This window comes from Gemmatimonadota bacterium (assembly GCA_009838845.1).
Lineage (GTDB): Bacteria > Latescibacterota > UBA2968 > UBA2968 > UBA2968 > VXRD01.
Genome location: VXRD01000013.1, coordinates 1 through 57,671 on the forward strand (window position 1 = coordinate 1; position 57,671 = coordinate 57,671).

General features: G+C 48.9%; 44 protein-coding genes and 1 pseudogene (1 of these 45 running past the window's edge). 15 read left to right on the top strand and 30 right to left on the bottom strand.

What is annotated here, in order from left to right; all coding sequences use genetic code 11:
* The first annotated feature begins 87 nt into the window (after positions 1-87).
* The 7 genes from F4Y39_01615 (at position 88) to F4Y39_01645 (ending at position 5,038) form a co-directional block, all read left to right on the top strand.
* Positions 88-321, top strand: coding sequence for a hypothetical protein (locus F4Y39_01615; protein MYC12404.1), 234 nt, complete (start codon positions 88-90; stop codon positions 319-321).
* A 36-nt stretch (positions 322-357) separates the two neighbouring features.
* Positions 358-1,164 carry a PHP domain-containing protein gene (locus F4Y39_01620; GenBank protein ID MYC12405.1) on the top strand — a complete coding sequence of 269 codons (807 nt, stop codon included), beginning with the start codon at positions 358-360 and terminating at the stop codon, positions 1,162-1,164.
* Positions 1,165-1,240: 76 nt separating this feature from the next.
* The gene (locus F4Y39_01625) at positions 1,241-1,516 is read left to right on the top strand and encodes a hypothetical protein (GenBank protein ID MYC12406.1); all 276 of its coding nucleotides are present in this window, start codon (positions 1,241-1,243) and stop codon (positions 1,514-1,516) included.
* A complete protein-coding gene (locus tag F4Y39_01630) occupies positions 1,386-2,327 on the top strand; it encodes a phytanoyl-CoA dioxygenase (protein ID MYC12407.1) in 942 nt (313 codons plus the stop codon). The genes F4Y39_01625 and F4Y39_01630 overlap by 131 nt, the downstream gene beginning before the upstream one ends.
* 2 nt (positions 2,328-2,329) lie before the next feature.
* The gene (locus F4Y39_01635) at positions 2,330-3,217 is read left to right on the top strand and encodes a sugar phosphate isomerase/epimerase (GenBank protein ID MYC12408.1); all 888 of its coding nucleotides are present in this window, start codon (positions 2,330-2,332) and stop codon (positions 3,215-3,217) included.
* A gap of 27 nt (positions 3,218-3,244) precedes the next feature.
* Positions 3,245-4,234 (top strand): hypothetical protein, encoded by a 990-nt coding sequence (locus F4Y39_01640; protein ID MYC12409.1) that lies wholly within the window; start codon positions 3,245-3,247, stop codon positions 4,232-4,234.
* 66 nt (positions 4,235-4,300) lie between these two features.
* Complete coding sequence (locus tag F4Y39_01645) at positions 4,301-5,038, top strand: hypothetical protein (protein ID MYC12410.1); 738 nt, start codon at positions 4,301-4,303, stop codon at positions 5,036-5,038.
* Positions 5,039-5,100: 62 nt separating this feature from the next.
* Here F4Y39_01645 and F4Y39_01650 read toward each other — a convergent pair whose 3' ends face one another.
* The 4 genes and pseudogenes from F4Y39_01650 to F4Y39_01665 form a co-directional block, all read right to left on the bottom strand.
* Positions 5,101-7,053, bottom strand: coding sequence for an SWIM zinc finger domain-containing protein (locus F4Y39_01650; GenBank protein ID MYC12411.1), 1,953 nt, complete (start codon positions 7,051-7,053; stop codon positions 5,101-5,103).
* A 96-nt stretch (positions 7,054-7,149) separates the two neighbouring features.
* A pseudogene (locus F4Y39_01655) lies at positions 7,150-8,259 on the bottom strand (ATP-binding protein).
* 325 nt (positions 8,260-8,584) lie between these two features.
* Positions 8,585-9,964, bottom strand: coding sequence for a sulfatase-like hydrolase/transferase (locus F4Y39_01660; protein MYC12412.1), 1,380 nt, complete (start codon positions 9,962-9,964; stop codon positions 8,585-8,587).
* Between the two features lie 9 nt (positions 9,965-9,973).
* The gene (locus F4Y39_01665) at positions 9,974-10,819 is read right to left on the bottom strand and encodes an amidohydrolase family protein (GenBank protein ID MYC12413.1); all 846 of its coding nucleotides are present in this window, start codon (positions 10,817-10,819) and stop codon (positions 9,974-9,976) included.
* A 111-nt stretch (positions 10,820-10,930) separates the two neighbouring features.
* Here F4Y39_01665 and genX point away from each other — a divergent pair, with 111 nt between their 5' ends.
* Positions 10,931-12,184: an EF-P lysine aminoacylase GenX gene (gene genX, locus F4Y39_01670; GenBank protein ID MYC12414.1), complete on the top strand. Its 1,254-nt coding sequence runs from the start codon at positions 10,931-10,933 to the stop codon at positions 12,182-12,184.
* Positions 12,185-12,285: 101 nt separating this feature from the next.
* Here the strand turns inward: genX and F4Y39_01675 are convergent, their stop codons facing one another.
* Positions 12,286-13,425 (bottom strand): ribonucleotide-diphosphate reductase subunit beta, encoded by a 1,140-nt coding sequence (locus F4Y39_01675; protein MYC12415.1) that lies wholly within the window; start codon positions 13,423-13,425, stop codon positions 12,286-12,288.
* Positions 13,426-14,194: 769 nt separating this feature from the next.
* Here F4Y39_01675 and F4Y39_01680 point away from each other — a divergent pair.
* Positions 14,195-14,494, top strand: a complete 300-nt coding sequence (locus F4Y39_01680; GenBank protein MYC12416.1) for a hypothetical protein — start codon at positions 14,195-14,197, stop codon at positions 14,492-14,494.
* 83 nt (positions 14,495-14,577) lie between these two features.
* On the opposite strand, the gene F4Y39_01685 is transcribed toward F4Y39_01680, so the two are convergent.
* Entirely contained in the window at positions 14,578-17,469 is a 2,892-nt protein-coding gene (locus tag F4Y39_01685; protein ID MYC12417.1) for a ribonucleoside-diphosphate reductase subunit alpha, read from the bottom strand.
* 583 nt (positions 17,470-18,052) lie between these two features.
* Between F4Y39_01685 and F4Y39_01690 the strand changes: the two genes are divergently transcribed.
* Positions 18,053-19,159, top strand: coding sequence for a DUF2961 domain-containing protein (locus tag F4Y39_01690; GenBank protein MYC12418.1), 1,107 nt, complete (start codon positions 18,053-18,055; stop codon positions 19,157-19,159).
* Positions 19,160-19,223: 64 nt separating this feature from the next.
* Here F4Y39_01690 and F4Y39_01695 read toward each other — a convergent pair whose 3' ends face one another.
* From F4Y39_01695 to F4Y39_01710, 4 genes are read right to left on the bottom strand one after another with little or no spacing between them, the layout of a single operon-like run.
* Positions 19,224-19,946: an HAD family hydrolase gene (locus tag F4Y39_01695; GenBank protein ID MYC12419.1), complete on the bottom strand. Its 723-nt coding sequence runs from the start codon at positions 19,944-19,946 to the stop codon at positions 19,224-19,226.
* A 35-nt stretch (positions 19,947-19,981) separates the two neighbouring features.
* On the bottom strand, positions 19,982-20,695 hold the full coding sequence (locus F4Y39_01700) for a response regulator transcription factor (GenBank protein ID MYC12420.1): 714 nt from the start codon (positions 20,693-20,695) through the stop codon (positions 19,982-19,984).
* Positions 20,692-21,747 carry a hypothetical protein gene (locus tag F4Y39_01705; protein MYC12421.1) on the bottom strand — a complete coding sequence of 352 codons (1,056 nt, stop codon included), beginning with the start codon at positions 21,745-21,747 and terminating at the stop codon, positions 20,692-20,694. Before F4Y39_01705 ends, F4Y39_01700 begins: the two co-directional genes overlap by 4 nt.
* A gap of 7 nt (positions 21,748-21,754) precedes the next feature.
* The gene (locus tag F4Y39_01710) at positions 21,755-22,672 is read right to left on the bottom strand and encodes an alpha/beta hydrolase (protein ID MYC12422.1); all 918 of its coding nucleotides are present in this window, start codon (positions 22,670-22,672) and stop codon (positions 21,755-21,757) included.
* Positions 22,673-22,851: 179 nt separating this feature from the next.
* Between F4Y39_01710 and F4Y39_01715 the strand changes: the two genes are divergently transcribed.
* Positions 22,852-23,376 (top strand): histidine phosphatase family protein, encoded by a 525-nt coding sequence (locus F4Y39_01715; GenBank protein MYC12423.1) that lies wholly within the window; start codon positions 22,852-22,854, stop codon positions 23,374-23,376.
* 220 nt (positions 23,377-23,596) lie between these two features.
* Here the strand turns inward: F4Y39_01715 and F4Y39_01720 are convergent, their stop codons facing one another.
* Positions 23,597-24,031, bottom strand: coding sequence for a type II toxin-antitoxin system VapC family toxin (locus F4Y39_01720; GenBank protein ID MYC12424.1), 435 nt, complete (start codon positions 24,029-24,031; stop codon positions 23,597-23,599).
* Positions 24,028-24,681 (bottom strand): DUF2442 domain-containing protein, encoded by a 654-nt coding sequence (locus F4Y39_01725; protein MYC12425.1) that lies wholly within the window; start codon positions 24,679-24,681, stop codon positions 24,028-24,030. The genes F4Y39_01720 and F4Y39_01725 overlap by 4 nt, the downstream gene beginning before the upstream one ends.
* 369 nt (positions 24,682-25,050) lie before the next feature.
* Between F4Y39_01725 and F4Y39_01730 the strand changes: the two genes are divergently transcribed.
* Complete coding sequence (locus F4Y39_01730; protein MYC12426.1) at positions 25,051-25,884, top strand: metallophosphoesterase family protein; 834 nt, start codon at positions 25,051-25,053, stop codon at positions 25,882-25,884.
* A 37-nt stretch (positions 25,885-25,921) separates the two neighbouring features.
* Complete coding sequence (locus F4Y39_01735) at positions 25,922-27,004, top strand: endoribonuclease (GenBank protein MYC12427.1); 1,083 nt, start codon at positions 25,922-25,924, stop codon at positions 27,002-27,004.
* A gap of 37 nt (positions 27,005-27,041) precedes the next feature.
* Here the strand turns inward: F4Y39_01735 and F4Y39_01740 are convergent, their stop codons facing one another.
* From F4Y39_01740 to F4Y39_01765, 6 genes are all read right to left on the bottom strand, one after another.
* Positions 27,042-27,455: a hypothetical protein gene (locus tag F4Y39_01740; GenBank protein MYC12428.1), complete on the bottom strand. Its 414-nt coding sequence runs from the start codon at positions 27,453-27,455 to the stop codon at positions 27,042-27,044.
* A 34-nt stretch (positions 27,456-27,489) separates the two neighbouring features.
* The gene (locus tag F4Y39_01745) at positions 27,490-27,882 is read right to left on the bottom strand and encodes a hypothetical protein (protein MYC12429.1); all 393 of its coding nucleotides are present in this window, start codon (positions 27,880-27,882) and stop codon (positions 27,490-27,492) included.
* Positions 27,883-28,068: 186 nt separating this feature from the next.
* Positions 28,069-28,332: a hypothetical protein gene (locus F4Y39_01750; GenBank protein ID MYC12430.1), complete on the bottom strand. Its 264-nt coding sequence runs from the start codon at positions 28,330-28,332 to the stop codon at positions 28,069-28,071.
* 256 nt (positions 28,333-28,588) lie between these two features.
* Entirely contained in the window at positions 28,589-30,409 is a 1,821-nt protein-coding gene (locus F4Y39_01755; GenBank protein MYC12431.1) for an ABC transporter ATP-binding protein, read from the bottom strand.
* A complete protein-coding gene (locus tag F4Y39_01760; protein ID MYC12432.1) occupies positions 30,406-32,265 on the bottom strand; it encodes an ABC transporter ATP-binding protein in 1,860 nt (619 codons plus the stop codon). Before F4Y39_01760 ends, F4Y39_01755 begins: the two co-directional genes overlap by 4 nt.
* A 9-nt stretch (positions 32,266-32,274) precedes the next feature.
* Positions 32,275-34,704, bottom strand: coding sequence for an FtsX-like permease family protein (locus F4Y39_01765; GenBank protein MYC12433.1), 2,430 nt, complete (start codon positions 34,702-34,704; stop codon positions 32,275-32,277).
* 142 nt (positions 34,705-34,846) lie between these two features.
* Between F4Y39_01765 and F4Y39_01770 the strand changes: the two genes are divergently transcribed.
* Complete coding sequence (locus tag F4Y39_01770) at positions 34,847-35,059, top strand: hypothetical protein (GenBank protein MYC12434.1); 213 nt, start codon at positions 34,847-34,849, stop codon at positions 35,057-35,059.
* A complete protein-coding gene (locus F4Y39_01775) occupies positions 35,038-35,400 on the top strand; it encodes a type II toxin-antitoxin system PemK/MazF family toxin (protein MYC12435.1) in 363 nt (120 codons plus the stop codon). The genes F4Y39_01770 and F4Y39_01775 overlap by 22 nt, the downstream gene beginning before the upstream one ends.
* Before the next feature lie 4 nt (positions 35,401-35,404).
* On the opposite strand, the gene F4Y39_01780 is transcribed toward F4Y39_01775, so the two are convergent.
* The 12 genes from F4Y39_01780 to F4Y39_01835 all read right to left on the bottom strand — a co-directional run.
* Complete coding sequence (locus F4Y39_01780) at positions 35,405-37,792, bottom strand: FtsX-like permease family protein (protein ID MYC12436.1); 2,388 nt, start codon at positions 37,790-37,792, stop codon at positions 35,405-35,407.
* Between the two features lie 18 nt (positions 37,793-37,810).
* Entirely contained in the window at positions 37,811-40,225 is a 2,415-nt protein-coding gene (locus F4Y39_01785; GenBank protein ID MYC12437.1) for an FtsX-like permease family protein, read from the bottom strand.
* Positions 40,226-40,249: 24 nt separating this feature from the next.
* Entirely contained in the window at positions 40,250-42,604 is a 2,355-nt protein-coding gene (locus F4Y39_01790; GenBank protein MYC12438.1) for an FtsX-like permease family protein, read from the bottom strand.
* 29 nt (positions 42,605-42,633) lie between these two features.
* On the bottom strand, positions 42,634-45,138 hold the full coding sequence (locus tag F4Y39_01795) for an FtsX-like permease family protein (protein MYC12439.1): 2,505 nt from the start codon (positions 45,136-45,138) through the stop codon (positions 42,634-42,636).
* Between the two features lie 306 nt (positions 45,139-45,444).
* The gene (locus tag F4Y39_01800) at positions 45,445-45,711 is read right to left on the bottom strand and encodes a DUF4258 domain-containing protein (protein ID MYC12440.1); all 267 of its coding nucleotides are present in this window, start codon (positions 45,709-45,711) and stop codon (positions 45,445-45,447) included.
* Between the two features lie 72 nt (positions 45,712-45,783).
* Positions 45,784-45,984, bottom strand: coding sequence for a DUF2283 domain-containing protein (locus F4Y39_01805; protein ID MYC12441.1), 201 nt, complete (start codon positions 45,982-45,984; stop codon positions 45,784-45,786).
* 108 nt (positions 45,985-46,092) lie between these two features.
* Complete coding sequence (locus tag F4Y39_01810) at positions 46,093-48,471, bottom strand: FtsX-like permease family protein (protein ID MYC12442.1); 2,379 nt, start codon at positions 48,469-48,471, stop codon at positions 46,093-46,095.
* 35 nt (positions 48,472-48,506) lie between these two features.
* Complete coding sequence (locus F4Y39_01815) at positions 48,507-51,074, bottom strand: FtsX-like permease family protein (protein ID MYC12443.1); 2,568 nt, start codon at positions 51,072-51,074, stop codon at positions 48,507-48,509.
* A complete protein-coding gene (locus tag F4Y39_01820; GenBank protein ID MYC12444.1) occupies positions 50,966-51,547 on the bottom strand; it encodes an RNA polymerase sigma factor in 582 nt (193 codons plus the stop codon). The genes F4Y39_01815 and F4Y39_01820 overlap by 109 nt, the downstream gene beginning before the upstream one ends.
* Positions 51,540-53,903: an FtsX-like permease family protein gene (locus F4Y39_01825; GenBank protein ID MYC12445.1), complete on the bottom strand. Its 2,364-nt coding sequence runs from the start codon at positions 53,901-53,903 to the stop codon at positions 51,540-51,542. The genes F4Y39_01820 and F4Y39_01825 overlap by 8 nt, the downstream gene beginning before the upstream one ends.
* Positions 53,904-53,981: 78 nt before the next feature.
* Positions 53,982-55,289 (bottom strand): TlpA family protein disulfide reductase, encoded by a 1,308-nt coding sequence (locus tag F4Y39_01830; GenBank protein MYC12446.1) that lies wholly within the window; start codon positions 55,287-55,289, stop codon positions 53,982-53,984.
* On the bottom strand, positions 55,282-57,671 hold the 3' portion of the coding sequence (locus F4Y39_01835) for an FtsX-like permease family protein (protein ID MYC12447.1). The gene runs 67 nt beyond the window's last position; only the last 2,390 of its 2,457 coding nucleotides appear in the window; its start codon lies off the right edge, out of view — the gene reads right to left on this strand; it ends in the stop codon at positions 55,282-55,284. The genes F4Y39_01830 and F4Y39_01835 overlap by 8 nt, the downstream gene beginning before the upstream one ends.

The following is a 57,671-nucleotide window of genomic DNA, read 5'->3' on the forward strand; positions in this document are numbered from 1 at the left end:
ATTGTCGATGATGTGCTGGTGTTTGATTATGAAATAGATAAATAAAAAAGTCGCTGTTTTTAGGCTTCAATTTTGCTACATTTTGGTATGAATATGGATTTAAACTTTAAGCCCGAACTTTTTGACAAGAAGATCGATCCTCAAACCGGAAATATTCTCTTTTTTCGGCGGGATATGCGGGGCATACCTGACCAGGTGATTGAAGGTGATGGTTTTACAGTTGAATTTAAAGATAATCAGGTTTATCTGATCGATATCTTTAATGCAAAAAAAGTGATGGGGAATCTTTTAAGAACGATCCCAACAGAAAACCTCGTTTGATAACTCCCTTAATTGGTACTGGTAGGAATAACCTGCATGTACATTGATCTCCACATGCACACGACCGCATCTGACGGTGCATGGACGCGGTCTGAACTCCTCAATTTGCTCGCCGAATACAATATCACGACTTTTGCGGTTACCGACCACGATACGACCCAGAATAGCCAACCTATGATTTCCGAAGCCGAAGCGCGTGGTATGCACTGTATCTCCGGCGTTGAAATCTCGACCCTGTACGATCGCGAATATCACATTACCTGCTATGGCATTGACTTTGAGCACTCGGGTCTTCAATCTCTTCTCTCATACAACCGCGAGGAGCGCGCCGCCCTCAATCGAGAGACGGTTTGCCTGCTGGCTGAACAAGACGCGCGCATCAATTTTGAACAGTACGAATCCTATACCTATGACCCGATACGCGGCGGCTGGAAGTCGTTGAATTTCCTTATTGACCAGGGTATCATCAATGGTACTCCCGGGTACTTCGCGATTACTCAGCACCTGAATATGCGCGTTGAATGCCCTCCGCCTGAGATCGTTATCCAGACGGTCAAAGACGCTGGTGGCTTCCCCTTTCTCGCGCATCCCAATGTGTATCAGGGCGGCGAACGGATGTCCAGAGATCAACTCATGCAATGGCGCGACTTTGGCATCGCGGGTATCGAGTGCTACTCGCCTTCGGTAAATGATCTTTCTGATACCAGGTACTATGTTGATTTTTGCAAGAAAAATAATCTGCTTATTTCCGGTGGTTCAGATTATCACGGTCCCTTTCTCACCCGTCCCTTAGGTGATCCGCTTATTACGCGCGATATGCTCGATCTGGGTGGGCTCATATAAATCAATATGGACAAACTTTTGTTGTATGCCGTATATTCATTTCAGAATGAGGAGGCTGTGAATGCCCGAAACACAACTGAGACAAAAACTTCTCTTTCTCTATCTGGGCAATTCCAGTTTGGAGAGTGAAGTTGTTGGTTGGTCACTTTACGATGGGACAACTGATGAGATGTTTGAGGCTGCAGGTGAAGATGCCGAGCCGCCTTATAATTCTGTGCTGGATGCGATGCGCGATGGCTGGCGCGTTATTCAGGTGCCTTTTATCAAAGCACCGCAAGTTGGGCGCGAATACGAAAACGATTATCTCGATTTTGAATTTGTCCTGGAAAAAATGGAGGCGATACATGGATAAGAATCTTTTGCTCACGTCTGTGGAAATGGCGCAGTTCGCAAGCACGGGTTTTTTGCGTTTTGACAATCTGGTGCCGCGGGAACTCTGCGAAGCCGCATACGAAGAGATGAGTGCGGGCAAGATTAGACGCCGCGCTCCGATGGGCGCGTCTTTTAACGAGGTTTGGCCCGATGAAGCTATTGGCAAGGTTTTTCGCCTGCCCAAAGTGGCGGCGATTATTCACAGTCTGGTGGGTCCCAATCCGCGATACGATCATCACGCGGCGCACCTTACGCCGGCAAATACGCGCAAGGGTGCCAATTTGCATCAGGATGCCGAATACGATATTCGCGATTTGCATTTCGACATTCAAATTTCCTTTTTTCCAGAAGATACACCGCTGGAAAGCGGGGGTACGCTTTTTGTGCCGGGCACGCAATTTCGCCGGGTTCACGAAGCCGAGATCAAACGCTATCAAAATATCATAGGACAGGTGCAGGCGGTTTGCGAGGCGGGGACGATGTTTTTCTGGCATACCAATATATGGCATTCGGCGAGGAGCAATTTTACCGATAGAGATCGGTATATGTTTAAGCTCCGCCTCAATCCCACGGTTCGCCAACAGCGCCTGTGGAATACCGACGATCTCGATAGTCCCGAGGTTAAACAGAAACTCAATCAGAAGATTCCCTGGCATGGGCAACGCCATCGCATTGAACTTATGAATCGCATTAAGTTCTGGCGTTTTCTCACTGGCGATCCCACTTTTGATCTCTCTCTCTGGTGGGGGCGCGTTGAAAATACGCCGGATCTTATTGTTCCGGGAGGTTGATGATGCACTTATCTATGCACAATTGGATGCGCTCGGAGTCTCTCGAAGTTACGCTTGAGAGGTTGGCAAAATTTGGGTACGAGAGTATTGAGCTTAGCGGTGAACCCGAGCGGTATGATACGTCAGAAGTGCGTGCTTTGCTCAATGAGTACAATATCCGCTGCTGGGGGGCGGTGACGTTGATGATGGGTGACCGCAATATGCTGGCCAAAGATGCGGGAATTCGGGCACAATCCGTGCAGTACGTCAAGGACTGTGTTACGATGGTTAAGGAACTTGATGGGTACGAGCTGACTGTGGTGCCGGCTACTGTGGGAAAAATCGAACCGGATGCCACGCCTGATGAGGAATGGCAATGGGCTGTGGCGGGCATGCAGGAGGTTTACGATCATTCCGAAAGTGAGGGGGTTCGCCTGGCGATTGAACCCATCAATCGGTTTGAGACGTATTTTATTACCCGGGGTGCTCAGGCTCTTGCTCTGGCAGAGGCGACGGGTGCGAATTGCGGGGTGTGTTTAGATGCTTTTCATATCAATATCGAAGAGGCGGATCCGTATCAAGCTATCCGAGATGCCGGCGACCGGCTGGTGGATTTTCACGTGGCGGATAACAATCGCATGGCGTGTGGGCTGGGGAACTGGGATTGGGCAAAATTGGTCGCGACGCTCAAAGAGGTAGGTTATGATGACGCGCTGACTGTGGAATTTGTCGCGCCGATTGATCGGACGCCTGCGAATGAATATCCCAATGCGGTTGAGACCAATCCCGTTGATATTACACCCGAGGAACTCAAATTTATTCAGGATCACGGGAGTAGTCTGTTGAGTGAGGAATTTTACACTTTTCTGGTGGAGAAAACCGCTGAGACGTTGTTGCCGCTGATTGGATAGGGGCAAATTTTATTTTAAGGACAAGCTATGGCTCAAAGAATTCTTATTACAGATAAATTACAGGGTCCCGAGTTTGCATCTGAGGAGCGGACAAAGGCGATTGACAGGTTGCGCGAATACGCCGAGGTGGAATTTTACGATGAGACCGAATTTGGTGCTGAACACGCCGAGGGTGTGGTGGGTGTTTTGGCGGATTCGGTTGTGTTCTCGCCCGAGTTTTACGCGATGGCGCGCGATTTGCGCATTGTTGCGCGGTGGGGTGTGGGGTTTGAAAAGGTGGATGTGCCGCGCGCGACCGATTGCGGTGTTCTTGTTACGGTTGCTCCCGTGCATATGGTTACGGTTGCCGAGTTTGCGATCGCGCAGTGGATGGCCGCGCTGAAGCGCGTTTATACGTTGAATCGAAATAGCCATGCGGGGAATTTTGAGATTATCAGGACTTATGACGCGGAAGGTTCTACGCTGGGTATTTGGGGGCTGGGGCGGATCGGTCAGGCGATGGCGGAGCGCGCGCGTCCGCTTCTGGGCGCTTCTGGGCGCTTGCTGGTCTATGATATCCGTCCGGATATTGATGAGGTCGCCGCGCAGTACGATGCCGAGGTGGTAGATGATCCCCGCGTCCTTTTCGAGGAATGCGATGCGATTTCTCTGCATCTTTCGGGCGATGATACGGTTGTGACCTACGATTTGCTTTGTGCGATGAAACCCCATGCTTCAGTGATCAATCCCTCGCGTGGCAATCTGGTGGATGACGAGGCGGTGAACCGGGCGATTAAAGAGGAGCGGCTCTATTATTATCTCGTCGATGATCCGGTTAATCAGACGCGTGCGATTCACAAAGACCACCCCCGCATTATCTGTACCAATCACAACGCGGGCATTACTGTGGAATCCGCTATTCGGCTTGATGAGTGTTGTGTGGAGCAAATTATTGACGCGCTTGAAGGTCGCACGCCCAGAGATGTGCTCAATACCGATGTGCTCGATCACCCGAGGGTTCAGGGGTTTTTGAAATGAGAAGTTAAATGGTGAGTTCCTTGCTGAGCCGGGAGGTGGGCAAGTGCAAACGGAAGAGGAAGACCAATGAATGACGATATGCAAATCGACATGACCCCGCTGGATTACGGGCGCTCGTTCCTGATCGGGAAAGGAGACGCCAATGAGGCGCGCTTCTGGATCGAGTCACGCACCCGCATCATTGACGACAGGCGGGGGATCTGTGAGGATTTCTACCAGACAGCCTCATGCAAGAGCGAGAATACCTTTCACGAGCAGGATCTGTTTATACAGGACAACTACGATTTCCTGCCGATATTTAGCGCCGGATTTGGTCTCATTTTCAGGCGCCATGCCTATCTCAGCGATCGCTATCGGGAAACGCGCCCGTACACGGAGATGTTCGGCGGTTACGACCTGCATCTCGTCGAAGGCGCAACGATTCGCGAGTTGCCGACGAACGCGGCGATTCGCGAGGAGACGTATCGCTTTGCGCCGCTGGTTTCGCAGACCGGGATCCGCAACGACGATACCGGCCTTCGGGCACTGATTGAATGTCCAGTTAAGACGATGAATACCCGCCGTGACGACGACCGCTATCAGGTCGATACGGGTCCGATCGCGTTCCCGGACCTTTCGGTGCGTCCCGAGCGGCTCATCGATTGCCTGATGCTGGCCTTTGTGGCTTTTAATGTCCCTCATTTCGCCGATTTCGTGATCGAAGTGCCCACCACGGTCGATCCCGACCACCCCGATTTGCAGATCTACCATTTCTCGAAGATTGTCAGCCTGCCGGCACGCAACCGGCTGTTTGCGGTCGAATAGATCGACTCCGATGCCCACTTGGCTGCTGCTTTCTCGGATTTGGACCATCTCTCATACATAATCTATTCCCTATCGATGATGCGCTTGCCTGCCAAACCATCCAGGACTTCGAGGCAACGCGGTCTTCTTTTGTTTTGGTCTCTCAACGCGCTCAAATACGTTTCCCATTCTTTTTCCCTGTTGAGACGCTTTAACGTGTCTCGCACCTCGCGGAGATAGGTACCGGCTTCTCGATAACCGGAAACTTCAACGCGGCTGATTTCAGATTCGGCCATTTCTTTCCAGATCTCTATGGTGCGGTCTGGATATTTTTCTTTGACCATCTCGGCAATTTGGAGTGAAGAAGCGGGCATATGGCCCCATCGGTAATCTGTGCGGGATGTTTCCAGATCGTACCATTTCAGAACTGCTTCTATTTGTTTTTCAGCAATGGCGATTTCGATCAATGTGTGGGTTACTGGACCCTCTGAAGGGCGAATGTCTTCATGAAATCCGGTTGACGGTAAAGGCCATTTGTCATCCGGTTCCCCTTTTCGCTTTCTGCCCTTTGTTCGCGGTAAGTGTCCTGTTTCCAGAAAATAGCGCGCCCATGCTTCGACCGCTGGTCCCACTTTGGCCTTTTGTGCAGATTTGCACAATTCCTGAAAGGTGAGCAGAGAGGGTCGCCTGAAAAAGTTATCAGCACGAAAGGCAGCAGCACCCAATAGGTCTCCGGTTTTTTCCCGGATGATGCGTAGCCTCTCTTTGAGAGCCGAGAGGGTGCCAGGGTGATTGGGGTCTGTGTTTGCAATTGCCCTGTGACACCAGTTTTCGGCGTCTTCAAAGCGGTTTTCAGCGATTAGTCTATCGATCAGACGCTCATAGTCGCCGGTTATTTCGGCCTCTTGCTCACATAGAGGGAGAATTTCGGCCTCGCGTCCAGCACATTCGAGGGCCGAGATAAGCCAGTTGCTCAATTGGTCTCGCCGATAAGTGGATATATCACCTTCAGCATCCTTGGACATAGGTATGTTATTCAGGCGTTTCTGCAATTCGTCGGCGAGCTCGCTCCAGTCGGATTTTGTATCTCGATCACTCCAAAAAGATTCCAATGCATCAGTACAAAGGTCGTAATCATCTGCCAGTTCTATATCCACTACCCATGTCAATTGTTCGGATGAAGGTAGAGAGGATAAGGCCAGTGCCTGAATTACTGTTTCGATGCTGGGTTTGACTTTGTCAATCATTTCTCCTTCGCGATCATAGGTTTCAATGGCAAAAGTGACGGTACCTATCAACTCTTTGCCCAGATAAACGACCTCGTCTGCTTGACCTTCTTGAAGAAGTGCCTGGAGATATGCGTGCAGACGGTCGAAATTTGCGGTCTGATATTCTCTATAATTATAATCGTCCCAATCGGGTTCTCGTATGTCTGCTATTTCATTTCTGATCGCTTTGTGCAGCGTGTCGGCATTGCCACTGCGAACGTTTCGACGATCCTCTATAAATTCTCGTACATCGGGAAAGACGTCGGTGAGTTCGTCAAGTAGTTCTACAAGTTGCGCTTTGATCTGTTTTTCGAGGTAAGTTAAAAGGGGTTCGGTGTTCTGCTGTTGTTCGGCCTTTGGTTGTTCCTCTACATCTGCCGACATGCCCAATTCGGGATCCCAATATTCTTCTCCGGTTGTCTCGGTTTCTCGCAGCCTGTCCGGGCGGGGGTCTGTTTGCGGGATTTCTGGTACTGCAACATCGTTCTTCAAACACATCAGATATTCCAATACCACGGCGACCGCGTGTTTGCAAGTTGTCCAGTAGGGACAGGTACACTCAGAGGTCAAGTCCCCATCCTGGATTGCTACTTGTGTGACATAGCGCGTGCTGCCCAGAACATAGGCGATGAGTGTGCCTTCGGGTGTGATTCCCAAATCAGAGACGCTATTGTTGCGCTGGTAGGTGCGCCCCCTGCTGACGATTGTAGTTCCCGCCCAGTGTTCAAGGTCTTCCCAGGTGAGGTCGGCATAAGCGTCTTTTTCCATAGGCCAATGTCCTTGTTTGGGAATAAAATACCTGAATTTTGTGAATATAAGTCGCTTATTTGGAAGGAACAACAGATTCAGCAGGTCACATCTATGTTACCGAAAGATGCTATCCATATTGGTAAAATGCAGTACGCTGGCCTGGGACAGTTCGGGTGTGAGATTGCCTGCGTAGATGATGTGGCCTTTCTGCGCGGATGACGCGATTTTCTGGAATTGTGCGATGCCTTTTGCAAATTCTGGATTAAAGGTCATAGCCGATTTGATTTCAATGGGGATTAACTGCCTGTTTTGCCTGAATAACAGATCTACTTCGTTGCCTTTGTTGTCGCGGTAAAAGTAGAGTTCAGGCTCTTTTCCCGCGTTGAGTCTGGCTTTCAGGGCTTCGATGACGACCATGTTTTCAAAGAGATTGCCGATTAGTGGATCCCGGGTAGCGAGTGCGGGCGATTCAATGCCGAGCAAGTAGGAAGCGAGTCCGACATCGGTAAAGTAGATTTTTGGCGATTTGATGATGCGTTTACCAAAGTTTTCAAAATAGGGATTCAACCTGAAAATGGTGTGCGATGCTTCGAGTACGGAGAGCCATTCTTTTAGCGTGGTACTCGACACACCCACGTCGTTAGATAGAGAACTCAGATTCAAAATCTGACCGACGCGTCCGGCCAGCAGGCGCATGAAGTTCTCAAAATCTATCAGGCGTCTGAGGTTGATCATTTGTCTGATGTCGCGCTCGATATAGGTTTGACAGTAATTTCGGTACAGGCGAGTTGGATTGATTTTTTCGTTGTAAAGCCGGGGCATAAAGCCTTGGTAGATAAATTCGTCGCGCGTGTGTGTGATACCGGTTGCTTTGAGTTCTGATATCGACAGGGGCAGCAGGCGCAAGAGGGCGGTGCGTCCGGCCAGGGATTGGGCAACGGCTTCTTGAAGGCGCAACTGATGACTGCCCGTGAGTATATATTGCCCGCGTTGAGGGCTGCTGTCAGCGAGGACTTGGATGGTTGAGAGCAGTTCGGGTACGCGCTGAATTTCGTCGATGATAACGGGTGGGGGAAATTGTGAGAAGAAGGCGTGGGGATCGCTTGTCGCAAGCATGCGTATATCGGGTGCTTCCAGGTTCGCATAAGCGTGGTTGGGAAATTGCATGCGTGCCAATGTGGTTTTTCCCGCCTGCCGTGGACCGATGATTGTCACTACGGGAAATTCGTTTGCCGTCGCGGCCAATTCTCTGGCGATTTGTCGCAATATCACGGTGCTGATCCTTGTTCGCGTTGATGTAACTCAAGGGTAAAATAAGCAAATCGGTACATATTTCAAGTTAAACTTGAGATTTGTACCGATTACAGGTTTATATCTGACGTTACGCAGAGGCACACTATAATGCCCCTGTCATTCTGAGCCGTAACGCAGTGGAGGCGAAGAATCTCATACCAACACAGGTGGAAGGGATGCTTCGGCTCCGTTCCACTCCGCTCAGCATGACAAAATGCCTGACATGCCTAACATCAGTTTATATCTGTAATATCACTTATGACGATGCGATGCGCCGCCGCTCCGCTTCTACGGCTTCAAACCACGTTTCCAGTTCGCGTTTCATGCGGTGTACGCGGTCTGGCTGTTGTTGGGCGAGGTTGATGTTTTCGTGCGGGTCGTTGTCGATGTTGTAGAGTTCCGGGTCGCCGGATGGTGATAGTATCCGCTCCACGGGTGGGTTTTCCACGTTCATGAGAAAATGCGGGACTTCGAGATTTTTCTGGAATGGTGGATTGTCCGATTTCATTTTTTGCATGGCTTCTTCAATGCGGGGCCAGTAGAGCTTCCATTCCCCATCCCGCATCGCGGCATTGCATGTGCCGATGGGGTCGTAGCGGTTGAATTGCCAGTATCGTTTGGTCGGGAGTTTTTGGGGTTCACCCTGTAATGCGGGGATGACATCCATCCCGTCAGTGGACGTCTGCATATCGATTCCGCAGGCGTTTAACAAGGTGGGCATCCAGTCTGTAAAGTGCAGCATTCCGTCATATGTCTCGCCTTGCGGCAAGCCCGCGGGCCAGCGAATGAGGCCCGGTACGCGGATTCCGCCTTCGAGTACATCGTATTTCATGCCCCGAAATGGTCCGTTGTAGCGGGTTTGGTCGTTTTCTCTTTTGCCGAGGTGGACCGGTCCGTTGTCGCTGGTGTACAGTACGATGGTGTCTTCCGCCAGGCCGTGTTGTTCGAGTGTGTCCAGGATTTGTCCGATTCCGGTGTCCATCCGCCGGATCATTCCGTAGGTGAGGCACACAGCGCGGGTGAATTTTTCCATTTCTTCAAAGGGGCGGATGTCTTCTTCTGGCGCTTCGAGTGGTCCGTGCGGCGCATTGTAGGCTATGTAGAGAAAGAACGGCTCTGTTTTGTGCCGTTTGATAAATTCAATGGCGTCCTGTGTGAATACGTCGGTGAGATACCGGCCGTCTGACCATTTCGGCTGTCCGTTGTATTCGATGATCCAGTTCCAGTAATTCATCCCTCCGTTCAAGAATCCCGCGAATTCATCGAAGCCCCGGTTGTTCGGATGATACCGCATGTCGTGTAGTCCATTGTGCCATTTTCCCACCATTCCCGTTGCATAGCCGTTTGCTTTGAATAAGTCCGCGATTGTGGATTCGCCGGGTGCGATTCGGTCCAGTCCGCGGTTTGATTCTACACTCAATGCGCCTACGCGGTGATTGTAGCGTCCGGTTAAAAAGGATGCCCGAGCTGGCGCACAGATTGGAGATGCGGTGTAGTGCTGATTCAGGCAGAGTCCTTCCTGGCCGATGCGGTCGATGTGGGGCGTGTCCAGGTCCGGGTTTCCGTAGATGCCCAGGTCGCCATAGCCCTGGTCGTCGGTTAGAAATACGATTATGTTTGGTTGTTTGCCGGTCATTTTTGTTCCTCAGGGCAAGATATCTACGGTCAGCCGATCTGGCTGATCCGGGTTGCAAGCCCAGAGTCTGTCTGGATCGTACACACGGGGGGCTTGAGGCGGCTGCGTCGGCAATGTCCAGTCGGGTTTGTATTGTTTGATCAGGGCCAGGACATTTTGATGGGCGATTCGATCTTTTAAGTCGTCGTCGCAGTCGGCTTCTTCTATTACGCGCTGGAGAAAGCGATAGTCGTAATACGGCAGATCTGCGCCGAATATGAGTCGCTCGCGTCCGACTTTATCGGCGAACCATTTGAAGTCCCATGTGGATCCCCGTCCATCGGGGTATTGTACGACTTCGAACCAGATGTTGTCGTGCTGTGATAGGTTTTCCGCAGCCCAGGTGCTGGCGTGTACGATAAATTGTGCGTTTGGAAATGTTCGGGCGGTGCGGTCCATCAAGCTGTCGTGCCAGTGCAGGTTGCACAGTCCGTTTCGCGCGGCTGCGACTTCTACCATGGGGAGGATTTCTTCTTTCATCGGGGGATGTCCGGCGATTCCGACGAGGCCCAGGTCGTCCATGGCTTTTTCGGCTTCTTCGATGCCGAGTTCGCCGAATCGCGGCTCAATGAGTGCCATGCCTATGGGAAATACGTGGGGAAATTTTTTGCACGCGCGAGCAATGGCTTCGTTTTGTTCCCGGATGTCCTGTATCCCGCGGGTGATTGGGCTGCCTACGGCTGTTGGCATTGATATGGCGGCGTAAATGTCGGTTTCGGCAAAGCGGGATAAACACATTTGGGCGTTTTGTCCGACGGTGGGTGCGCGGTTAATGGTTCGTCCAATGTGGTTGTGACAACAGATGTACGGGCGCATAGTGGGTCCTTTTGTGATTGTAGGGGATTAAATTTTTTGCGTTAAGAAGGCGATAACACGTAATATATGACATCGGATTTGATCGTCAATCAAGAGATGAGGACATTATAGATGCGCGATTATCCATCTCCCCAATATCCCGCACGGTGTAAGCGTACTCACAGGATATGTGAACTTCAGTCGGGTGCGTTTGCGGTTGTGGCCGGGCGGCTTGTGACGCGAGATTCGCTTTCCGATGAGACGGGGACGGTGTGTCTGTGTTTTGATACTGCATATGAGGCAAAGACTGGGGATATTGTGGAGGTTGAAGGTCGTTTCAAAGACAATGGTTTTTCTGTTACGGGGCTACGGGTGCTGGTGCCGTCGCGTGATGGCGCGGTGCCTTTAAGCCAGAGCGTGCAGACGAATTTGCGCAAGCGCGCCAAAATTATCGCGGGGATTCGCCGCTTTTTTGATGAGAAGGGTTTTGTTGAGGTTGAGACCCCTCTGATGGTGCCGCAACCGGGTATGGAACCGCATCTCGAGGCGTTTCAGACGATGTATGAGATGCATCAGTTTTATCTGCATACGTCGCCTGAGTATGCGATGAAACGCCTGCTCGCGGCTGGGTTTGAACGGATATACCAGGTTTGCAAGGTGTTTCGGCACGAGCCTGTTGGGAGGATGCATACGCCGGAGTTTACGATGCTGGAGTGGTATCGCGCGTACGCGGATTATACCGATATTATGGTGGATACCGAATATTTGATTGCCGAACTCGCAACGGATTTATATGGAGAGCCTGTTGTGCGGACGGATCAGTGCGCGGTTGATCTGACGCCGCCGTGGGAACGTATTTCTGTGCGAGAGGCGATGTTGCGCTATGCGGGTATTACTGCTGATCCCTATTCGGAGACGGCTGCGTTTATCAGGCAGGCGGGACTTTCGACAGTTGATAAAGACGATCCGCCGGATGTTGCGTTTTTCAAGGTTTTTCTCGATCGGGTTGAGCCACATCTGGGTGTGCAGAAGCCCGCGATTTTGTACGATTATCCCGCGCCGATGGCGGCGCTTGCCAAACGCAAGTCCAATGCGCCAGATCTGGCTGAGCGTTTTGAGGTTTATATTGCGGGGGTGGAGTTGTGCAATGCGTTTACAGAGTTGAATGATCCGGATGAGCAACGCCAGCGGTTGGAAGAGGAGGCCGCCCAGCGCGTGCGTGAGGGGAATCCGGCTTATCCGATTGACGAGCGTTTTCTCGCGGCGCTCGAATACGGGATGCCGCCTTCTGGCGGTATTGCGCTCGGGGTGGATCGTCTCATTATGTTGCTTACAGGGGCGTCTTCTATAAGCGAGGTTATGGCTTTTCCCATGTCTGATCAATAAAAAAACAGGGTGGAAGATTTTTGTCTTCCACCCTGGATCAGGCTCTGATTTCCCTTCCCCCGTCAAGCCTGAATAGATGTATTCTTGTTCAAGTTTCAGGTTTAATCATCCCACTGCAAGGATCCCGCGCTTTGATAATCCGTGACGCGCGTTTCAAAGAAGTTCTTTTCTTTGGCGATGTCGATGGTTTCACCCATCCACGGGAATGGATTTTTCGATCCATATACGCTTTGTAGGCCGATTCGTTCCAATCGGCGGTCGGCAATGAATTGCACGTATTCGCGGAATAAGTCTTCATTGAGGCCCAGTACGCCGTCGGGCACACAATCCCGTGCATAGATGACTTCATATTCCACGGCTTCGTGGATGAGGTCGTAGATGTCGCGCTGCAGTTCCGTTGTCCAGATTTCTGGATTTTCGAGTTTTATGGTGTTGATCAGGTCGATGCCAAAATTCAGATGTATGGTTTCGTCGCGCAGGATGTACTGGAATTGTTCGCCAATGCCGGTCATGCGGTTTTGCCGATGGAAGGAGAGGATCATTACAAAGCCGCTGTAAAAGAAGATGCCTTCCATGATGACGTAAAAGCCGATGAGATTTTTCACGAATTTCTGTATGCCTTCAATGCTTTGTGTTGTAAAATTGGGGTCCAGTACATCTTCGGTTAGTTCCATAACGAATTTGTCTTTGCCTTCGATGGAGGCGACTTCGTGATACATGTTGAATACTTCGCGCGCGTTCAGGCCCAGGGATTCGACGATGTAGTGGAATGTATGGGTGTGTATGGCTTCTTCAAATGCCTGGCGCAAGAGGTATTGCCGCGCTTCGGAGTTTGTGATGTGTTTGAAGATGGCGAGTACGATGTTGTTGCCGACGAGGCTTTCGCCCGTGCTGAAGAATCCGAGGTTTCGCAAGATGACTTTTCGCTCGGCGTCGTTCAGTGCATTTGAACGCCAGAGTTCTATGTCGCGCTGCATGGGCACTTCTGTCGGCATCCAGTGATTGGCACATCCGTTGAGATAGTGCTCCCATGCCCATTCGTATTTGAGAGGCATCAACTGGTTCACATCTACCTGCCGGCAGTTGAGCAATCGCTTGTCTTCCGGGTTGATGCGCTTGGTCAGGTCATACGCCTCGCCAGTGGCACCACAACACAGCGCGGATGGCACGTCAGTGTTATCCGCTTCAACGGGTGCATGAATACCGTTTTGCTGTGCGTGACCACCGTTTTGGTAGTCCATATTTGCATGACTTTCAACATCTTCGTCTTCAAATATGAGCTTAGCCATATCACAACTCCTTTATTGTTCAGCGGGGAGATGCATACGATGATAATTTCAAAAATGTATATGTATTACTTTAGGGGTAACACATGCGATACTTTTGTGGGTAGCATTCTGCAAGATAGATATGTCATACAAATCAAGGACAAGCATGACGAGGGGGACTCGTTCACTATGTCCATGGCTGTGTCGATACCTGTGTATCAGGTGGGGGAAGTCGTAGGGAGAGGGGATGGTCTTAAAGCGCTACCCCCTATTGCTTTAAGTTATTGCTGCACTTTTATTTACGCCACAATACTTTGTAACTAAAAAAAAACGAGCACAAAATGTTGTGGTAAAGACGTGCCTATTATAGTATAAAAACACCCACATTGTCAACCCAAATACACAAAAAATGCAACAAAAAAACAATCTATAATCAAAAAGGTACTCTGATCTACCCTGAATATAATTGATGTTATGCAAGAACCACCGCGGCGAATAAATGGCATGTGGTACATATCTTTTACATGACCACCCATTCATCGCTCAAAATATACAGAGATTGTTCTGCGCCAAGCAGGCGATCCTCAAATTCACGTTGTGAACAAGGGTAAAATACAGCATATTGAATGCAGAATAAGGGTATTTGAGGCTGTCCATTATCATTTGTCGCGCGATGCTGTGATATTGGCATGATGTTTGCTGGGGTTCTGACTGTTGTGTATTACAATTCAAGGAGGGTCTCATGGATCAGATCCGCGAATCATCCATTATCCAATACTTTAAGCAAGAAGGCAGAGAGGAAGGTTTTGAGCAGGGCAGAGAGGAAGGCATTGAGCAAGGCAGAGAGGAAGGCATTGAACAAGGTATCCAGGAAAGTATCCAGGAAGTTCTGGAGATTCGATTTGGTCTCCGCGAGACAAATCCCCTATTTGCTCGCATCGCGGCTATTGACAACGTGCAGTACCTCAAGCAGTTACGCCGTGCGGCGATACAGGTGTCCAATCTTGATGAATTTGAGCACATGTTAGATGTAACGGCGTGACGGGTGTCCCACAAAGTATTAATAAAAAAGGGAGTGCAGATTTACTTTGCACTCCCTTAGTTATTGATGTCTATGCATTTATCCTACTGACACGCCTCGCAGGTCCCGTCTGTAATATCGCATGACTCGGCTGTTGGTGCTGGGGTAGCAGGGGCCTGTTGGTGTACCTGCCCGTTGAGAGATGCGTCTGTTTCTGCAGGTGCGTCTTCGCGTTGTACTTGCACATCGCTCGAAGCGGATTTGGATTGCATCCACCGGGGTTGGACGCCGCGTTTGTTGATGTCCATGGTGGATTTTTCGATCTGGGTCGCTGCCAGCGAGCGCAAGTAGTACGTGGTTTTCAGCCCGCGCACCCAGGCGAGTTTGTACATGTCGTCCAGTGCTTTGCCGCTGGGGGCTGCGATGTACAGATTTAGCGATTGGCCCATGTCGATCCACTTTTGCCGGCGGCTGGCGCATTCGATGAGCCATTCGGGTGCCACTTCAAATGCGGTTTTGTAGAGGTCTTTCACATCTTGCGGCACGCGGTCGATTTCCTGGACTGAGCCGTCGTAGTATTTCAGATCATCTACCATCTGGTCGTCCCACAGGTCGCGCGCTTTTAAGGCATCGACCATGTAGGGATTTAATACGGTAAAGTCACCGGACAGATTTGCTTTTACATACAGGTTGCGATACATCGGCTCGATGGATTGCGTCACGCCCGAGATGTTCGAGATGGTGGCGGTTGGGGCAATGGCCATCACGTTGCTGTTTCGCATGCCGTGTTTGGCGACTGCCTCGCGCACCACATTCCAGTCCAGGCGCGCGGATGTATCGACTTCGAGGTACGCCCCGCGTTCCTGTCCCAACACCGCCAGAGTATCGATGGGCAATATACCGCGATCCCATTTTGAACCGATGTAGGAATGGTATGTGCCGCGTTCTTCGGATAGGCGCGTTGAGGCGAGGATCGCGTAATACGAGATCATTTCCATGCTGATGTCGGCAAAGTCAACTGCGCCTTGCGAAGCGTAGGGCAAATTCAACAGGTAGAGCGCGTCCTGAAATCCCATCACGCCCAGGCCCACGGGGCGGTGGCGTTTGTTGGATGTGGCGGCTTCTTCTGTGGGATAGAAATTGATGTCTATCACGTTGTCCAGCATCCTGAGTGCTGTCGATACCGTGTCTTCCAGCAACTCGCGGTTGAGGCCCGTGGGTGTGATGTGCGCCACGAGATTTACAGAGCCGAGGTTGCATACCGCGGTTTCTTCGCGGCTCGTATTCAACAGTATTTCAGTACACAAGTTTGAGCTGTGAACGACGCCCGCGTGATCCTGCGGGGAGCGGATGTTGGACGGGTCCTTAAATGTGATCCACGGATGCCCGGTTTCAAAGAGCATGGACAACATTTTTCGCCACAATTGCACGGCGTCGATCTGGCGAGATTGTTGCAGTTCACCGGCTTCGGCCTTTTGTTCATAGGCGAGGTATTTCTCTTCAAAGGCTTTGCCGTACAGATCGTGCAGGTCGGGGACTTCATCCGGGCTGAACAGGGTCCAGGATCCCTTTTCCATGACGCGTTTCATAAACAGGTCGGGGATCCAGTTGGCCGTGTTCATATCGTGTGTGCGGCGGCGGTCATCGCCCGTGTTTTTGCGCAACTCCATAAAATCTTCGATGTCCAGATGCCAGGTTTCCAGATAGGAGCATACCGCCCCTTTGCGTTTTCCGCCCTGGTTGACGGCAACTGCCGTGTCGTTCACGACTTTCAAAAATGGAATGACGCCCTGGCTTTTGCCATTTGTGCCGCGGATATAGGAATTTGTGGCGCGCACATTTGTCCAGTCATTGCCCAGACCGCCCGCCCATTTGGATAATTTGGCATTGTCGGATACCATTTTGAATATGTGTTCCAGATCATCTTGCGCGGTTGATAGATAACACGAGGACAACTGCGGATGCAGGGTGCCGGCGTTGAACAGGGTGGGTGTGGCAGAGACAAATCGGAAGGAAGAGAGTACTTCGTAAAATTGAATGGCGCGCGCCTCTTTGTCTTCTTCGTCCCAGGACAGGCCCATTGCCACGCGCATCCAGAAGAACTGCGGGGTTTCAATGCGGCGCTCGTTGACGTGGAGCAAATAGCGATCAAAAATGGTTTGTACGCCCAGGTATTCAAAGTCTTCATCGCGCTCGGGTTTTAATGCCGCGGATAGACGCTCCAGGTCAAATACGCGCAATTTGGGATCTAAACGGTCGTTTTTAATGCCCGTTTCAATAAATTTTGCAAATCCCTGCCGACAGGCTGTGTCCCTGTCTTCTATCGCGGGTTTGAATCCCAGGGCGTGGCGATAGATCACGTTGAGGAGCAACCGCATTGCGACTTTGCTATAGGCGGGTTCTTTTTCCACGCGGCTGCGCGCTGCCAATATCATGGCGCGTTCGATATCGTCGGGTTTGATGTCGTCGTAGAGGGAGCGATATATCTCGTCGAGCAGGGCCTGGGGATCTACCTCGTCATCGCAAACGGCAAATACTTCGGTGCGAATGCGGTTGGCGTCGAGGGGTTCGCGCTTGCCGTCGGCTGTTTGTACGCGCAGTTTGGGCGCGTTGGGGTCCTGGGGTTCTTCTTTGCCGCTGAGTACGCGGGCTTTTTTGTGGTCTTCTCGATAGACGATGTAGCGTCGCGCGACCGCAAAGTGGCCTGCACGCATTAATTGGATTTCGACTTTGTCTTGAATGCGTTCGACATCTACGCTGTCATCCGGCTCGTGCAGTTCCCCTTCAATTTCAGAAATAACAGCGTCGGTGAGTTCCGACACGTCGGTTCCAATTTTGGGCGGCAATGAATGATCGTTGGACAAGCCCAACTCGGCTCTAAATGCCGCCTCAATCGCGCGTTCAATGCGCGCGCGGTCAAAATCCACGACCCGACCATCGCGTTTGCGAACCGCAAAATCAACCGCTTCCAGTAAAGTGTCAACTATTTCGGCCATGCATGCCTCCCAAATGCGAAACTACTCCCGCGCGTTTCGGCAGAAAAAATAAACCCGTAACCGCTGCACAAAGGTCACAACGGGGAGGGTTGAAAAGATGAGTCTGGGGATGTGTTTTAAGACAACAAATCGGGAAAACATAAGGTTGGAAATCCCAATCGCAGAGGAGGGGAGAGACCGCGAATAATGGATTTGTTTTCCCGAAAATAGTAATAACTTACGCAGTTGTAATGATTTGTTTGAGTTTGTAAAAAACAGGTTAAGGGGGAGAGTGGATAAATTTTCACTAACAACCGCAAGCACAATATATGGTGGTCTATGAAAAAAGTCAATACCAAATGTGCGTAAATTGTAGTTTTAGCAGTATTGTGTTGTACGTGCGTCCAATTGTTTGTATATGCGAGATTTAGAGCAAAAAAGCGGGGACTGGAGGAAACGAATTTCGCATGCACGACAGGGAAACAATAGATTTTTTTCGCGTATTGTTTTTTCTAAAAAAAAACCCTTTGACGCGGTGGGTAAAATGCCGAATATTCTGGACGTATTAAGAATTGAAAATTAAAAATTGAGAAAAGGAGGAAAAATGGACGCTCATTTGCTCGCTTCACTTACACAGACCAAAAAGGCCAGAACACTGCGGGCATCATCTTGGGATAACAGTGGACGCAATGGCGATGCATGGGTTATTGAGGGCGGTGAGACGCGCGTGTTGGCCGATCTCAAGGGACCGGGTTGTATTACGCATATCTGGATGACGCAAAGCGGGGAGGGTGCTTTTCGCAATGTGGTTTTGAAGATGTTTTGGGATGGTGAAGACGATCCGAGTGTCGAGGTGCCGTTGGGTGATTTCTTTTGTTTGGGGCACGGTATTTCCGCGTCTTTTCAGTCGTTGCCCTTTTCCGCGTCTGCGAATGCCCAGCGCGAGAATCAGTTTGTGCCCAATGCCGCGCTGAATTGCTATTTGCTTATGCCGTTTAATCTTTCTGCGCGCGTTGAGGTGACGAATGAGGGCGATGAGTCCTATCGGCAATATTTTTATGTGGATTACGAGTTGTACGACGATCCCTGGGGAGAAGATACGGCGTATTTTCACGCGCAATTTCACAGAGAAAATCCCTGCGATGGCTGGGGGCACGAAATTCGCGTGAATACGCCAGAGGCGAATATTGTCAATGTTGAGCGGCAGGCGTGGGATGGTAATTACGCGATTCTGGAGGCGACAGGGGTCGGACATTATATCGGGTGCAATTTGTCGGTGACGAATTTTCAGGGGACGTGGTGGGGCGAGGGCGATGATATGATCTGGGTGGATGGGTACAAGTGGCCGCCGGAGTTGCACGGTACAGGCAGCGAGGATTATCTCAATCAGGCGTGGGGGATGCAGGATAATGCGTTTTTGATGAATGGGTCGTCGATTTACGAGCGGAATACGGGTGGGTATCAGACGTCTTATGTGTTTCATTTGACCAATCCGGTGCGGTTTGAAAAGGAGATTAAGGTGACGATTGAGCACGGGCACGGCAATCATCTGGCGAATGAGATGGCGTCTGTGGCTTATTGGTATCAAAAAGAGCCGCATCGCAAATTTGGGATTCTGAATGTGGCACAGCGGCAACCCGTAGAGAAGTCGCGCGAGGGTGAGTGGGTTCAAGATAGCGCGAATCAGACGCCGCAGCGCGAGGTGGATTGAATGCGGAAATGAGAGAGAAGAAGCAACAGTGGGCGATGAAGAGAACGGATCGGGTCGTTGCTGTTTAGTTCCTTTGCTTCTGATCCGGGCTATTGATGCGTGCGAGTAATTCTGGCAGTTCCTCAATTTCAGCAATTGATAACCCTCGCCATCCAATTATGTCTGGTCTTGCGTCATCATATACATCTTCTAAAGTGACTCGCTTTAGCACGGGTAAGAAACCTATTTCTTTCGCACCTGTCATTTCCCGGCTGCTACCATCGCCCACATAAATACAGACATTTGACGGAAGTCCCAACTGTTCATGTGCCCGTTTATAGATTTCAATAGCGGGCTTTTGTATTTTTTCTGTGCAAGAAAAAAGCGGTAAATCGATATGCTCTGATAAAGGAGTAGTGTGCCAGAGTAGAGGGACATCTGGACCGCAGTTTGTTATCAGTCCAATTTTATAACCATCATTTTTCAGGTTTTGAAGCGTAAGCAGGACTTCATCTTTTGGTTTGAGTGTTCTCATTGTGAAGTCGTATCGATATTGCGCGGCAGTGTTAATTTTGCAATCGTCTGGGGATAGACCAATTTGAGCGCAACATACAGCGATAGTCTCTTCTATAGACCTGAATTTTCCAATGCATCGGTTAGAAAAAGAAGAGCCGAACGCGTGTCTAAACGCTTTATATGGCACCGACAACGTTTCGGCCATCAATGCATGTACTTTGTCGTGCTCTTTTTTGCTAAAATTATCAACCAGCGTTCCAAACAAGTCGAAAATTATTGCTTGAAATTTCATCACTACCCCATTGGTCGTGCGCTGGGTCGCACAGATTAAAGACTCAGGCGTTCTCGGAATTTTTGTGTCTGACGTCGGGAAATTTCTATTTCATAGCCCCCTTTCAATAGCACTTTCAGGCTGCCTTGAAAATAGGGCTCAATTTTTTCGATATACTGTAAATTGACAATTTGTTGGCGATTGACGCGAAAAAATATGCGTTTGTCCAAGCGCTCTTCAAGGTGGTTGAGGGTGCGCGGAATAAGGGGTTTGAATTTTTGAAAATAGACCCGCGTGTAATTGCCAGAGACTTCGAATAATTGAATGTCTGAGAGTGTGATAAACCAGCACTGGTCTCCGTCTTTTACAAAGACGCGACTCGAATCTGTCAATGCTGGTGCAACAGCTTCATCGGGAGAAAGGGTTTGGGCTTGTAGTTTTTCAATCGCGCTTGCAAGGCGTTCAGGTTGAATGGGTTTTAGCAAGTAGTCGAGCGCGTTTACTTCAAAAGCCCGAATGGCATATTCGTCATAGGCGGTTGTAAAGATCACTTGTGGTACCTGGTCAAGGGTTTCGAGCAATTCAAAACCGTCTTGCCCAGGCATCTGAATATCGAGGAAGATCACATCGACAGATAATCTTTTGAGTTGCTGCCGTGCAGTATCAGCATTTGCGGCTTCACCTGCGACAGTGATGGCCTCAAAAGCTTTGAGTAAGTGTTTTAATTCCTGACGGGCAAGTCGGGAATCATCGACAATCAATGCATTCATATTTGTTGTCCAGTGAGCGGTACCTGAAACTTTGCACAAACCTGATTTTGAGAAGTATTTTCAACTGTCAATTGCGCGGTGTTACCGAATAAAAGGCGCAGACGTTCTCTGGTATTTTGCAGGCCAATGCCGTCAGGTGTTGCGTTGTTTTTCATTTGGCCGGTGTTTACAATGCAGACCACCATAGCAGTTTGCTGAAGGGTTGTCCGAATTGAGATTTCGCCACCATCTGGATGCTGTGCAATGCCGTGCCGGATGGCATTTTCGACCAGAGTTTGTATGGCCATCGGGGGAATTTCGACTTGTCGTGTTTCTGGCGCAATGTCAAATCGATAGCGCAACCTGTCTTCCAACTGGGTGGCTTCGAGTTGGAGATAGTTTTTCACAATTGCCAATTCCTCTTTCAATAGCACACTTCTGGTGTTGCTGACCTGTAGCGCGTATCGAAATAGTTCAGACAGTTTTGAGATCATGTCCCGTGCTCGTGCGGGGTTTTCAATGACCAGTGCACGGATATTGTTGAGGCTGTTAAAAAGAAAATGGGGATTTATCTGGGCTTTTAGTGCCATCAATTCGGCTTCTTGAACCGCTGTTTGTAATTCCCATTTTTCGCGTTCTCCGCGTTTGGTTATGTCAAACAGGTGGAACACGACATATAACAGTGACCATATCCAGAGGATAAAGTTCGTGTTGAGTATTTGGATGCCATACAATTTCCAACGGAATTGTTCAATCGTAAGCGTGTCGTCTATATAAAGATAACCAAAGATCTGAATGCTCTGGCTGATAATCGCAATGACAAGATCGGCTATCAATACTCTGATAAAGAGTTTCCATAAAGGCAGTGTGACCCAATGCCGCTTTTTGAATATGGTTCTGAGCAGGTGTGTCCACAACAAAAGCTGGACACTTCCAAAGACAGTGATCCCCAATGCTTGTGCGGTAATGGTCTGAAAAGCAGATAGGAAAACTGTGTTGAGCAGGCCGTATATTCCCCATCCCAAAATCTGACAGGTCCAATACGCTTTGCTGTGGTTTTTGATCTCAGACATATTGTGCTTACCTGGGAACAGGGGGCGTAGTTGTCTTGCGAGAGAGGAACGAATCAATGGTCGCAAAGTAACCCTCTGGGTCGTCCCACATAATAAAGTGTTTGCCCGTGTCCGTCATCCATATTTCGCAATTCTCCACATGAACGTACTGTTTTTGATACGCGGCCAGTGAGCTTTCTCGCGTTGCGCCCTGAGATTGACCCGAGACCCAGGCTCCCAATACCAGAACAGGTGTTTGTATTTTTTTTATTTCGGTTCGCAAGTCGGTTAAAAATATTTCGTACATTGCTTGTGCAACGGTGTTTGGGTCCGAAGATAGACTCCATACGACAGCCGTGTCTATTTTTGCGGGATCTGTGATCATCATTTTGAGCATAGATGGCGTTGCTTTTTCTCTTTGTTCAGGTGTTTGAGAAAGTATCCAGGCGTGTGTTTGTTCTGCGGGCGCGCGCATAAATTCAACTGTTGCTGCCGGGTTTTGTAATGCGGGTAAAAAGGGCACGGCATCGACAATAATAAGTGCTCCTACGCTTTCGGGTATGCTTGCAGCAACCCACAAAGATAGAAAACCACCCAAACTGTGTCCTGCAAGGATTGGTTTTTTCAGGTTGTTTTCCTGGATGTATGCAATAAGGGCGTCTCTCATGGTTTGCAGATAGTGGTCTGTTTGCACGGGGGGTTGTCCGGCAAATCCCGCGAGTGTAAAGACATGGCATTCAAAGCTGTTCTGGTATCGGTTGACTGTTTCGCGCCAAACGTCTCCAGAGCTACTTAGACCGGGAATTAACATCATCGGATGTCCGGATCCCGTTATTTGTACTTTGAAAGGCTGCGGATTATCTGTCTGTGTAGATGCGGGAATCGGTGTTAAAAGCGCGATGAAGATTGCACTGATTTGCAATATGACGTGTTTCCATTTTGACATGACATCCTCCTTTTGATGGTTAATACTTCTCTGTTGTGATCAATCAAAAGGTAGGCTTCCATCGCGTTTTAAGAAGCAAAAGATGATAAGCGGTTTAACAGGCTGGTGAACGGTCAACAGGTACGATGGTGTATGCTGTTGAGATTCTTTCAGTTTCACATATCAATGGAGATTGAGGAATGACGACTTTCTATCTTATTCGACATGGAGAACCCATTTGGGATTTAGCTGCTGGTGGGAATCTCAAAGGTGCAGAGGAGGGTTGGGCAGCCCATATTATTCCGTTGACCGATAAGGGGATCAGCCAGATTGAGAATGCTTCAAAATTCCTGTCAAATGAAGATCCTCAGATTGTTATTTCATCCCCAATGTCACGGGCGCTCCAATCGGCTGCTATACTCAGCCGGATACTCAATCTTCCACTTCGAGTCGAGTTTGATCTGCACGAATGGATTTGCGGATGGCGCGATTCAATGACACTTGTCGAAGAAACAGAGGCAGAAATGCGTGAGTTGGGAGGTGAGTGGCCTATAGGAGAGACGAGAGATTGGGAGCCGATGTCCAGTGTGCGTGGTCGTGTTGGTCGCGTATTGGAACGATACCGGACCTTTCAGCGTGTTGTTGTTGTGTGTCATGAAATGGTCATCTTTTCGCTGACTGGAAAGAGGATGGGTTTTGCAGAATTTGTAAAGTTAAAAAAGTAAGTGTTTGAGTCCTACTGGTGTCTTAAGAAGTCGATGATAATGTCGGTCGCAACAATCAGGTGGGAAGTTGCCATTTTGACCACAGGTGATTTCTTTGAGTCTCCCAATCGTCCAGATCCGAGGGCTTAAAAGCTTTTCGGAGATTTTCGAGAGATTCAGTGAAAAACTTGGATTTTTCGAATGATTGTACTTCAGGATCGACATGTAGTTTCATAATTCGTTATTCCTGTGACTGATCTGGTTGTGGTGCTGGTGCCTGGATGAGTTCCAGGTCGGAAATGTCGGAGAAGTCGTGGTCGTGGGATGCAAGAGGGTAGCCCAGCATAATCGCGGTTGCAGCGATCCATGCGTCTGATTCCCGCATTTCTCGCCCCGCAGACTTGCGTTCGCTACGCAAGCGGGCACATGTGGTCACCAATTCAGGGCCGGGCCAAATAATCTCGTATTGTTCGAGATGATGCGCGAGTTCGTTCTTTCGTCTGTCCCCCCAACCTTTTGTGTACGCTCCGTACCAAAGCTCTTCCAGTGTCTGGAATGAGATGAGCACGCGACGGCCTCGAATTTGGTTCTGGTAGTACAGTGCTCTGGTATCTTTATTGAAGATGTATGAAACGATATTGGTGTCCAGGATTACCAATTTTAGGATTCCTTTCACCCAGCATCTCGGCCTTCGCGGATGATGCGAATGAACTCATCTACGTCGAAAGGTTCACTAACGGTAACGACTTTATCAGGGTCAAAAATCTTCGGATCCGGGTTGTTGCGAAATGCCTCAAGGTCAAACGGCTCTGACCATGACCGCGTGCTGGTTATCTGTTCTACATAAATGACATCCCATTCGTCATTGTCGTTGAAACGACCGCGGCCTCTGATCTCGACATACTGTGTCGCCAGCCGACGCATGTCGTCGTTCAGTGCCGGATCGAAACGCAATGGTACGACTTTTTGCGGGATGTAGTGCAACTTCGCCGTGCCACAAGCCCAGTTCACTTCCATCAGTCGCCCTTCCACCAGTGCAGACTCATCCAGGACTGGCGGCCTGGTCTTGTCGGACTTCTGTTTTTTTTCTGCGGGGCGGCCTGCAAACAGCGCCTCAACGCTGAGGTTTTCGTTCAGGTCGGGCCACTGGATGCCTCCCCCGGCACATCGCCAGTTGCGTCTTTCTTTGGCAGTGGCGTGTGCGAGCCTGGGATACCATTTCAGGGGCACAGAGATGGTTCGTCCATCAGAGAGTACTGCCGTCAGCGTATCCTCGCTTACTTCCACACGCTCAGCCTGTGGCATGTCAATTGTCGAGATATTCATCTCAGGCCTCCATATTGTACAACTTCTTAGAAGTCCATTCGAGATCACTGGATCCGCGTTTACAAATATCCGTAATTTAAGCGAAAAAACAAGGGTTTATAATGCGTATTTTTAATCTAAAAAGGAATTATATTTAAATCTGAAAGAGATAAGTAATCCACTAAAATGGGTTAAGTCCATATGACATATGCTAAAGGACTTGCATTATGACGCTCTATAGTATATCATAGGTGTAAACAAGCAGTAGAAACCTATTGGCAGAGCCAACAATTTTGCGTCAACTGAATCAATGGCGCGGGGGAGCTACTATAGGAGAGATACATCTCCTATGGTAGATTGTCCGCGCTTTTTTTGTTTTCGAGGCCAGTGATGCACAAAAATTCCTTTGAAGCTCTCTCACGACAAGGAGGTATGAATATGCGAATCGCCATCATCTCTGATATTCACGGAAATGCAGTGGCTTTAGAAGCTGTTTTGAATGATCTCAAAACAGAATCCATTGATCACATTGTGTGTCTGGGTGATACCATCTCTGACGGTCCCCAACCATGTGAGGTTATTGCTCGTTTGAAATCTCTGAATAGTTCTGTTGTTATGGGGAATATGGACGTGTGGTGTCTTGATCCACGTCCTGGTATGGGAAAGAGCAAGAACGCCAGGCGAGGAAATGAAGTTCGATTCTGGGATGTTCGTAAGCTTTCACCTGACGATCTCGACTATATGCGAACATTCCAGGCAACGGTCGAGATACCTCTGGATGCGAATACCAATCTTCTTTGCTATCACGGTTCTCCACGATCCAATGAAGATGCCATCGCTTCTCACACGTCAGATGAGGAGATGGAACGCATGCTGTCTGGTTATCACGCGATGGTATTGGCTGGGGGACATACGCATACACAGATGGTTCGTTATTATGCAGATAGCACGATCGTCAATCCCGGGAGTGTTGGTGCGCCTGTTCCCGCACAGGATCGGACACGCCGGGTTCTTCGAGGTTCGTTGGATGAGTCACACGATAGGGGATATCCTCCCTGGGCAGAATATGGCGTTATTGCCTGGGAGAATAGGAGCCTTCGGATCGAGTTACGCCGCGTGCTGATAGATATCGATTTGCTGGTGAGAAAAACGCGAGAGAGCGGGATGCCACACGCGGATTGGTGGATTCAAAATCGGTATCCCGGTGTGGTTTCCGAGGTATAACCGTCCTGGCATCGACAATAACCCTGAGGAGAAAACCATGCTTCGCTCAATATTTCTCGGATTGTTGGTACCTCTCATTATTGCTTCCCAGGTGCCGTCTCAAGAATCTCAGTCAGTTCTGTCTCGATCTGCTGATTTGACGAAGGATAATGTCTTTCAACGCATTTGGGATAGTGACGAGAATCAACTCTCCGTGAGTCGGCGCACAAAGACAGGGGAATGGGAAGATCCAGAGGCTGACATTCTGTTGGACGAACAGGTGAAGGCATCGGGAGAACGGACTATAGATTTGGCTATGCGCCCTTTGTTCCATAAGGTGAATGAAAGTAAGTTGTTCGATCCCAACCGAACTTATGCCAGCTTCATGAAGCTGTTGGATAACTATGCCATCCGCACTACAGATCCCGAGTTTACCACCGAAGAAGAAGAGGCCGAGCAACAGTATTTTCTATCGCATATTCTCCAAACTCGGCCCATGCAGATCGCCCAAAACTACATTAATCAAGCTCTTGGAGAAAATCTGTCGGAGGCACAGTTTCGTCAGGTACTCCATCGCCTGTGGTTTGAACTGTACACCAATCGCGGGTCAATATACTTCTGTTCTGGGTTTGAGCACGTCTTTGTTGGAGAGGGGAAATACAAACTGCGGCAGGACAATAAACGCGAGATTTTTGGTGACGTTTCGGGATACCATTCCTGGGTCAAGTTCTACTTGGACGAGAAAAATAAACGTGTCAATTTTCGTGGCTATAATTACGACTCACAAGGAACCACGAATCCCAATATAGTCACTCTGCAGATGATTTATACGGTGATGGATACTCTGGGCGAACCTATCGCGAAATTGTTTAAGAGGAAGAGTGGGTTTTTTGTCGGGTCGAGTCCCGAATGTGAAATGGCTATGGCTACAGTCGTCTTTTTCGAGAGTGTGCATGGCAAGATCAGTGACAAACGCCGGGTGACGATCAATGGAGCGACTTACAATCTCGTGTTGTATCGCAGTGCTGATTCCGATGGTAACCGTGGGGATTTTATTCGATCATTCTACCCTATTTTTTTGGGACTGGATGATGTCGAAAAGCCAGATATGGACCCGTCTATTGACGAGGACCTGAAATAGAAGTGGCTCACTCATCTATCCAAAGGATTTGAAAGCATTAGATATTCCGTCCTTCACATATCACACGATGGAAAGCCTCCCACTCTTCTTCTGTCAAGTCAATGGCGACTACTTTATCAGGATCGAAAATCTTCGGATTGGGATCATTGCGAAATGCCTCGAGGTCAAATGGCTCTGACCATGACCGCGTGCTGGTTATCTGCTCTACGTAAATAATATCCCATTCGTCATTGTCTTTGAAGCGACCACGGCCTCTGATCTCGACATACTGTGTCGCCAGCCGACGCATGTCGTCGTTCAGCACAGGATCGAAACACAATGGCACGATCCGTTGTGGGATGTAGTGCAACTCCGCTGTCCCGCAAGTCCAGTTCACCTCCATCAGCCGCCCTTCCACCAGTGCAGGCTCGTCTAAGACCGCCGGTTTTGTCTTGATTGTCGAGATATTCATCTCAGGCCTCCAGAGTGTACTACTTTTCAAAAGTTCATTCGGCATCAATCTCTATTAGTAAATCCGCTGGAATGCCCAGATGCGTTCGCAATGCGCCAATTTGTTCAATAGAGAGCGACCGGGTTCCTTCAAAAAATTCCGCTGTCTGGCGATTACTACCCAGCCACTTTGCCAGATCGTCTCGGCAAAGTTCCTTCTGCCCCAGCATAAAATCAACCACTTCCTGAGGTGTCGATTGTTCGTAGGCAGGCAAATGCGTGTCTTCATAAGCCTGCACCAGTATAGACAGAAACTCCAGTCGCTCATACGCTTCTGATCCAGGCTGGGGATCTGTATCGAGAAGGGTATCGATTTCAGCGACAGCACAATCGTATTCTTCTTCGTTTCTCAATACATGAGGTTTGGTGAAATCGAGTATGTCAGCCATCAGGTACTCCTTTTTACAAAGTGCCTTCTCGCGTACGGCGGGTGTATTTTTAGTATGCTCAGGTGAGGGGCAAATTGTCTGGCGTAAAAATCTGAAGGCCCGCTACTCTTGTATAGTGTCGGGTATTGCGGGTGAGCAGTGGAAGGTCTTGGGAGAGGCAAATACCTGCAATATCGGTATCAACTATCATGTGGGAAGTTGCCATTTTGACCACAGGTGATTTCTTTGAGTCTCCCAATCGTCCAGATCCGAGGGTTTGAAAGCTTCTCGGAGGTTTTCGAGAGATTCAGTGAGAAGCCTGGATTTTTCGAAGGATTGTACTTCAGGTTCAAAATCGGCTTTGGGTCTGATTTCAATACGATCTCCTGGATGGAGTCCCAATTCTTGCTCTGCGGTTTGTTTAGAGATGACAAGATCATCACCCAGGTATTCCAGTTCTACTTTTGGCATTGCTTTTTCTCCACTTAGAAAGTGTGCAGTCATTATGGTGAATATAGCCTTTTTTTTACAAGCTGCAAGTTGTGTTTGGTCTTAGACCATCGGTTTCCCATATCAGTTGATAAAGTCACACCTGACGTAGCTTATTCATATCGCAGGGCATCCACGGGATTGGTACGGGCAACTTTCCACGCCTGATAATTCACCGTGGTCAAGGCGGATGGCAACGGTCAGATAATTTTTTATCATGAGCAACTCTCTTAAAAAGTTATTGGTACCATTGTGCCTGGGCAGAAAATAGTCTGGCATATTCGCCGTTGAGTTTCAGCAGTTCTCGATGAGAATCGGATTCGATGATTTGACCATCCTTCATCACTATGACGCGGTCGGCCAATCGGGCAGCTCCCAGGCGGTGAGATATCATGAGTGCTGTGCGGTTCTCTGTCAGATCTACGAATCGCTCAAACAGAGCGAGTTCTGCTTTGGGGTCTAATGCCGATGTCGGTTCATCGAGTACGACCAGATCCGCATCTTTGAGATAGGCTCTTCCCAGTGCTACTTTTTGCCACTGTCCGCCCGATAGGTCGCGGTCTCCAAATTTTCTTCCGAGATATCCATCCCATCCATCGCTCAGGTCCGAGTGAATATCGAGGATGTCCGCTCGATGTGCTGCAGCATAGAGTCTGGTGTCGTCAGACATGGCGTCCAATTGTCCGAATCCGATATTTTCTCTGAGTTTCAGATCGAATTTTGCATAGTCCTGAAAAACCGCTGCGACGCGACTTTGCACTTCTTCGGGTGGGCGTTTATCCATATCTCCATCTACCATGTAAATTTCGCCTGCGTCGGGAGTGTATAATCCGATGAGTAGCTTTACCAGTGTTGTTTTGCCGGCTCCATTTTCTCCCACGATTGCGATTTTTTCTCCGGCTTTAATTTGTAAGTTCACATTTTTAACTACGGGATCAGTTCTCGATGGATAGGTGAACGTAATATCCCGGGCTGTGATGGCGAGTCCCTGTCTTTTGTTGGATGCCTGTTCAATGTGGGACGGTCTGATCTTCTCGGTTGGCTCTTTTTCTTGCTCTTTCGCAAGCGCGAAGAACTCGAACGCATCGCCCAGAAATTCCGAGTGTTCGAGTATATTGCCCACGCTCTGGACAGTGCCCTGTAAAAAATTTTGGAAACGCGTCGCATAACTGATCACCACGGCCAAGTCGCCAATTGTGGCTTGTCCCATAACAACGGAATAGATAATTAGAGATAGCACACCGGCATAGCTCAGCCATTCCCAAAATCCTCCAAATGCATGATAGCCCGAGTCGCGTTTATAGACGTTCAAGACGTCCTTTTCGCGCGTTCGCCATGAATGCGTCCAACGGTTGTGCAAAAATCTCGACAAATCGAAGAGGCGCACTTCTGCCGCAGCCTGTCTATCTGTGAGCAATTCCTGGTAATAATGTCGCAGCCTGTCGGTCAAGGTGTGTTTTCTTTGCACATCGTACACCATGTGGGCGCGTTTTGATTGCAGGAGAAGAGAGGGGATGATGCCAAGTGCCATGATGGGAATGATCCACGGATGCACGACAAACAAAGTGCCAGCAATTGAAGCGGCAATGGAAAACTGCCAGAGGGGATGGAGCAGACCATTGAGCAATTCTGTGAGGCGGTCGCCCAAATTGTTGTCCGCCCGTCGGAGGCAGTCGTAAAACGCGCTGTCTTCAAATCGGATGAGTGGCGCGTTGGCAGCTTGTTCGTAAATGCGCGATTGTATGTGATGTGTCGCGTGGTCGCGGAGATAGACCATGATAATCGGGCGCAGCATATTCATGGTCATTTCAACCAAAATGGCTGCGATGTAGAGAAGCATATAGGTCGGGATATCCCAGGCGCCGGGCGTGGGGGATTCGACGAGGGCATTGATCAGCCCCCGCATGGCCAAGACATAGACGCTGTAAGAAAATCCCGGTATTACTGTCGTGGCGATTAGGACGACAAAAGCAATGGGATGTGCGCGCCAGAGTTCGAACACCATAGCGACAATAGGACGCCACAGGTTTGTGCGTTGGGATGATTTTTCCTGGCTCATCGGTACCACCTCGCTTGAGATTCAAACATCTCTGCGTACTCTCCGCCTTCGCGCAATAGTTGGTCGTGTGTACCTTCTTCCACAACGGTTCCTCCGCGAAAGACGAGGATGCGGTCTGCCAAACGCGCTATGCCGAGTCGGTGGGCGATCATCAATGCGGTGCGTCCGGTAGCGAGTTCCCGAAAGCGTTCAAAAATTGCGAGTTCAGCCATTGGGTCCAGGGCGGCAGTGGGTTCGTCGAGGACGAGTATTTCAGAATTTCGGAAAAAGGCTCTTGCGAGTGCCACGCGTTGCCATTGCCCTCCCGAAAGATCGACACCACCCATTTCGGGACCGATGAGTGTGTCGTATCCCTGGGGCAAAGAGGCGGTTATATCCGCACCTACTTGCACAGCGGCGCGATGTACAGCGCGCTTCTGTTCTTCGGTTTGGATCTGGGATAGGGCGATATTTTCGGCGAGGGAAAGATGGTAGCGGACATAAGATTGCATTACGGCTGAGTACGAATGATAGAGCAGGTGGGGTTCTATGTCTTGATAATCAATACCGTCGGCTAAAATCGCGCCTGAATCGGGGCGATAGAGGCCCAATAACAGGCGGACAAAGGTGGTTTTGCCCGATCCATTTTCGCCGACAATGGCGACTTTTTCGCCAGCGTTGATTTCGAGATTCAGGTTTCGGAGCGCAGGGATTTCGCTTCCGGGGTAGGTATAGGTCACATTTTTTGCGACAATGCCATGGCGCAAGGGTTTTGGAAATGGTCTGGTATTTTTTGTTGGGTCAGCAGATGGGGCACTGTATTCGGGCAGGTCGAGAAAATGGCGCAGGTCTGACGCATAACCCGATGATTCTCCCAGTTGGCGAAGTGCCAAAACGATCAAATACATGGGGTCGAGTATGCCCGAAACCGCTTGAAAAAAGATCGTATAGAGACCGGGAGATGCATCTACAGATGGGCTGACGGCAATCCAATATAAGGCACCTATACTTGCCAGGACGCTGATGCCATACGTCCCAAATTGTTTGAGATCTACCCGGATGGCCTCACGGCGCAATTCATTTCTGGATTCCCAATAGAGCTTTGTCCACCTGTCGATCAAATACTGTTTCAAATCATAGAGACGCGCTTCTTTGGCTGTATTGCGGTCAACTATTATGGCGCCGTAATAATCTGCCAAACGCCGCTTAAATGTTTGGCGGCTCAAGACAGACCAGACATCTTGACCGCCCTTCATGGCTATCCAGATAGACACTCCTGTAAGTCCTACTACGCCCATCAGGATAAATGGGTGGATGATCCAGAGGACAGCACCATATCCGATCAGGCTGGAGAGGTTGCGAACGACGCTCATGATCTGGTCTAAAATATCAGGTCCTTTTTGTTCGGTTTGAGACATGGCGCGCGTGAGTTCGTCGTAATAGCCCGTGTGCTCGAATTGTTCTAATGAGAGGCGAGGGGCTTTGGCTATGACGAGGCGGGTCAGTTCCCTGCCAGCGGCTTGTTGGAATTTACCGCTCAACCATGGGTCTATCCATCCCACCAATCGCTGAATAAAAAGTCCCGCGAGAAGGAAGGTTAGATAGGTAAATACCGGGTTCAGAGATCCGCTGGATCGAACCACATCGACCACAGCATCGATCAGATACTTGGTAATCCACAGGTTGATGGGCAGTACGAGGCTGCGAATGAGGGACGTAAACGCCCATAAGAGAGCCGGAGCTGGTGCCACCTTCAAGACGAGGCGCAATAACCAGATCAGATTCAGGAATTGTTTGAAGGTTCCGAGGTGATCTGCCCTGAATACTGGAATGGGCTTAGGTTGAGCTGAAGAGTGGTGAATATTTGGGATATTCATAGAAGTAGCTCACTCATATCGCAACGCATCAATGGGATTGGAATGCGCTGCGCGAATGGCTTGCATGCTCACGGTTCCAAAGGCGATGATCAGGGCCATTATCGCGCTTGCAACAAATGGCAAGACATTCAGATCTGTCTGATAGGCAAATCCAGAGAGCCAGTCGCGCATCAGATAGTAGGCGATTGGCCAGGCGATGAGATTGGCGAGTAGAACGAGAAATATAAATTCTCGGGAGAGCAGGATGACCAGATGCGGTGTGGATGCGCCCAGTACCTTGCGGATGCCGATTTCTTTGGTGCGCGATTGAACCATAAATGCCGCCAGTCCGAATAACCCCAAACACGCCACAAAAATTGCCAGCAGTGAAAATACCCCGAGCACTTTGCCGGTGAGGTGTTCGTCAAAATAGTACCACCGTATGATTTCATCCAAAAAGTGATATTCAAAAGGCGCATCTGGCACAAAGCGTTTCCACTGCGTTTCGAGAAAGGACAGGGTTTGCGCGGTGTTTTCTGGTCGGATGCGCAGGGCCAGCGAAGAAAATAGTTTCCAGCGGGCCACGAATCCCATGGGTGCGATTTCTTCCCGTAGCGTCAAACTGTGGTAGTCTTTCACAACGCCAATTACGGTCAGAGTTGGATTTATCAATGCCTGCCACTCGATCTGTTTGCCAATCGGGTCGTCCTCCCAGCCGAGCAGGCGTACGGCTGTTTCATTCAAGATAATCGCCTGAGAAGTATCGCTGGCAACATCGGCTGAAAAGGCGCGACCGCGAAGCACGGGAATGTCAAATATTTCAAAAAAGGAATCATCGACTTCGTTCATGCGAATTGTCCGTTCTTTTGTTCGGTCTCCATCGGGCCAGATTAAGCGCGGTCGTCCGCCGTATCCCGAGATGTCGTATCGCAGTGCTGACGCGCTGAGGATATTGGGATGTTCGAGAAAGACCTGTTTGACCATCTGGTGGCGTGCCGAAAGGCGCATTTGTGGATCGAGTTCATGCTCACGGTCGTGAGCAAAGATCGGCAAACTCACAATGTGGTCGCGCGTGAAACCCATATCTTTGGTTTCTATAAATCGCAGTTGCTGATAAACGATCAGGGTGCAGATCACAAGCAAAATGGACATGCCGAATTGAAAAATCACGAGTCCTTTCTTCAACCATGCAGAACCCGAGGAGGAAGATGCACTGCTTTTTAACGCTGTGACCGGGCGAAAAGAGGAGAGGAAAAATGCCGGATACCATCCCGCCAGCAATCCGACCAACAATGTGAATGCCAGTACCGCTGGCGCACAGGCCATTATTGTAGCTGCATTGAGGTGCAAATCGCTGTACACAAATTGATTGAATAAGGGTAGGAATAACTCAACCAGTACAAGGGCAATCAGCAGGGCGGCGGAGGTTAAGAGTAGAGATTCGCTCAAAAACTGGACCATCAGTTGTGAGCGATGCGCGCCAACGACTTTTCGCACGCCGACTTCGCGATTGCGGGTGACAGCGCGTGCAGTCGCCAGATTTGTAAAGTTCACGCACGCAATGACCACTACGATCAGTCCAATAGCTGCCAACATGTAAATTTGTTGTATGGGGCTGTCGGCAGCCGGGTCAAAATCGGATTTACCATACAGGTACACGCGGTGTAGGGGCTGTAGATGATAGGCGTTTTTTGCTGCAACTTCATCCCCCATATACTGTTTGATCAACGACTGCATTTTCGCCTGGAGAGTTTCTGCGTTTTGTCCTGCTTTTAATAGCACATAGGTGTTTACTGGCCGCCACGATAGCAAAGGCCGCCACATCGTCCACGCCCGTTGCGTCTCTTCTACAGGGGGTATTGTGGTTGAGAGTATTTGAAAATAAAGTTCTGGCGAGAGATGAGGCTCCTTTACAATGCCGGTAACTGTGTACTCGCCAGGGAAACTGTTGTCGTCGATTGAAACTGTTTGGCCCATTGGGTCTGTATCGCCAAACAAGTGTTGCGCCATGTCGTCGGTAATGACCACAGAGTAGGGCAGGCGAAACGCGGTCTCTAAGTCGCCTTTTATGAGGGGAAAATCAAATACGTCCAAAAAGTTGTCATCTGTCAGTGCAAAGGAGTATCGACCCTTGCGCTCGCCGTATTGTGCAGATACGCCCCCCCACCAGATACGCACGGTTGTTTCTACTTCGGGAAATGTTTCTTTCAGCACAGGACCGAGTGTACCTGATGTACCGATGCCATAAGTTGTGCGTGTGCTGCCGCGTTGTTCTCGAATTACTTTGTAAATGCGGTCGCCCAGGGTGTGAAAACGATCTGCTGCAAATTCCTGCTGGATATACAACAGGATCAGAATGCCACACGCCAGGCCGATGGCGAGGCCCAGTACATTGATGGATGTGTACAATTTGTGCCGCATCAAATTGCGGATCGCAACGGTCAGATAATTTTTGATCATGAGAAGATCCTTAAGACATTTCGGCACTGGCTCTGAACATTTTACTCCTCCTGTAAATACAGAATTGCAAAACCACTGGAAATTCACGATATTTAAACACGAGAATCAAGAGGAAATTCGCATTGCATGTTGGAGATTTTTTATGAAAACCGAGCGTTGGACAATCCCAGGGATTATCAAAGACGGTGTGGTTGTGCCCCAGAGCAATACCCCCTTGCCCAATGGCATCTATGTAGATATTCTCATTCGTCCTGTGGATATGACGCCTGAACTCAAGTCCGAATTAGACCAGTGGGACAAGGCGAGCGATGAGGCATGGACACTGATTGATCAATGGGAGGCAGAAGAGCGGTGAATGTTGGCGACATTCATTGGGTCGATCTGCCCTCCGCCAATGGCCATGAGCAACGCGGGCGTCGTCCCGCCGTGGTTTTACAAGATGACAACTATGGTGATAGCTTACCTGTTGTACTTGTGATACCTCTGACGACAGTAAGGTCAGCAACCCGTTTTGCTGGTACGACATTCATTCGTCCCACACCAGAAAATGGGTTGCAACACGAATCGGTGGCACTCGTATTTCAACTGAGGGCGATTGACCGACGTCGCCTTCAGGAACGCATTGGGAATGTGAGTACTCAGGTTTTGAACGCAATATTTGAGGAGCTTGGAAAACTTACAGGGCGCAACCTTTGATAGCTCACTCATATCGCAGGGCATCCACGGGATTGGTGCGAGCGACTTTCCACGCTTGATAACTCACTGTGGTCAAGGCGATAAACAACGCCAGAAAACCACTCAGAACAAACGCCCATATTTCCAGGTCAATGCGATAGGCGAAATCCTGTAGCCACCTGTTCATTGCATAATAGGCAATTGGCCAGGCGATGAGATTGGCAATGCCGACGAGCAGAGCGAACTCTTTCGACAACATGAGCACGAGATTAGAAACGGATGCGCCCAATACTTTGCGGATGCCGATTTCTTTGATGCGCAGTTGTGCGGTGAAGGAGGCGAGTCCGAACAGTCCGAGGCTTGCGACAAAGATGGCGAGGATGGAGAAGAGGCCAAAGAGCGTGCCTATTTGTTCTTCTGTGCGATAGAGTTTGTCGTAATCGTCGTCGAGGAAGAAATAGTCAAATGGTTTATTCGGTGCGATTTCCTTCCATTGTGTCTTCAGAAAACTGAGTGTGCCTGCGACATCATCGGAACGAATGCGGATAGCAAAATACTCAGACCACCTTTCCAGTGTGGTGATAATCAAAGGTTCTATTTTATGATGTAGGGACTGATAGTGAAAGTCTTTCACTACACCTACGACCTCTCCTCTATACTGTACCTCCATCTTGCCACCCTGTGGCCATATATTTTCTACTTCCTTACCCACACATGAAGTCCATCCAAATTTTTGCATGGCGGCTTCATTCAGGATAAGTTCTCCCTCTCCGTCATTCATCATATCTTTTGCAAAGCCCCTGCCCTCTACAAGTTCAAGGCCATAAGTCGAGATAAATTCGCGATCGACCACAATCATGTTCATCATTAAACCATCCTGAGATGCTCCATCAATAGGGGAGCGAAACAGACTGGTGGGAAATTGTCGTCCCGGGATATTCGAAGACGTTGAAGTGCTCAATACATTTGCATACCCCGATAATCGCGATTTATATCGCTCTATTACCCGCATACCGGGATAGGGCGTGACAATGACATGCTCTTTACGGAAGCCGAGTTTCTTGTTTCTGATATAATCCGATTGATGGTAAACGACAACTGTCCCAATGATGAGAATGATCGAAATGACAAACTGAAATACGACGAGGGTTTTGCGGGAACTGGAGGTTTTCAATCCTCGCCTCAGGGTGCTTTTTAAGACCTCTACTGGCTGAAAAGCCGAGAGGAATAAGGCGGGGTAAATCCCAGAGAGCAGCCCTGCAAATAAGGCAACACTGAGCAGGGCCAATACGACATGCCAATTACTCGCGTAATCCAATACCAGTTCGCGCTGGATAAAGGCGTTGAACGCTGGGAGTGAGACTTCAATCAGAACAATGGCAAACAGTAGAGCCACCAATGCCAGCAATATGGATTCGGCCATAAATTGACGGATTAGCTGTGCGCGGTTGGCACCAACGACTTTTCGCATGCCAACCTCTTTTGACCGGGTCGCTGAGCGAGCCGTGGAGAGGTTCATAAAGTTGATACAGGCGAGCACGAGGACGAAAAGAGCAATGACCAGGAAGAGATAGACATACCGAATATCGCTGTTTTCGCTCATTTCCCCTCCCAGGTGAGAATGCAAATGAATATCAGTTAGGGGTTGCAAGAAGTACCTGGCAAAGCCACTGGCTTTGAGCAGTTCACCTGCATGTGTCTCAATAAAATTGGGCAATTTCGCTTCTAATCCCTGGGCAGAATCTCTTTTCTGAAGCAGCAAATAGGTATAAAAATCATGTCGTAGCCAATTTGACTGATGATCGCGAGACATAGGAGATGCAAGAAGATTGAATTGGAAATGAGAGTTGTGAGCCGTGTCCTTCAATACACCCGTCACCTTAAATGCCTTATCATTGAACGACAGGATTTGTCCCACCGGATCCTGTTCGCCAAAATACTTCTGTGCTATTGCTTCTGTAATCACAACAGAATGAGGTTCCGAAAATGCTGTCTCAGAATCCCCCTTGCTGAGTGGGAAATTGAAGACTTCAAAGAAATTTGGATCGGTAAACACAACACCATTTTCATAAAAGAAATGACCGTGTTGATCCCCAACAAGCGTTTTGGGATCAGCTCTGGAAAACCGCACAGCCTCTATCACTTCGGGATAGTCTTTGACAAGTGCGGGTCCTATTGGCAATGGCGTGATTGCATAATGACTCAGGACCCCAGCGACTTTCGCTTCTATGGCAACCCGATAGATTCGGTCTGCGTGTTCGTGGTGCTGGTCATAGCTCAGTTCGTCTTGCACATAGAGCAGGATGAGGATGCAACAGGCCATGCCGATGGCGAGACCGAGGATGTTGATGGCAGAGAATGTTTTGTTTCTGGCGATGTTGCGGATGGCAACGGTCAGATAATTTTTGATCATGATTTTAAACCCCCAGTTTCACTCATCTCGCAATTCTTTTACAGGGTCTGTTCGCACAATGCGCGTGGTGTGATATGAAATTGCCACAAGTGCCAGGGCGATACAGCCAATCGCCGGTCCTGCAAAGTGCATTGGCTCCAGTGGTGTTTGAAAAGGGAAGCGTTGCAAGTACGCACGCATCGCAAAAAAGGACATGGAGGTTCCAATGATACACCCAATGACAGCAAGACGGACTATGGGCAAGGATAGCAAGACAAAGAGGGCGTGTGCGGAAGCTCCCAGAACTTTGCGAACGCCAACTTCTTTTGTGCGGCGAGACAGCATGTGCATGGCAAGCCCGATCAATCCCACACAGGCGACTATAATCGCCATGAGCGAAGCCGTATAGCCGATGGATTGATACATTTTTCGGGGATCCCGAATGGAATTTACAAGGTCATCCTGCAAAAGGCCGAACTGCGGTGTAATACTTGGCGCGACCTCGAGCCAGAGTTGCTTTAATATGGCTTCGGTTTCTGTTGCCATGTCCGGGTGGAGGCGCACCAGAATAGCCCGAATCGCGGTTTCGGGGTCTTTGTGAATGACCAGCGGACCCATAGGGGGCAATATATTTTGAAAATAAAAATCAGGAACGACGCCTACTACCTGGGGGTGCTCAACTTGTCCTACTTGAAATGGAAATGTCTGACCAGGTGCGTGTGTCCATTCAAATCGCTTTGCGAAGTGTTCGTTGACCAAAACTTCGTTGATCGGTCCGTTTGGATCCAGATTTTTTCCTGAGACCAGATCTATGCCGAGTGTTTTTAGAAAGTCGCCACGCACTTTGTAATGCCATATTATCGTTTCTGAATGGGTCAGCTTTTGCATGCCTGCCGACCACAATACTGGGATGTTATTCACAGCGGCCATTCCGACAACTCCTGGGAGTTGCTCTGCCTTTTGGCGAAATCGCTCGTAATAGACTTCTGCTTCGTCCCCTGGAACTTTGGGCTGTATGACCATTAAGTGGCGCATGTCGAATCCCCTATCCATAGACGTGAAGTAATTGATTTGATGCACCATAATTGTGGAGGATGCCACCAAAAATACAGCTACTGCAAATTGAACAATCAGCAGAAATCGGCTCAGGCGTGCTCTCTGTCCCGGAAATGTCTCACTTTTGAGGGCATTTACGGGCTGAAGCCGGGACAATAGCCACGATGGGTAGAAGCCCGCCAGAATTGCCAATAGGACGGGCAATACAAGGATGAACAGGAATCCTGTGATATTCCCCTGAAGCTGAGGCTTATAGTGGGGAAAGAAGGGAAAGAGAGATGCAAAATGGGGAAGCAATAGTTCGTTTGCGCTTAGTGCCAGTCCCATTGCGATAAAACAGAGAATTAACGATTCGAGGATGGTCTGCCCAATAATATGGCGGCGTGTTGCACCGAGGGTTTTGCGTATGCCGACTTCGGTGCCACGCGTCATGAGTCGGCCAATGGTTACGATGCCAAAATTGACGGCTCCTACAATGAGTACGAGAAGTCCCACCAGAGATAGCAAGACCAGAAAATGTTGCGGCATGTACCTGACTTGAAGTCCGGACATCTCGAATTTGGGCAATGCAGACAGGGGTTGAAGATGGACATGAAAGGGAGACGCTTCCTTTGTCCATTGCCCTTCGGCGCGATAGTTGTCACTCTGTTTGGCAAAATAAGTGTCTGAAAAGTAGGGCAATCGGTTCTTTATGTGATCGGGGGTAATATTTTTTTTGAGGTGTAAGAAGAGCATGGCTTCAAATTCACCTCGCGGATCAGACTCTGCACGCGGAATCAGGTGCTGATATGGGATGAGCATATCGAACTGCAAGCTCGAACGGTGCGAAAGCGTTTCGACGATGCCGCTTATGGTAAAATGTTCACGCACATTGTTTCTCACCAGGGTCAACGAGGTCCCTACTATGTCGGCGATTGCTCTGTCACGCGATAGTTTTTCTGCGAGTGTTCGAGAGATGAGTATGTTTTGTGGATGTGACAGGGTCTCGGGATTTCCGTAAAGCACGGGGAATGAAAAGAGCGACAAAAACGAGGGATCGACATACGCTGCCTGATCTCTTCGGAAATGTTCGTCTCCGTAGAGATATGTAAGATAGCTTAACCGGTATCGACAAACTGTTGCCAATTCGCGCAGTTCATCCGCGAGCAGCGGCCCGGCATGGGCGCGAAAAGATGCGTGTTGCCGCTCCCTTTCGGTCTGAGCCATTTCACTGGTGCGATAGATCCATTGGATTCGATCTGCGTTGTCGTGGAATTCATCTCGCGTGCGATAGCGGTCTTCGACAATGACAAATACCATCAACGCACACGTAATGCCCACTGTTAGACTCAACACACTCATCACACTGGCAATCCGGTCGCGTTTGAGTCGCCGCCAGGCGATTTTGAGGTTTTTCATTTTGTACCTCCAGTGGCCCCAGTCTCACTCATCTCTCAAGGCGTCTGCCGGGTTTGCGCGTGCTGCTTTGAGGGTCTGGGTGGTGACGGTTGTGAATACGATGAAGAACAAGACAAGGCTGCCGAGTAAGAAGGTGCCAATACCCAATTCGGTGCGATAGGCGAAGGTTTGTAACCATTGATTGGTCGCGTAATAGGCGATGGGGAATGCGATGAGGCTCGATAGGGCGATGTAGAGGACAAATTCTCGTGAGAGTAGGGATAGGATTTGCGTTTGGGATGCACCCAATACTTTGCGAATGCCGATTTCTTTGGTGCGTCGTGCGACAGCTAATGCAGCCAGTCCGAAAGCGCCGAGTGCAGCGATGAAGATGGCAAATCCGGTGGCGTATTGGATCATTTGATTCCAGCGTTCTTCTTTTTTGTATTGTTTGTCTAAGGCTTCGTCGATGAATGAGAAGTTGAATGCGTGGTTGGGGGCGATTTTTTCCCACTGTTCTTTGATAAATGCGATGGTGCCGGGTACATTTTTGGGGTGAATGCGAACCAACAAGCGTCCAGTGTATGTGCTGAGTGGCAGGACAGCGGGTCTGATTTTGTGATGCAGAGAGCGAAAATGGAAATTTTGAACAACGCCGATGATGGTTCTTTCTTTTGATGAGCCGCCGTATTTGATTGTTTTGCCAACCGGGTCTTCTATGTCGAATTTTTCGACGAGTGCTTCGTTTACAATGACAGCTTCCTTTTGATCTGTTGGAAAGTCTCTGTTGTATTCTCGACCTGCAGCGAGTTTTATGTCGAGTGTTTTGAACAAGTCGTAGTCAATACTAATACCTTCAACGGGTTGTTCTGGACTTCCCTGATATGTTACATAGGTTGACATACTCATGTCGTTGTTTAGACGGTGGTTGATCCAGGTCGTGCTGATCACGGCATGGTGAGACAGCAGGGCATCTCGAAAAGCCGTTTCTGTGGTTTTGTTTTCTTTTTTTAGATCACTGGTCCAGATGGCGATAACGTGTTCGGTTTGATATCCCAGTGGTTGGGTCCGCAAGTATGTGAGTTGTTTGCCCATCATCAGGGTGGTGATGATGAAGAATATGGATAGGGCGAACTGAAAAATGATTAATATGTTGCCGAACCGATTGCCCGTTTTGGTCTGCAATTTGCTCGCGATGATTTGGGTTGGCTGCATTCGGGATAGGATAAGGGCGGGATAACCCCCTGCTGTGATGCCGACGAGGCTGACGAGAAGAATGAGAAAGGCAAGTGTTGTGGGGTTGAGACCGTCGGTCAAGGATAGGGATTTCCCAGATAGGTTATTGAATGTTGGCAATGAGAGTTCTGCGATGGCAATGCCGGCGATGAGTGCGATGGTGATGAGTAAGAGGGATTCGCCGATAAATTGGTTTGCAATCTGCATGCGTTTCGCGCCGACGACTTTTCGCAAGCCGACTTCTCGCGCCCGGGTTGCCTGTCGTCCGAGGGTTAAGGTTGTGAAGTTGACGCAGGCGATAAACAGGACGAGGATTGCAATGCCCGATAATATGTATGAGTAAACGGGATTACTGCGACGGCTTACGTGCATAGTTTGATCGAAGTGCATCTGGGTGAGTGATTGAAGTTTGATCAAGTTTTCGCTCTTTTCGTCCCACCAGTTTTTGGTCCATTGAGGAAATTGTTGTTCGAGACTATTGGGGTGTACATTTGGGGGGAGCATCATGAAAGTAAATATGCTGTAGGAATTCCATCTGTCTTCGACCTTGCTTTGTTCAAAGGGTAGTAGTACGTCAAATTGAATCGTGGAGTTTTTGGGCGCGTTTTGCACAATGCCTGTGATGGTGTAATCCTGGATTTCATTTTTGTATTCAATTGGAAGCACTGCTCCGACTGGGTTGGTGTTGTTGAAATACTTCTGCGCGGTTTTTTCTGTTATGAGTGCGGAGTATTTGTCTTGAAGGGCATGGGATAGATCGCCTCGAAGGATTGGAAAAGAAAAAATGTCGAGGAAGTTGGGATCGGTAAAACCCAACTTTGCCCGAAAACCGCGATTTTCTGTTCCAATTTTCCCCGTGCGAGATATGAAACGAACAGTCTGCATGTCTGGGAATGCATCCCTTAGAGCGGGTCCGAGGGGGCCGGGTGTTACACCGTGAACGCGCTCGTTTCGGCCTTTTATATAAACCCGATAGATGCGGTCGGCGTTTTGGTGAAAGGTATCATAGGTCCATTCGTTGTGAACGAAGAGATAGGTGAGGATGCAGAATGCGAGGCCGATGGCAATGCCGATGATGTTGATGGCCGAGTAGATGCGGTGCCTGGCGAGGTTGCGGAGCGCTGTTTTCAGGTAGCTGCTGAGTAGAGATATTTCACCGAACATGGGTTTCTCCTTTGCAGGATGGGAACTGATCACTCATATCTCAAGGCGTCAATGGGATTGGATCGCGCTGCGCGAATGGCCTGCATGCTCACGGTTCCAAAGGCGATGATCAGGGCCATTATCGCGCTTGCAACAAATGGCAAGACATTCAGATCTGTCTGATAGGCAAATCCAGAGAGCCAGTCGCGCATCAGATAGTAGGCGATTGGCCAGGCGATGAGATTGGCGAGCAGAATGAGCAATATAAATTCGCGGGAGAGTAGCATCACCAGATGCGGTGTGGATGCGCCCAGTACTTTCCGCACGCCAATTTCTTTGGTGCGAGATTGAACCATGAATGCGGCCAGTCCGAACAGTCCCAAACAGGCTACAAAAATTGCCAGTAGTGAGAATATCCCGAGCATTTTGCCGGTGAGTTGCTCGTTGTAATAGATCCAATCTATGATTTCGTCCAGAAAGTGATATTCGAAAGGCGCATCTGGTATAAAGCGTTTCCACTGCGTTTCGAGGAAGGATAGGGTTTGCGCGGTGTTTTCTGGTCGGATGCGTAAAGCCAGTGAATAAAACATCTTCCAGCGGGCCAAAAACCCCATGGGGGCTATTTCTTCTCGCAGCGTCAAATTGTGGTAGTCTTTTACAACGCCAATTACGGTCAGGGACAGGTTGTCATATGCTGGTAACACAATCTGTTTGCCAATCGGATCTTCTTCCCATCCGAGCAGGCGCACTGCTGTTTCGTTTAAAATAATTGCCTGAGAGGTATCGCTGGCAACATCGGCTGAAAAGGCACGACCACGAAGCACGGGGATTTCAAATGTTTCAAAAAACGAGTCGTCAACTTCGTTTATGCGAAATGTTCGTTCTTTTGTGCGATCCCCATCGGGCCAGGCCAGTCGCAGTCGTCCGCTGTATCCCGAGATGTCGTATCGCAGTGCCGATGCGCTGAGGATATTGGGGTGTTCGAGAAAGACCTGTTTGACCATCTGATGGCGTGCCGAAAGGCGTTTTTGTGGGTTTGGCTCTCTGGCAAAGTCATGGACAAAAATGGGTAAACGCACAATGTGATCGCGTGCAAAACCCATGTCTTTGGTGTCTATAAATCGCAGTTGCTGATAAACGATCAGGGTGCAGATCACCAGCAAGATAGACATGCCGAATTGAAAAACTACGAGTCCTTTCTTCAGTCCAGTGGAACCCAATGAGGAAGCCCCACTGTTTTTTAGCACTGTGACCGGGCGAAAAGAGGAGAGGAAGAATGCTGGATACCATCCCGCCAGCAGTCCGACCAACAATGTTAGTGCCAGTACTGCTGGCGCACCTGCTATTACTGTAGTTGCGTTGAGGTGCAAATCGCCGCGCACAAATTGGTTGAATAAGGGCAGGCATAACTCGACCAGTGCGAGGGCAATCAGCAGGGCGGAACAGGTTAAAAGCAGGGATTCGCTCAAGAACTGAACCATCAGTTGCGGGCGATGCGCGCCAACAACTTTTCGCACGCCGACTTCGCGCTTGCGGGTGACGGCTCGTGCAGTTGCCAGGTTTGTAAAATTCACGCAGGCAATGACCACGAGGATCAGTCCAATAGATACTAGCAGATAAATTTTTTGAATCGGGCTGTCGGCCATCGGGTCAAAATCGGATTCGCCATACAGGTACACGCGGTGCAGGGGCTGTAGATGATAGGCGTTTTTTGCTGCAATATCATCTCCCATATGCTGCTTGATCAATGGCAGAAGGGGATAATGAGGCCAACGAGACTTATTTTCAGCCGCGACTTCATCCCCCATATACTGTTTGATCAACGACTGCATTTTTGTTTGCAGGCTTTCTGCGTTTTGTCCTGCTTTTAATAGCACATAGGTGTTTACCGGACGCCAGGATTGCGTAGGTCGCCACATTGTCCACACCTCTTGCGTTTCTTCTACGGGGGGTATTGTGGTTGAGAGTATTTGAAAATAAAAGCCAGATGAGAGATGTGGTGCTTTTACGATGCCGGTAACTGTGTACTCGCCTGGGAAACTGCGACTATCGATTGAAAATGTTTGGCCCATTGGATCCATATCACCAAATAAGTGTTGCGCCATGTCGTCGGTAATGACCACAGAGTAGGGTGTGCGAAACGCGGTTTCTAAGTCGCCTTTTATGAGGGGAAAATCAAATACGTCCAAAAAGTTGTCATCTATGAGTGCCAGGGAATATTGACCCTGGCGTTCGCTGTATTGTGCAGATACAGTCCACCGCCAGATACGCACCGTTGTTTCTACTTCGGGAAATGTTTCTTTCAGCACAGGACCGAGTGCGCCTGATGTGCCACTGCTATAAGTTGTTTGTGTGCTGCCGCGTTGTTCTCGAATTACTTTGTAAATTCTATCACCTAGGGCGTGAGTGCGATTTACTGCAAATTCCTGCTGGATATACAACAGGATCAAGATGCCACACGCCAGGCCGATGGCGAGGCCCAATACATTGATGGAGGTGTACAATTTGTGCCGCATCAGATTGCGGATCGCAACGGTTAGATAATTTTTGATCATGGTCTTATCTCCTGTTCCGTCCAGCTATTTCGCAGCAAGAAGTCAGCCATTCAGCTTTCAGGTAAGTGAACGTATTAAAATAACAAGCAATTTTTGTGCCAGAATATTCTTTTCTATGTTTTACAAGGGGTTATGAAAATTCGTACTCTGAACTCAGTTTAATAAGTGTCCGATTTTGATACAGTGGTGTCCGAAAATGAACACTTATAATAAAAACAGGCACATTGTTTTGATTGCAATGTGCCTGTTGTATTATGCGTAGAACTATTATTTATTACATCACCCAGCATCAACCTCCGTGCAGTTTTACAGTTTGCCTTTCATATTTCGATCAAAGAATACGCTCACCACCCTCCAGGGCGTAACGGTGGTGTTCACGGCTACGCGCAGCACACGGTTACCCTGTTCCGGGATGATCCGAAAGAATCGCTCTACCTCAGGGTCCTTCGGGTCGGATATACGCAACATCGGTTCGGCTACCACCCGTTCGATCCACTCTTGAGGGATCATGCGTTCTGTCCTTGCAAGAACCGCATGTTTGCTAAATTCCAGCTTTATCGATCCGGTTGCCATATCGCGCTCATGGCTTTAAGGTACGCGGCGGAATATATCTAAAACAAAAACAATAGTTCTTGTAGGGAACGGTCAAGCGGTCTCAAATTCCAGGGTGGAGAGCTTCAGATTGGAGGAGCGTTTGGAGAGATAGAGCAGTTCTACGCCCACCACTTCGTTTGATGCATTGTAATCGAGCACCACGCCCGGCGAGACCTCTTCTGACTCGACAATAGTAGAGTCGTCAAGGCGCAGATAGAGCGCGTCGGCTTCCTTATCGATATGTAGTTTCATAATTTGTTGCCTCCATCGTGTACTATTTTTCAGAAGTCCATTTGGGATCAGCATATCCGTATTTACAAATATCTGCAATTTAAGCAAAAAAACAAGGGGCTATATGACTTACTCATCTCGCAACGCATCCACGGGATTGCGGCGCGCGGCTTTCAATGTTTGAAAATTCACCGTCAACAATGCGACTATGAGGGTCAGTATCCCTGCGATGCCAAAAACGCCTATGCCCAGTTCAATGCGATATGCGAAATTGGTCAGCCATTGATTCATCATCCAGTAGGCAACAGGATAGGCGATGATATTGGCGACCAGTAGCAGTTTGATAAAATCTCTGGAAAACAACCACATGACATGATGGACAGAAGCCCCCAGTACCTTCCGAATCCCAATCTCCTTTGTCCGCCGCGCAACCGCCAGTGACGCCAGCCCGAACAATCCCAAACACGAAAGCAGAACAGCCACCAGTGCCGAGTGGCTCAATACGCGAAACCAATAGACTTCATTGGCATATTGTCGATTCAGGTTTTCATCCAAAAACGAGAGTTCAAATGGCATATTGGGTGCAACTTTTTCCCATGTGCTTTTGAGCATTTCGATTGTTTCAAAAATTTGGCCCGGGCGCATACGAATGAGTAAAAACGGGCCGTATTTATAATTTTCCATCAGCAACGCCAGCGGCTCAATCCGGTTGTGCAGAGATTTTATGTGAAAATCGTGTACGATACCAATGACAACGGGATCTTTAACGCCATTCCTTCCAAAGCCCGCCAGCGTTTTTCCCACCGGGTTTTCAAGGCTCAATTGCTTTGCCAGAGTTTCGTTGATTAATACGGCTTTATCTCGATCTGTGGGATGGTCTTCTGAAAAATTTCGGCCAGCGAGAAGCGGTATCTCCAGGGTAGAGAGATAATCGACATCTACGCCAATCACCTTTATCTCAACTATCGAGCCATCGGGCAACGAGTAATTGGACCAGGAATAACCACTTTCTGTTGTGAGTGTGCGATCCGTAATTGTAACACCCTCAATGCGCGAGTCGTTTACAATGGCTTCCTTATAGGGTTTTGCCAACTGCCGATTTGTCTTAATAATGGCGACTTGCTCTTCGTTAAAGCCCAGATTTTTGTTCCGCACATAATCTTGCTGTTGAATCATTATACCTGTGCCAATGATGAGGGCTATGGATGCCGCGTATTGCAGAATGATTAATGTGCGCGTCAAAAGATTGCGCCCACCAGGGCGTGCTTCGCCTTTCATGGCTAAAACAGGTTGAAATCGCGACAAGACCAGAGCGGGATAACTGCCAGCGATTAGCCCGACAATGCCGAGCAGGAGCAGCAATACCCACCAATCGTCAAAATAAGCGAGGGTCAACTTTTGATGCACAAATCCGTTGAATACGGGCAAAAGAATTTCGGTAAGTGCGGTGCCTACGAGTAAGCCCAAAAAGCTCAACACCAGTGCTTCACTCCAAAATTGTTGAATAATCTGACCGCGGTTAGCACCTACTACTTTGCGCAATCCCACTTCTTTTGCTCGCCCGGAAGACTCTGCGACCGATAGGGAAATAAAGTTGCTGCACGCAATGAGTAAGACCAGCCATGCAAGTCCCCACAAAATATAGACTCCTGTTGGGTTGCCCTGTGGTCCGTAGTGATTGGGAATGTCTGTATTCCAATACACATCCGTCAGGGGCTGAAGAATAAAGTTAAATGATGTTTTGAATATCTCTTCTCGCAACTTTTCTTTTTTGGGCCAATGATTGAGATCGTCAAGTGCTTGAGAAGCATTTGTTTCACCTATTTGTACAAAGATCCATGCACTTGCATCGTGGTAGTGTCTTACAAGTCCAAAACCCTTTTCGGCTTTTGTCGAAACCAACACGTCGAATTGAAGACTCGATGTTGTGGGAACATCTGCCATGACACCTGTCACGACAAACAGCTTATTTTTTATACTCAGTGCTTGCCCTATCAGTGCGTTGTAATTCTGTACACCTCCAAAAAACTTGTGTGCAATGGTTTCGGTAATCACTATCCCATCTGGTTGATCGAGTGCTGTTGTAGGATCACCTGACAAAAAAGGAAATGTAAACATCGCAAAGAAGTCACCACTCACAAACCCCATGGCTGACCTAAAAGATTTTTTCCCCCTTGTGATTTTACTCCTCGTATGCCGCATAAATGCACAGACTTGCTCAATACCTAAGATTTCATCTTTCAACTCATCGACAACCAAAAGCGGATATACCGTATCCCAGATATTAAATGGAATCGCCTTCCCGTCTGATTGAACCCTTTGCGCTACCAACCGAAACATCTGGTCGTGGTTCTCGTGGAATTGATCGCGTGACCATTCGTGTTTGACAAACAAAGCCATCAAGATACAGCAGGCAAGCCCCAGGCCGAGGCCGAACACATTGATGAATGTGTAGAGCTTCTTTCGCATCAGATTGCGAATCGCGACAACAAAGTAATTTTTGATCATAAGAAGCCTCCTGATGAATCACGGTCAGCAGATATTTACTCATATCTCAAGGCATCAATCGGGTTGGAACGCGCCGCGCGAATGGCTTGCATGCTCACTGTTCCAAAGGCGATGATCAGGGCCATTATCGCGCTTGCAACAAATGGCAAGACATTCAGATCTGTCTGATAGGCGAACCCGGAGAGCCAGTCGCGCATCAGGTAATAGGCGATTGGCCAGGCAATGAGATTGGCGAGCAGGATGAGCAATACAAATTCGCGCGAGAGTAGCATGACCAGATGCGGTGTGGATGCGCCCAGTACTTTTCGTACGCCAATTTCTTTGGTGCGAGATTGAACCATGAATGCGGCGAGTCCGAACAGTCCCAAACAGGCGACAAAAATTGCCAGTAATGAGAACACGCCGAGCATTTTGCCGGTGAGGTGTTCGTCGAAATAGTACCACTGTATGATTTCATCCAGGAAGTGATATGCAAAGGGTACCTCTGGCAAAAAGTGTTTCCACTGGGTTTCGAGAAAGGACAGAGTTTGCGCGGTGTTTTCTGGTCGGATGCGCAGGGCCAGCGAAACAAACAGTCTCCATTTGCCTATAAATCCCATGGGTGCGATTTCTTCTCGTAGTGTCAAGCTGTGGTAGTCTTTTACTACCCCAATTACTATCAGGGATCGGTTTTCATATGCTGGTAACAAAATTTGCTTGCCAATCGGGTCGTCCTCCCAGCCGAGCAGACGCACGGCTGTTTCGTTTAAAATAATTGCCTGTGATGTATCGCTGGCAACATCGGCTGAAAAGGCGCGACCTCGAAGTACGGGGATTTCAAATGTCTCAAAAAACGAGTCGTCAACTTCGTTTATGCGAATTGTCCGTTCTTTTGTTCGGTCTCCATCGGGCCAGATCCGTCGCGGTCGTCCGCCGTATCCAGAAATGTCATATCGCAGAGCTGATGCGTTGAGGATATTGGGGTGTTCGAGAAAGACCTGTTTGACCATCTGATGGCGTGCCGAAAGGCGTTTTTGTGGGTTGAATTCATGTTCACGGTCGTGAGCAAAGATCGGCAAACTCACAATGTGATCGCGTGCAAAACCCATATTTTTGGTTTCTATAAATCGCAGTTGCTGATAAACCACCAGGGTGCAAATCACCAGCAAAATGGACATGCCAAATTGGAAAACTACGAGTCCTTTCCGCAATCCTGTGGATCCCGATGAGGAAGATGCCCTGCTTTTTAACACTGTGACCGGGCTAAAAGAAGAGAGGAAAAACGCCGGATACCATCCCGCCAGTAATCCGACCAACAATGTGAATGCCAGTACCGCTGGTGTGCATGTTATCACTGTAGCTGTGTTGAGGTGTAAGTTGCCGCGCACAAATTGGTTGAATAAGGGCAGGCATAGCTCGACCAGTGCCAGGGCAATCAGCAGGGCAGAACAGGTTAAAAGTAGGGATTCAGTTAAAAATTGAACCATCAATTGCGGGCGATGCGCGCCAACGACTTTTCGCACGCCGACTTCGCGCTTGCGGGTGACCGCGCGCGCAGTTGCCAGATTTGTAAAATTCACGCAGGCAATGACCACGAGGATCAGTCCAATAGCTGCCAGCATGTAAATTTGTTGCATGGGGCTGCTGGCAGCCGGGTTAAAATCAGATTCGCCATACAGGTACACGCGGTGCAGGGGCTGTAAATGGTAGGTATTGTTTGCCGCAACGTCATCCCCCATATACTGCTTGATCAACGACTGCATTTTCGTCTGGAGGGTTTCTGCGTTTTGTCCTGCTTTTAGTAGTACATAAGTTTTTACAGGACGCCACGATTGCCTGGGTAGCCACATCATCCACGGCTCTTGTGTTTTTCCTATGGAGGGTATTGTGGTTGTGAGCAAATGAAATTGAAGGTCTGATAAAAGGTGTGGCGCTTTTACGATGCCGGTAACTGTGTACTCGCCTGGAAAATTGCGATTGTCGATTGAAACTGTTTGGCCCATCGGGTCCATATCGCCAAATAAGTGTTGTGCCATTTCATCGGTAATGACCGCAGAGTACGGCAGGCGAAACGCGGTTTCTAAGTCGCCTTTTATGAAGGAAAAATCGAATACGTCCAGAAAGTTGTCATCTATCAGCGCAAGGGTATATAGATTCTTGTGGTCGCCATATTTTGCAGATACACCCCATCGCCAGATACGCACCGTTGTTTCTACTTCGGGAAATGTTTCTTTTAACACGGGACCGAGTGCGCCTGATGTGCCTTCATCGTATGTTGTTTGCGTACTGCCGCGTTCTTCTCGAATTACTTTGTAAATGCGGTCACCCAGAGTATGCGAGCGATCTACTGCAAACTCCTGCTGGATGTACAACAGGATTAAGATGCCACACGCCAATCCGATAGAGAGTCCCAATACATTGATGGAGGTGTACAATTTGTGCCGCATCAAATTGCGAATCGCGACTGTCAGATAATTTTTGATCATGGTCTTATCTCCTGTGTCGTCCCCAGCAGTTAGCCCGCCCAGCTTCCGACCTCTTGTTTTTCCAGTGCGCGTCTTAGCTGATGGCGGCCGCGGTGGAGCCAGATTTTTACGGTGCCGAGGGGTGCTTGCATTTCCCATACGATTTCGCGGTAGGATAGTTCTTTTATGTAGCGAAGCCACATTGCGCGTTGTTGTGCTTTGGGCAATGTGCGCAAGCCCTGTGTTAAGCGTTGATGGCGTTCTTTTTTGATGACGCTATCTTCTGGCGTTGTCAGAGTGATTGGTTCGGGCATGTGTTGCGCTATGGTTTCCAGGCCGTTTTTTCGGGATAGCCGGGATCGTAGGTGTGACCGCCCGACGTTGATGGCAATGCGCGTCAGATAGGTTGTGAATGCCGATTCGCCGCGAAAATGGCGCAGGCTCTGAAAGACTTTCATGAATACCACCTGGATTAAGTCTTCGGTTTCGTCGCGGTCCTTCACATATCGCCCGACAATGGCGCGTACGCGATTCTGGTGCAGATGGTAGAGTTTGCCAAATGCGCTTTTGTCGCCGGCTTTGATCATGTGGATCAATTGTACATCGTTTTCTATGTCTGATCGTTTATTCATATCGCAATGCCTCCACGGGATTCATTTTTGCTGCTTTCACGGCTTGCAGGCTCACTGTTCCGATTACGACCAATAGGGTCAATACACCGCCCAGCGCGAATGCCCCAATGCCCAGTTCAATCCGATACGCAAAGTCCGATAGCCATTTGCTCATTGCCCAATAGGCGACTGGCCAGGCAAGCACATTAGCTATGCCTACCAGCAGTACGAATTCGCGCGATAGCAAGCGCACTACGTTTGTGACGCTGGCGCCCAATATTTTGCGAATGCCGATCTCTTTGGTGCGTCGGGTCACGGCGAGTGCTGTCAATCCAAATGCGCCCAGGCACGCGATAAAAATGGCAAACAGGGTTCCGTATCCGATCATGCGATGCCATCGCTCTTCGGTTCGGTATTGGCGATCGATGCCTTCGTCGAGAAACGAATAGCGGAATCCAGAGGACTGTGTTACGGCTTCCCATTGCGCTTTCATGAATGACAGTGTGCCGGGGATGTCTTCGGCACGCACCCGAATTAGCAGGTGGCTAAATGGATGTTCTGGATGGCATTTCAGGAATGCGGGACCAATTTTGTGGTGGAGAGAGCGAAAATGAAAATCGTTTACTACGCCGATTACTGTCATATCATCAAAGAATTTCAGTGTTTTTCCGAGCGGTGGTCCCGGTCCCAGTTGTTTGGCCAGGGTTTGGTTGATGATGACAGACGCAGTTGGATCTGTTACAAGTTCTCGTGAATAATTTCGGCCTTCGATCAATTTGATGTCGAGCGTTGGTACAAAGTCGTAATCGACGAAGAAGATCTCCACGCCTTTTAAGGTTGTTCCGTCATGTATCACAGCCCCGCGCGACTGGTATCCATTCCGCATCATGTGATATATTGGGGTTACACCCAGAATTGCGTGATGGGATAAGAGGGCGTCCCGATAGGTTTCAATGCCCTTTGGTCCCAGGTCTCGCAACTTGCTGAGGCGACTTACGGCAATCAAATGTTCGCTGTCAAATCCCAGGGGTTTGGTCCGCAAATAGTCGAGTTGAGAGGTCGTGATGAGGGCGCTGATGACGAGAACCGCAGACATTGCGATCTGGAAGACCACGAGAAATTGGCTGAACAATCCCGCGCTGACAATTTTCAATCTGCCTTTGAGTACGTGAATTGGCATGAATCCGGAGAGGACAAAGGCTGGATAGGTGCCTGCGAGCAGGCCGACGATTAGAGTCAGGCCCATGAGCGAGGCAAATGCCAGACCATCCAGATGTGCGACTATGGATAGTTTTTGCGCCATGAGGTTGTTGAATAATGGCATTAAAAGTTCTGATAGCGCGAGTCCGATTACAAATGCTATGAGGCTTAAGATTACGGATTCTGTGAGGAATTGCACGATGATCTGGGGCTTGTGTGCGCCAACGACTTTGCGGATGCCGATTTCCCGCGCTCGAGAAGCTGACCGTCCCAGGGCGAGGGTCATAAAGTTCACGCATGCGACAAAGAGTACCAGGGCTGTGATGCACAACAGGATGTAGCTGTATGCCGGGTCCGTGGCGGGTTCGGGCGCGCGGATATCTGGATTGAAATGCACATTGGCAAGGGGCTGCAATTTCAACTCCTGGTTTTCCCCCGTGATGGGCCACGACCAGTTTAGAAAACGCGGAAGTAATTTTTCTATGTCTTCGGATCGGACCTGATCGTGGAGTAAGACGTAAGTACTGATGTTGTTTATGTAATTCCACGAGTTGAGCGCGTCTTCGACATTCTCATAGGACTGGATGCAGCCGAATTGAATGCTGGATGTTTCGGGGATGTCTTTTACGATGCCGGTAATTAGAGCCTGATGGATTTTTGAATTTCGAGTGAAGGAGAACGATTTCCCCATTGGGTCGGTGTTGCCGAAAAATTTTTGGGCGACGGTTTCCGATATGATAATGGTATCTTTGCGGTTTAGTGCTGTTGCGGGGTCGCCTTTTATCAGGGGAAATGAGAATACATCCCAGAAACCTGGATCTACGTAGATAACGCGCTCTTGAAATGAATGGTCGCCGTATTGGAATGTGCGAGAAGTGTTAAAGATTCTGACGACATGTTGCATTTGTGTGGAGAATGATTCTGCCAATGCCGGAGCAAGAGGACCAGGCATATAAGCCGAGGCATCGCTTCCTTCGCCTATTTCTCCTTTATTGTAAATGCGATATATCCGATCTGCTTTTTCGTGGAATGCGTCAAAGGACCATTCGTGTCGTACGTACAGGAATGTCAAGATGCAAAACGCAATGCCGATTGCCAGGCCGGTAATGTTGATCGCAGAATACACTTTGTAACGGACGAGGTTTCGATACGCTACGGTCAGGTAATTGCGGAACATTTTGTTCTCCTTGGATGTCGCAGACGGTCATAACACAGCTTGTCTCAAAGGAGCGGAGAGATTAGAGAGAATGATTGTTCAGTCCGTCAAGTGCGAAGTCACAAGATCTCTTAGCTGACTCGCAAAGGCATACTTTGCGACAAGCAAACCGTTCTGATCTATCAGGAAGTATGCTGGAATCATATCGACATTGTAGGCTCTCGATATCCTTCTCTCGGGCTGGGTGTCCACGACGTGATGCCAACCCATTTGGTTGTCCTGTGTGAACTGCAACACTTTGTCCTTGGATTTGTCAGCACTTACACTGATGATGGCAAAACCTTTGTCGGCATAGTCCCGCCACAGACTTCTGAGTGCAGGTATATGGCTTATGCACGGCCCGCAGTATGTTGACCAGAAGTCCAGGAGTACAAGCTGATTTCGAAAGGACTCCAGATTGATCTCACTTCCAGACAAATCTGCGGCGGTGAAAGACGGTGCGGGTTTGCCCAATTCGAGGTCTCGTCTCTCTTCAACTGCAACGTCGTGGACAGCCAGTGTAAGCGTGCTACCATCAGGAGATATTCGTTCGACGCGGTACGGTGTTCCATTGATAGAGAAAGGCTTACTGGCTCTATAGACTTCGATTGACCTGTATCCGTTGTCGAGAATACCGTCGCCATTTGTGTCAAGTATTAACCTGGATGTCTTAGGATCATAGGTTGCGTACTCCCCCTCTGCGTGAAGTCCCAGACGCATTTGTATCCTACCAAATTGTACCTTTCCTGTTAGAAGTTCTCTTACTTGTCCACGGAATTTAGGAATAGGAGGCTCGCCGGTTCTTTTTTTGTAGTTCGTGAATCGGTAAACCTCAATATCTACGTTTCGAGAGCGTACACGACCATCCTGTACATACTCGAATGCTACTTCGGCCACGCCCTTGTAGCCTCCTGTGTCTTCGCCAAAACTAAACGCGAGTCCCTGGAATATCTTCTCGTCTGAGAAATTCTCGTCATTGTCGGTATCGAATAAGAAGACATATTCGCCTGTCTCCGATTGTCCGGCCAAAAACGATACTGTGTCATCTGGTATGATCCCGCCATGAGGAGTGCCGGATGAGGAAAGTCTATACCCACCGAAAAATTGTACAGGAAAATCTTCAGGTATGCCTTTCAGTTCCTCAGCTGGCTCAAGACCAACCATCTTACTATCGGAGAGATCCATTGATGGCCAGAGAAAGGTGACATCGTCAGGATCAGGCGTGGATCGCTCAAGATTAATCGTTATAGTATTATCACCCTCCGCCTCAAGGGGCTTGCCAGACAAGAGGATTATTAAGAGAAGAGACGCGAAATAGATGATTGTCCGGTTCATGAGAATACCATCCTTTCTGAGTAGTTTATTCATACCGCAATGCCTCCACGGGATTCATTTTTGCCGCTTTCACGGCTTGCAGGCTCACTGTTCCGATTACGACCAATAGGGTCAGCAAGCCGCCGAGTGCAAATACCCCGGCTGTCAACCCGATGCGATAGGCAAAACTCTGTAACCACCAGATCATTATTAGATAAGTCAGGGGCCAGGCGCATAGACTTGCGACTATAACCAGCATGACAAATTCACGCGATAGCAGCGATACGATATTTAAAACCGAGGCGCCCATAATTTTTCGAATGCCTATTTCTTTGGTTCGCCTCGCCACGGCCAGTGCTGTTAATCCAAATGCACCCAGACATGCGATAAAAACAGCCAGAATCGTTGCATAGCCCACGATTCTGCTCCAACTTAAAAAGTCCCGGTAATAATTCTCAATATCCTCGTCCACAAACGTGAAGTAAAACGGCTCGCCAGCGGGCGCGATCTCTTTCCATCCTGTTTCCAGGTATTTCAAGGTTTCGGCAACATCGCCAGGTTTGATCCGCACTAAGAAATTTCTTGAATTTCCTATAGGACTCAGTAAAAGCATCGCGGGTTGAACGTTTTGCTGGAGCGGCATTAAATAGAAATCCTGCACCACGCCAATGACTCGGGTAACCCCTTTTGACTCTCTCAATACGCGTACTCCTCTGCCCTCAAATGTGATGGTCTGTCCAATCGGGTCGTCCCATCCCATCTGTTTGACCAGTTCTTCATTTACGAGAATGTTGCCCTGTGCTTGATCATTCGCATTAGAGTTAAAATCTCGCCCTGATAGCACCTTCATTTCGAGTGTTTTTACAAAATCGTAATCCACATAGAAACGGCTTACCCACAGAGATTGCCCCTGTTCTCCTGTCCCTTCGTATCTACTTTGCCAACCCAACAGTGGTCTTCCCACTGTCGTGCCTCCAACCACCTTGTGATGTTGCAAATAATAGTTCTTGAGCAAATCGTGCTGCCCGCTAAAATCGTGAAGACTGTCTGTGTTAATGTCAATGACAAATTCCTTGCTAAAACCAAGATCTTTTTCTTTTACAAATTGAAGTTGATAAACCATGATCAGCGTGCAGGTAATCAAAGCACTCGACACGGCAAACTGTCCAAAGACGAGTCCGCGACCAAACAGATTGCGATGGCTCAGCTTAAACCGCCCCGTGAGTATGCGAACCGGATTAAACCCGGATATCATAAATGCGGGATAGCTGCCTATCAGGAGACCGACGACTGCGACCAGAGCGATTAAAAAGACAAAAGTAGGCCAGGTAAAAATGTTGTCGAAGGACAGGTTCTGATGCATAAATTTGTTAAAAAACGGCAGTACCAGTTCGGCAAGTGACAGGCCCAAAACTACGGCCACAAGGCTCAATAAAACCGACTCGCTTAAAAATTGCCGAATCAGTTGAGGTCGCACCGCACCGACAACTTTGCGAATGCCCACTTCTTTTGTTCGGGTGACCAATCGACCCACTGCAAGGTTGACAAAATTGATGGAAGCCATTACCAGAACCAGCAACGAAAGACAGATTAGCCCATACCCGTTCATTGGATCCCGGGGTGCCTTCATATTGCGGTAAGTGGAGTCTATAAGATCTATTCGATGGTGCAAATTTGTCAGTGGCTGAAGTCGCAAATGTAAGTTGTCCGCTGAGATCTCTGGTCGCAGCATATGCGCTTTTACAATCGCGAGCATCGCCGGTTCTATATCTGTGGATTTTGTATTTTCACTCAGCTGGACGTAAGTACTACATCTGGAAAAGAGGTTCCAATCATCCGCTTCTCTACGCAGAAAAAACCATAGATGCTGATATGGTAGCAACATCTCAAACTGAATCGATGAGTTATCGGGTATGGGGTCGGCAACGCCGGTTACTGTGAAGTCAGCGCGTTCGTGGCTCCATAGAGATCGCAGTGTCAGTTGATTTCCGATTGGATTTTCATCTCCGAAAATTTTCTTTGCTGTTTCAGCACTCAATACAACAGATTGCGGATGTTTGAGGGCAATTTCCGAATCGCCAGAGCGAAGGGAAAACGAAAACATGTCTAAGAATTCGGGATCTACGATCAGGAATGGCAACTTGAAGATCTGGTCTCCGTACGTAATCTGTATCTCTTGATCACCGGGGTCGTCTCCTCGTCCGGCAACCAATCGCACAGCTTGGTCCACGTCTGTTGCAGTTTGTACCAATTCATTGCGCAAAGCGGTTGGGACCGTGGGTGTGCGATAAAATTTGTTATCTGGGCCACGAAATTCGGTATATACCCGATAGATTTGATCGGCATTCTTGTGGAACGCATCATAGGTCCATTCGTGATGTATGTACAGGAATGTCAAGATGCAAAACGCAATGCCGATTGCCAGGCCAGTAATGT

Bases quoted from the DNA above. Each gene is read 5' to 3' on its own strand.
- F4Y39_01645 (MYC12410.1), top strand. From the start codon at position 4,301: ATGAATGACGATATGCAAATCGACATGACCCCGCTGGATTACGGGCGC.
- F4Y39_01690 (MYC12418.1), top strand. From the start codon at position 18,053: ATGGACGCTCATTTGCTCGCTTCACTTACACAGACCAAAAAGGCCAGA.
- F4Y39_01660 (MYC12412.1), bottom strand. From the start codon at position 9,964: ATGACCGGCAAACAACCAAACATAATCGTATTTCTAACCGACGACCAG.
- F4Y39_01620 (MYC12405.1), top strand. From the start codon at position 358: ATGTACATTGATCTCCACATGCACACGACCGCATCTGACGGTGCATGG.
- F4Y39_01830 (MYC12446.1), bottom strand. From the start codon at position 55,289: ATGAATAAACTACTCAGAAAGGATGGTATTCTCATGAACCGGACAATC.
- F4Y39_01740 (MYC12428.1), bottom strand. From the start codon at position 27,455: ATGAATATCTCGACAATCAAGACAAAACCGGCGGTCTTAGACGAGCCT.
- genX (MYC12414.1), top strand. From the start codon at position 10,931: ATGCGCGATTATCCATCTCCCCAATATCCCGCACGGTGTAAGCGTACT.
- F4Y39_01765 (MYC12433.1), bottom strand. From the start codon at position 34,704: ATGATCAAAAATTATCTGACCGTTGCGATCCGCAATTTGATGCGGCAC.
- F4Y39_01705 (MYC12421.1), bottom strand. From the start codon at position 21,747: ATGTCTGAGATCAAAAACCACAGCAAAGCGTATTGGACCTGTCAGATT.
- F4Y39_01730 (MYC12426.1), top strand. From the start codon at position 25,051: ATGCACAAAAATTCCTTTGAAGCTCTCTCACGACAAGGAGGTATGAAT.
- F4Y39_01735 (MYC12427.1), top strand. From the start codon at position 25,922: ATGCTTCGCTCAATATTTCTCGGATTGTTGGTACCTCTCATTATTGCT.
- F4Y39_01770 (MYC12434.1), top strand. From the start codon at position 34,847: ATGAAAACCGAGCGTTGGACAATCCCAGGGATTATCAAAGACGGTGTG.
- F4Y39_01795 (MYC12439.1), bottom strand. From the start codon at position 45,138: ATGATCAAAAATTATCTAACCGTTGCGATCCGCAATCTGATGCGGCAC.
- F4Y39_01635 (MYC12408.1), top strand. From the start codon at position 2,330: ATGCACTTATCTATGCACAATTGGATGCGCTCGGAGTCTCTCGAAGTT.
- F4Y39_01825 (MYC12445.1), bottom strand. From the start codon at position 53,903: ATGTTCCGCAATTACCTGACCGTAGCGTATCGAAACCTCGTCCGTTAC.
- F4Y39_01785 (MYC12437.1), bottom strand. From the start codon at position 40,225: ATGAAAAACCTCAAAATCGCCTGGCGGCGACTCAAACGCGACCGGATT.
- F4Y39_01715 (MYC12423.1), top strand. From the start codon at position 22,852: ATGACGACTTTCTATCTTATTCGACATGGAGAACCCATTTGGGATTTA.
- F4Y39_01665 (MYC12413.1), bottom strand. From the start codon at position 10,819: ATGCGCCCGTACATCTGTTGTCACAACCACATTGGACGAACCATTAAC.
- F4Y39_01700 (MYC12420.1), bottom strand. From the start codon at position 20,695: ATGAATGCATTGATTGTCGATGATTCCCGACTTGCCCGTCAGGAATTA.
- F4Y39_01800 (MYC12440.1), bottom strand. From the start codon at position 45,711: ATGGCAACCGGATCGATAAAGCTGGAATTTAGCAAACATGCGGTTCTT.
- F4Y39_01755 (MYC12431.1), bottom strand. From the start codon at position 30,409: ATGAGCCAGGAAAAATCATCCCAACGCACAAACCTGTGGCGTCCTATT.
- F4Y39_01815 (MYC12443.1), bottom strand. From the start codon at position 51,074: ATGGGAAATGCAAGCACCCCTCGGCACCGTAAAAATCTGGCTCCACCG.
- F4Y39_01775 (MYC12435.1), top strand. From the start codon at position 35,038: ATGGGAGGCAGAAGAGCGGTGAATGTTGGCGACATTCATTGGGTCGAT.
- F4Y39_01640 (MYC12409.1), top strand. From the start codon at position 3,245: ATGGCTCAAAGAATTCTTATTACAGATAAATTACAGGGTCCCGAGTTT.
- F4Y39_01630 (MYC12407.1), top strand. From the start codon at position 1,386: ATGCGATGCGCGATGGCTGGCGCGTTATTCAGGTGCCTTTTATCAAAG.
- F4Y39_01805 (MYC12441.1), bottom strand. From the start codon at position 45,984: ATGAAACTACATATCGATAAGGAAGCCGACGCGCTCTATCTGCGCCTT.
- F4Y39_01685 (MYC12417.1), bottom strand. From the start codon at position 17,469: ATGGCCGAAATAGTTGACACTTTACTGGAAGCGGTTGATTTTGCGGTT.
- F4Y39_01745 (MYC12429.1), bottom strand. From the start codon at position 27,882: ATGGCTGACATACTCGATTTCACCAAACCTCATGTATTGAGAAACGAA.
- F4Y39_01820 (MYC12444.1), bottom strand. From the start codon at position 51,547: ATGAATAAACGATCAGACATAGAAAACGATGTACAATTGATCCACATG.
- F4Y39_01725 (MYC12425.1), bottom strand. From the start codon at position 24,681: ATGAATATCTCGACAATTGACATGCCACAGGCTGAGCGTGTGGAAGTA.
- F4Y39_01650 (MYC12411.1), bottom strand. From the start codon at position 7,053: ATGGAAAAAGACGCTTATGCCGACCTCACCTGGGAAGACCTTGAACAC.
- F4Y39_01710 (MYC12422.1), bottom strand. From the start codon at position 22,672: ATGTCAAAATGGAAACACGTCATATTGCAAATCAGTGCAATCTTCATC.
- F4Y39_01615 (MYC12404.1), top strand. From the start codon at position 88: ATGAATATGGATTTAAACTTTAAGCCCGAACTTTTTGACAAGAAGATC.
- F4Y39_01790 (MYC12438.1), bottom strand. From the start codon at position 42,604: ATGTTCGGTGAAATATCTCTACTCAGCAGCTACCTGAAAACAGCGCTC.
- F4Y39_01810 (MYC12442.1), bottom strand. From the start codon at position 48,471: ATGATCAAAAATTACTTTGTTGTCGCGATTCGCAATCTGATGCGAAAG.
- F4Y39_01780 (MYC12436.1), bottom strand. From the start codon at position 37,792: ATGATCAAAAATTATCTGACCGTTGCCATCCGCAACATCGCCAGAAAC.
- F4Y39_01680 (MYC12416.1), top strand. From the start codon at position 14,195: ATGGATCAGATCCGCGAATCATCCATTATCCAATACTTTAAGCAAGAA.
- F4Y39_01695 (MYC12419.1), bottom strand. From the start codon at position 19,946: ATGAAATTTCAAGCAATAATTTTCGACTTGTTTGGAACGCTGGTTGAT.
- F4Y39_01750 (MYC12430.1), bottom strand. From the start codon at position 28,332: ATGCCAAAAGTAGAACTGGAATACCTGGGTGATGATCTTGTCATCTCT.
- F4Y39_01760 (MYC12432.1), bottom strand. From the start codon at position 32,265: ATGAATATCCCAAATATTCACCACTCTTCAGCTCAACCTAAGCCCATT.
- F4Y39_01675 (MYC12415.1), bottom strand. From the start codon at position 13,425: ATGGACTACCAAAACGGTGGTCACGCACAGCAAAACGGTATTCATGCA.